Source organism: Azospirillum sp. OGB3 (assembly GCF_014192915.1).
GTDB lineage: Bacteria > Pseudomonadota > Alphaproteobacteria > Azospirillales > Azospirillaceae > Azospirillum.
Window position 1 is genome coordinate 279905 of record NZ_JACHYN010000006.1, and the last position, 48205, is coordinate 328109.

Annotated in this window: 40 protein-coding genes (1 of these 40 only partly in view); 14 read left to right on the forward strand and 26 right to left on the reverse strand. The window is 68.6% G+C overall.

What is annotated here, in order from left to right:
* The 3 genes from FHW79_RS15445 to FHW79_RS15455 all read left to right on the forward strand — a co-directional run.
* A protein-coding gene (locus FHW79_RS15445) for a TRAP transporter substrate-binding protein (protein WP_183179737.1) crosses the window boundary here: on the forward strand, nt 1-181 show its 3' portion. 830 nt of this gene lie to the left of the window's left edge; 181 of the gene's 1011 nt are visible here — the last part of the coding sequence; its start codon lies beyond the left edge, outside the window; it ends in the stop codon at nt 179-181.
* A 119-nt stretch (nt 182-300) separates the two neighbouring features.
* On the forward strand, nt 301-987 hold the full coding sequence (locus FHW79_RS15450) for a TRAP transporter small permease (RefSeq protein WP_145676770.1): 687 nt from the start codon (nt 301-303) through the stop codon (nt 985-987).
* Nucleotides 984-2282, forward strand: coding sequence for a TRAP transporter large permease subunit (locus tag FHW79_RS15455; protein WP_183179738.1), 1299 nt, complete (start codon nt 984-986; stop codon nt 2280-2282). Before FHW79_RS15450 ends, FHW79_RS15455 begins: the two co-directional genes overlap by 4 nt.
* Nucleotides 2283-2373: 91 nt before the next feature.
* Here the strand turns inward: FHW79_RS15455 and FHW79_RS15460 are convergent, their stop codons facing one another.
* From FHW79_RS15460 to FHW79_RS15470, 3 genes are all read right to left on the reverse strand, one after another.
* Nucleotides 2374-2730 carry a zinc ribbon domain-containing protein YjdM gene (locus tag FHW79_RS15460; RefSeq protein WP_038527454.1) on the reverse strand — a complete coding sequence of 119 codons (357 nt, stop codon included), beginning with the start codon at nt 2728-2730 and terminating at the stop codon, nt 2374-2376.
* Nucleotides 2731-2863: 133 nt separating this feature from the next.
* Nucleotides 2864-4435, reverse strand: coding sequence for a HAMP domain-containing methyl-accepting chemotaxis protein (locus FHW79_RS15465; RefSeq protein ID WP_183179739.1), 1572 nt, complete (start codon nt 4433-4435; stop codon nt 2864-2866).
* Between the two features lie 70 nt (nt 4436-4505).
* Nucleotides 4506-5261, reverse strand: a complete 756-nt coding sequence (locus FHW79_RS15470) for a transporter substrate-binding domain-containing protein (RefSeq protein ID WP_183179740.1) — start codon at nt 5259-5261, stop codon at nt 4506-4508.
* Between the two features lie 222 nt (nt 5262-5483).
* Between FHW79_RS15470 and FHW79_RS15475 the strand changes: the two genes are divergently transcribed.
* Both FHW79_RS15475 and FHW79_RS15480 read left to right on the forward strand, forming a co-directional pair.
* Nucleotides 5484-7535: a molybdopterin oxidoreductase family protein gene (locus FHW79_RS15475; RefSeq protein ID WP_183179741.1), complete on the forward strand. Its 2052-nt coding sequence runs from the start codon at nt 5484-5486 to the stop codon at nt 7533-7535.
* Nucleotides 7536-7583: 48 nt separating this feature from the next.
* Nucleotides 7584-8747 (forward strand): nitronate monooxygenase, encoded by a 1164-nt coding sequence (locus FHW79_RS15480; RefSeq protein ID WP_348984169.1) that lies wholly within the window; start codon nt 7584-7586, stop codon nt 8745-8747.
* A gap of 24 nt (nt 8748-8771) precedes the next feature.
* Here the strand turns inward: FHW79_RS15480 and FHW79_RS15485 are convergent, their stop codons facing one another.
* From FHW79_RS15485 to FHW79_RS15515, 7 genes are all read right to left on the reverse strand, one after another.
* The gene (locus tag FHW79_RS15485) at nt 8772-9758 is read right to left on the reverse strand and encodes a GGDEF domain-containing protein (protein ID WP_247884396.1); all 987 of its coding nucleotides are present in this window, start codon (nt 9756-9758) and stop codon (nt 8772-8774) included.
* A 170-nt stretch (nt 9759-9928) separates the two neighbouring features.
* On the reverse strand, nt 9929-10441 hold the full coding sequence (locus FHW79_RS15490; RefSeq protein WP_183179744.1) for a pentapeptide repeat-containing protein: 513 nt from the start codon (nt 10439-10441) through the stop codon (nt 9929-9931).
* 80 nt (nt 10442-10521) lie between these two features.
* Entirely contained in the window at nt 10522-11016 is a 495-nt protein-coding gene (locus tag FHW79_RS15495; protein WP_183179745.1) for a thioesterase family protein, read from the reverse strand.
* A 139-nt stretch (nt 11017-11155) separates the two neighbouring features.
* On the reverse strand, nt 11156-14647 hold the full coding sequence (gene metH / locus FHW79_RS15500; RefSeq protein ID WP_183179746.1) for a methionine synthase: 3492 nt from the start codon (nt 14645-14647) through the stop codon (nt 11156-11158).
* 61 nt (nt 14648-14708) lie between these two features.
* On the reverse strand, nt 14709-15182 hold the full coding sequence (locus FHW79_RS15505) for a DUF29 domain-containing protein (protein WP_183179747.1): 474 nt from the start codon (nt 15180-15182) through the stop codon (nt 14709-14711).
* 53 nt (nt 15183-15235) lie between these two features.
* Complete coding sequence (metF, locus tag FHW79_RS15510) at nt 15236-16117, reverse strand: methylenetetrahydrofolate reductase [NAD(P)H] (RefSeq protein WP_183179748.1); 882 nt, start codon at nt 16115-16117, stop codon at nt 15236-15238.
* On the reverse strand, nt 16114-17097 hold the full coding sequence (locus FHW79_RS15515; RefSeq protein ID WP_183179749.1) for a metalloregulator ArsR/SmtB family transcription factor: 984 nt from the start codon (nt 17095-17097) through the stop codon (nt 16114-16116). The genes metF and FHW79_RS15515 overlap by 4 nt, the downstream gene beginning before the upstream one ends.
* Nucleotides 17098-17505: 408 nt before the next feature.
* Between FHW79_RS15515 and FHW79_RS15520 the strand changes: the two genes are divergently transcribed.
* The 3 genes from FHW79_RS15520 (at nt 17506) to FHW79_RS15530 (ending at nt 20653) form a co-directional block, all read left to right on the forward strand.
* Nucleotides 17506-18282: a VacJ family lipoprotein gene (locus FHW79_RS15520; RefSeq protein ID WP_183179750.1), complete on the forward strand. Its 777-nt coding sequence runs from the start codon at nt 17506-17508 to the stop codon at nt 18280-18282.
* A 93-nt stretch (nt 18283-18375) separates the two neighbouring features.
* A complete protein-coding gene (locus tag FHW79_RS15525) occupies nt 18376-18993 on the forward strand; it encodes an ABC transporter substrate-binding protein (protein WP_014240616.1) in 618 nt (205 codons plus the stop codon).
* 178 nt (nt 18994-19171) lie between these two features.
* A complete protein-coding gene (locus FHW79_RS15530; protein ID WP_183179751.1) occupies nt 19172-20653 on the forward strand; it encodes a pentapeptide repeat-containing protein in 1482 nt (493 codons plus the stop codon).
* A 51-nt stretch (nt 20654-20704) separates the two neighbouring features.
* Here FHW79_RS15530 and ettA read toward each other — a convergent pair whose 3' ends face one another.
* A complete protein-coding gene (ettA, locus tag FHW79_RS15535; RefSeq protein ID WP_119509319.1) occupies nt 20705-22381 on the reverse strand; it encodes an energy-dependent translational throttle protein EttA in 1677 nt (558 codons plus the stop codon).
* 123 nt (nt 22382-22504) lie between these two features.
* On the opposite strand from ettA, the gene FHW79_RS15540 reads away from it, so the two are divergent.
* Nucleotides 22505-22972, forward strand: a complete 468-nt coding sequence (locus tag FHW79_RS15540; RefSeq protein ID WP_183179752.1) for a YaiI/YqxD family protein — start codon at nt 22505-22507, stop codon at nt 22970-22972.
* A 19-nt stretch (nt 22973-22991) separates the two neighbouring features.
* On the opposite strand, the gene FHW79_RS15545 is transcribed toward FHW79_RS15540, so the two are convergent.
* Together FHW79_RS15545 and FHW79_RS15550 are read right to left on the reverse strand one after the other, a co-directional pair.
* Nucleotides 22992-24317, reverse strand: a complete 1326-nt coding sequence (locus FHW79_RS15545; RefSeq protein ID WP_183179753.1) for an exonuclease domain-containing protein — start codon at nt 24315-24317, stop codon at nt 22992-22994.
* A 98-nt stretch (nt 24318-24415) separates the two neighbouring features.
* Nucleotides 24416-25099: a hypothetical protein gene (locus tag FHW79_RS15550; protein WP_183179754.1), complete on the reverse strand. Its 684-nt coding sequence runs from the start codon at nt 25097-25099 to the stop codon at nt 24416-24418.
* A gap of 419 nt (nt 25100-25518) precedes the next feature.
* On the opposite strand from FHW79_RS15550, the gene FHW79_RS15555 reads away from it, so the two are divergent.
* Entirely contained in the window at nt 25519-25959 is a 441-nt protein-coding gene (locus tag FHW79_RS15555) for a hypothetical protein (protein WP_247884397.1), read from the forward strand.
* Between the two features lie 214 nt (nt 25960-26173).
* Nucleotides 26174-26566: a hypothetical protein gene (locus FHW79_RS15560; protein WP_183179756.1), complete on the forward strand. Its 393-nt coding sequence runs from the start codon at nt 26174-26176 to the stop codon at nt 26564-26566.
* A gap of 22 nt (nt 26567-26588) precedes the next feature.
* On the opposite strand, the gene bfr is transcribed toward FHW79_RS15560, so the two are convergent.
* The 8 genes from bfr to FHW79_RS15600 all read right to left on the reverse strand — a co-directional run bounded on the left by bfr (nt 26589) and on the right by FHW79_RS15600 (nt 40054).
* Nucleotides 26589-27074 carry a bacterioferritin gene (bfr, locus tag FHW79_RS15565; RefSeq protein ID WP_014240606.1) on the reverse strand — a complete coding sequence of 162 codons (486 nt, stop codon included), beginning with the start codon at nt 27072-27074 and terminating at the stop codon, nt 26589-26591.
* Nucleotides 27075-27197: 123 nt separating this feature from the next.
* Nucleotides 27198-29387 carry a 4-alpha-glucanotransferase gene (malQ, locus tag FHW79_RS15570; RefSeq protein WP_183179757.1) on the reverse strand — a complete coding sequence of 730 codons (2190 nt, stop codon included), beginning with the start codon at nt 29385-29387 and terminating at the stop codon, nt 27198-27200.
* Between the two features lie 222 nt (nt 29388-29609).
* A complete protein-coding gene (locus FHW79_RS15575) occupies nt 29610-30647 on the reverse strand; it encodes a response regulator (RefSeq protein ID WP_183179758.1) in 1038 nt (345 codons plus the stop codon).
* A gap of 87 nt (nt 30648-30734) precedes the next feature.
* The gene (gene glgX, locus FHW79_RS15580; protein WP_183179759.1) at nt 30735-32885 is read right to left on the reverse strand and encodes a glycogen debranching protein GlgX; all 2151 of its coding nucleotides are present in this window, start codon (nt 32883-32885) and stop codon (nt 30735-30737) included.
* A gap of 177 nt (nt 32886-33062) precedes the next feature.
* Complete coding sequence (gene glgB, locus FHW79_RS15585) at nt 33063-35327, reverse strand: 1,4-alpha-glucan branching protein GlgB (RefSeq protein WP_183179760.1); 2265 nt, start codon at nt 35325-35327, stop codon at nt 33063-33065.
* 106 nt (nt 35328-35433) lie between these two features.
* Nucleotides 35434-38757 (reverse strand): maltose alpha-D-glucosyltransferase, encoded by a 3324-nt coding sequence (treS, locus tag FHW79_RS15590; protein ID WP_183179761.1) that lies wholly within the window; start codon nt 38755-38757, stop codon nt 35434-35436.
* A gap of 179 nt (nt 38758-38936) precedes the next feature.
* A complete protein-coding gene (locus tag FHW79_RS15595; protein ID WP_183179762.1) occupies nt 38937-39371 on the reverse strand; it encodes a hemerythrin family protein in 435 nt (144 codons plus the stop codon).
* Between the two features lie 155 nt (nt 39372-39526).
* A complete protein-coding gene (locus FHW79_RS15600) occupies nt 39527-40054 on the reverse strand; it encodes a GNAT family N-acetyltransferase (RefSeq protein WP_247884398.1) in 528 nt (175 codons plus the stop codon).
* A 93-nt stretch (nt 40055-40147) separates the two neighbouring features.
* Here FHW79_RS15600 and cysQ point away from each other — a divergent pair, with 93 nt between their 5' ends.
* Nucleotides 40148-40921 carry a 3'(2'),5'-bisphosphate nucleotidase CysQ gene (gene cysQ / locus FHW79_RS15605; RefSeq protein ID WP_183179763.1) on the forward strand — a complete coding sequence of 258 codons (774 nt, stop codon included), beginning with the start codon at nt 40148-40150 and terminating at the stop codon, nt 40919-40921.
* Nucleotides 40915-41712, forward strand: coding sequence for a ferritin-like domain-containing protein (locus FHW79_RS15610; protein ID WP_183179764.1), 798 nt, complete (start codon nt 40915-40917; stop codon nt 41710-41712). Before cysQ ends, FHW79_RS15610 begins: the two co-directional genes overlap by 7 nt.
* Nucleotides 41713-41762: 50 nt before the next feature.
* Here the strand turns inward: FHW79_RS15610 and FHW79_RS15615 are convergent, their stop codons facing one another.
* The 5 genes from FHW79_RS15615 to FHW79_RS15635 all read right to left on the reverse strand — a co-directional run bounded on the left by FHW79_RS15615 (nt 41763) and on the right by FHW79_RS15635 (nt 47031).
* On the reverse strand, nt 41763-42152 hold the full coding sequence (locus FHW79_RS15615) for a DUF6285 domain-containing protein (RefSeq protein ID WP_183179765.1): 390 nt from the start codon (nt 42150-42152) through the stop codon (nt 41763-41765).
* A complete protein-coding gene (locus FHW79_RS15620) occupies nt 42152-43255 on the reverse strand; it encodes a phosphotransferase family protein (protein WP_183179766.1) in 1104 nt (367 codons plus the stop codon). The genes FHW79_RS15615 and FHW79_RS15620 overlap by 1 nt, the downstream gene beginning before the upstream one ends.
* 4 nt (nt 43256-43259) lie before the next feature.
* Entirely contained in the window at nt 43260-44456 is a 1197-nt protein-coding gene (locus FHW79_RS15625) for an acyl-CoA dehydrogenase family protein (protein ID WP_183179767.1), read from the reverse strand.
* A 33-nt stretch (nt 44457-44489) separates the two neighbouring features.
* Nucleotides 44490-45251 (reverse strand): glucose 1-dehydrogenase, encoded by a 762-nt coding sequence (locus FHW79_RS15630; RefSeq protein ID WP_183179768.1) that lies wholly within the window; start codon nt 45249-45251, stop codon nt 44490-44492.
* Between the two features lie 145 nt (nt 45252-45396).
* On the reverse strand, nt 45397-47031 hold the full coding sequence (locus tag FHW79_RS15635) for an acyl-CoA synthetase (RefSeq protein WP_183179769.1): 1635 nt from the start codon (nt 47029-47031) through the stop codon (nt 45397-45399).
* Between the two features lie 252 nt (nt 47032-47283).
* On the opposite strand from FHW79_RS15635, the gene FHW79_RS15640 reads away from it, so the two are divergent.
* Nucleotides 47284-47994 (forward strand): Crp/Fnr family transcriptional regulator, encoded by a 711-nt coding sequence (locus tag FHW79_RS15640; protein WP_172428347.1) that lies wholly within the window; start codon nt 47284-47286, stop codon nt 47992-47994.
* Nucleotides 47995-48205 lie beyond the last annotated feature (211 nt).

Sequence of the window (48205 nt, forward strand, 5' to 3'; positions counted from 1 at the left end):
CGACAAGGCGCTGGAGGCGATGAAGGCCGCCGGCAAGACCAAATTCTACGAGCTGACCAAGGACGAGCGCGCGTCGTGGCGCCAGGCCATGCTGCCGGTCCATCAGGACATGGCGTCGCGCGTCGGCAAGGAACTGCTGGCCAGCATCAAGACCGAGACCGACGCCGCCAAGTGCGAGTGATCAAGAGCGTCTGATCGGGCGGCCCGGCCGCCCGGTCCAATCAAGCAAGACCAACGCACAGCCCCCGGCAAGCGCCCGCTCACTCGACGCGGGCGCTTCCTCCTGCGCGCGGAGCCACCATGCCCATGAAAATCCTAGACCATCTGGAAGAGGTTATTATCGCCTTCCTGATGGCCGCGGCGACGACGATCATCTTCGTCTCCGTCGCTCACCGTTACGCCGCCGGTTTCCCCATCATCCAGGACTACATCCTCCACTGGAATCTGGCCTGGGCGCAGGAGCTGTGCATCTACATGTTCGTCTGGATGGCGAAGTTCGGCGCCGCCTACGGTGTCCGTACCGGCATCCATGTGGGTGTGGACGTTCTCATCAACAAGCTGTCCACGCCCCTGCGAGCGAAATTCATCGTGTTCGGCCTGCTGGCCGGCGCCACCTTCACCGGCGTGGTCGGCACGATGGGGTCCACCTTCGTCTGGCACATGTCGGACACCGAGCAGGTGTCGGCCGACCTGGAATGGCCGATGTGGATCATCTATCTGGCGATCCCGCTCGGCTCCTACCTGATGTGCTTCCGCTTCCTTCAGGTGATGGTGAACTTCCTGCGCACCGGCGAGCTGCCGCACCACGACCACGGCCATGTCGAGGGTCTGGAGGAGGACATCACCGACCCGCAGCGCGCCGCGCAGGACGTCAACTGGTACGAGATGGACGACAACCTGCACCCGCACGACATCGCCCATCACGAGGGCCGCAAGCCCGGCAACGGCCCTGATTCCGCTAAGGGACCGAAGGAGAACGACCGATGAACGCCGCCATCATCTTCGGCCTCCTGCTGGTCCTGATGCTGACCGGCATGCCGATCTCGATCTCGCTCGGCCTGACGGTTCTGACCTTCCTCTTCACCATGACCCATGTGCCGATCGAGGCCGTGGCGCTGAAGCTGTTCACCGGCATCGAGAAGTTCGAGATCATGGCGATCCCGTTCTTCATCCTGGCCGGCAACTTCCTGACGCACGGCGGCGTGGCCCGACGCATGATCAACTTCGCCACGGCGATGGTCGGCCACTGGCACGGCGGCCTCGGCCTTGCCGGCGTGATGGGCTGCGCCCTGTTCGCGGCGGTGTCCGGCTCCAGCCCGGCGACCGTGGTGGCCATCGGCTCCATCGTGCTTCCGGCGATGGTCGCGCAGGGCTTCCCGAAGCAGTTCGGCGCCGGCGTCATCACCACCTCGGGCGCGCTGGGCATCCTGATCCCGCCGTCCATCGTGATGGTGATGTACTGCGTCGCCACCAGCGGCAGCCCGAACGCCGCCTCGGTCGGCCAGCTCTTCATGGCGGGCGTCATCCCCGGCCTGATGCTGGCCTTCGTTCTGGGCGGCGTCACCTGGTACCGCGCGCGCAAGTTCGGCTACCCGCGCCTACCCAAGGCCAGCCTGGGCGAGCGCTTCAAGGCCTTCCGCGAAGCGATCTGGGGCCTGTCGCTGATCGTCATCGTCATCGGCGGCATCTATTCCGGCATCTTCACGCCGACCGAAGCCGCGGCGATGAGCGCCGTCTACGCCTTCATCATCGCGGTCTTCGTCTACAAGGACATGCCGCTGCGCGGCGTGCCGAAGGTGCTGCTGTCCTCGGCCAGCATGTCGGCGATGCTGCTCTACATCATCACGAACGCGGTGCTGTTCTCGTTCGTGCTGACGTCGGAGAACATCCCGCAGGCCATTGCCGACTGGATCGTCAGCCAGGGTCTGGGCGTGATCGCCTTCCTGCTGGTGACGAACATCCTTCTGCTGATGGCCGGCAACTTCATGGAGCCGTCGTCCATCGTGCTGATCATGGCGCCGATCCTGTTCCCGGTCGCCATGAAGCTGGGCATCGACCCGGTCCATTTCGGCATCATGATGGTCGTGAACATGGAGGTCGGCATGTGCCATCCCCCGGTGGGCCTGAACCTCTACGTCGCGTCGGGCATCACCAAGATGGGCATCACCGAGCTGACCGTGGCCGTCTGGCCGTGGCTGCTGGCGATGCTGGGCTTCCTGGTGCTGATCACCTACGTGCCGATCATTTCCACTTGGCTGCCGCGCGCGCTGGGGATGATGTAATCCCCTGCCCGCGGGCAATGGCCCACAAGGAAAACCCCTCGCCGGATCGCTCCGGCGAGGGGTTTTCTCTTTTCGGAGAAGCCCGGCTCCGTCACGCCTTTTTGACGAATTCCGACTTCAGGTTCATCGCGCCGATCCCGTCGATCTTGCAGGCGATGTTGTGGCCGTCGGCCCCGTCGACCAAACGGATGTTCTTCACCTTGGTGCCGCCCTTGACGACCAGGGACGAGCCCTTCACCTTCAAATCCTTGATGACCGTCACCGCGTCGCCGTCGCTCAGCGCGTTCCCGTTGGCGTCCCGCACCCCTTGATCCGCCGCCGCGTCCGCACCCGCGCCGCCTTCGGCCTGCGGGTTCCATTCATGGGCGCATTCGGGGCAGATCCACAGCATGCCGTCCTGATAGACATGCTCGGAGTTGCATTTCGGGCACTTCAATCCGTCGTCCATATCATCCTCGCCGTTCGGGAGCGGCATCCTAGTGCGGGGCACCAGTGTGGCGAAGCGAAATCCGGAAACGCAACGTGCCCGCGGCGGGCATTTCCTCCCGCCGCGGGCACGTTGCGTGTCATCGTAAGGCCGTTTACGCCGCCTTGATCGAGGCCAGGAACTTCTGCACCTCGTCGCGCAGATCGACGAAGCGCGCCTGGAGGGTCTGGGCGACCTCCACCGACTCGCGGGCCGCCGTCGCCACCTCCGACGAGGCGCCGGAAGCGACCGCGATGCTGCGGGTCACGGTGTCGGCCTCGCCGGCCACGGTGCGGACCTTCTCGGCGATTTCGCCGGTCGCGGCCAACTGCTGCTGGACCGAGGCGGCGATCTCCGCCGAGCGCTGGCTGAGCTGGCCGATGGTTTCGGTGATGGCGCCGATGGCCGAAACGGTCTCCTGGGTGACCGACTGGATGGCGCCGATCTGGGTGGCGATCTCCTCCGTCGCCTTGGCGGTCTGGCTGGCGAGATTCTTCACCTCGCTGGCCACCACGGCGAATCCCTTGCCGGCCTCCCCGGCCCGCGCCGCCTCGATGGTCGCGTTCAAGGCCAGCAAGTTGGTCTGCCCGGCGATCGAGGTGATGAGGCTGGTGATCTCGCCGATCTTAGCGGCGCCGGCCGCCAGCGCCTCCACCGTCTTGCGGCTGGCGTCGGCGCGGTCGATGGCCTGGGCGGACATGGCCACCGACTGCTTCACGCTCTCGGCAATGCTGCGGATCGACTGGGTGAGCTGCTCCGCCGCCGCGCTGGCGGTCTGGACGGTGCGGCTGGTCTCGTCGGCGGCTCCGGCCACCGAGGCGTTGCACTGGTCGGCGCGCAGCGCGCTCTCCAGCATGCTGCCGGCGCTGCCCTTCATCTGCGCGGCGGCGGTCGAGGCCTCGCCGACCGTCGCCTGGACCGAGCGGTCGAAGGCGGCGGCAAGGCGGGTCAGCCGCTCGCCCCGCTGCGCCTCCTCCGCCTGCCGGGCGAGCTTATCGGCTTCGAGCTGCTGGCGGTGCTGGGCGTTCTGGCGGAGCATGTCGATGGTGCGGGCCATTGCCCCCATCTCATCGCGGCGGTCCAACGCCGGCACGGCGACCGCGTAGTCGCCCTGGGCCAGCCGCCCGACCATCGCGGTAATCTGCATCAGCGGGCGCGTGATGGCCGAGACGACAAGGTAGAGCGCCGCCATGATGGCGAGGAAGGCGACCGCCCCGACGGCGATCTGGGTCGCCGCGTCGGCGGTCACCCGCGCCTCCACCCGGTCGGTGCGCAGGCGCAGGACGAACTCGCCGATGGTCTTGCGCTGCCCGGCCTGCCCGCCGACGATCGGCTTCACCACCTCGATGAAGCCCTTCGCGGCCTTGGTGTCACCGACCTCCGCGACCAGCTTGGCCTTGTCGTCGCGCACCAGGGCGCCGAGGAAGTCGGGGTCGGAGGACGGCGCCTTGGCGACCTCGCGCACCTGTTCGGTGTCGAAATCGTAGAGCGGGATCGCCGCGGCGCGGGCCTGGAGCGCGGCCACCATGTCGGCCCGCGCCGCCAGCGTTTCCTTGGCCTGGTTGGCCGAGCCATGCACGCCCCAGGCGATGGCCAGCACCTGATAGACCAGAAGCACGCCGCCGATCAGCAGCATCGCCCGCAGGCGCAGCCCCACACCGCCGCCCTGATGTCCGCCGTCCGTCATGATCCGCCCTTTTCTCTTTCTGAACAAACGGTTGCCAAACGATCGGCGCCCGAAGGCGACCGCCTTCGCGCTATTGAGTTGCCTTGAAGCCGGCTTCGAGCTTCGCCAGAACCGCCTCGGCGTCCGGAGTCTTCTTCGACACGACGATGTAGACGTCCAGGCTCTGGACCGGCGTCGCCTTCAACTCGGCGAGCGTCTTTCCGCCCAGGGCCTGCTGCATCGGCAGCGAATATTGCAGCAGCGTCGGCGCCCGCCCGGCCTGGAGAAGCTGAAGCGCCTGATCGGCGGTGCGCGCGTCGACCATCTGCACCTTGTTGGCCGGATCCTCCATCCAGGCGCGCCAGCCGCCGTAGGAATAGCCGTTCAGCGCGATGACCGCCTTGCCCGACAGATCCTCCTTCGCCTTGACCGCCGGGGCTTCACCGATGCCGTAGGCGTTCAGCTCGATCCGGGCAATGGGGGCGGCGCTGATCAGTGTGGTGCCGTCGAACTCCTTGACCGTGCGGATGCCCAGGAAGATGTGGAACTCACCGTCCGCGATTCCGGAAAAGAGGCGGCGGGCCGGGGCCGATTCGGCGGTGTAGGCGATCCCGGCGGCCTTGGCGGCCTTGTCGAACGCCTCGATCAGGCTGCCCTTAGCCGCCCCGCCGTCGGTCTGGGTGTAGGGCGGAAATTCCACATAGCCGAGCTTGCCCCCGTCCGCCCGCGCCGCGGCGATTCCCGGAGCGGCCATACCGGCAACGGCTCCGACCATGGCTCCGATCAGGCTGGCGAACACCCCCGCCCGCAGCGTCCGCCGGGCGCCTCCGGCAACATTCGCGATCATACGGCTTCCCCTTGCTGTGTCGTTCCGCGCTCGCAGCGGCCTTGCTCCGCCTTATGCGAGTATTTTTCTGAAAACATACATCTTTCAGGGACGCGTCTCCACAAGGATAGGGCTGCAATATTGAAATCTGATGGCGGTCCTTAAACAATCCTGACCGGTTGCGGAAAGCCGTAAGCCGGACATAAGCTGACCGCCGCTTTCCCCGCGCCGAGGCGTCCTCCCGTGAACTCCGTCTTCCTGCCGACCGCCTGCCCGCACGACTGCCCCAGCACCTGCGCCCTCGAAGTGGAGCGGGTCGCGCCGGACCGCATCGGCAAGGTCCGCGGGGCCGCCGCCAACAGCTACACCGCGGGCGTCATCTGCGCGAAGGTCAGCCGCTACGCGGAGCGCGTCCATTCCCCCGACCGGCTGAAGCGGCCCCTTCGGCGCACCGGCCCCAAGGGCTCCGGCCAGTGGGCGGAAATCGGCTGGGACGAGGCGCTGGACCGCATTGCCGACGCCTTCCTGGACGCCGAGCGGGTCCACGGCGCAGAGGCCGTCTGGCCCTATTTCTACGCCGGCACCATGGGGCTGGTGCAGCGCGGCGGCATCCAGCGGCTGCGCCACGCGAAGGGCTATTCCCGGCAGATCAGCACAGTCTGCGACACGCCGGCCAATATGGGCTGGCTGGCCGGACACGGCGACATCCGCGGCGCCGACCCGCGCGAGATGGCCGACAGCGACCTGATCGTGAACTGGGGCGGCAATCCGGTGGCGACCCAGGTCAACGTAATGACCCACGTCAGCCGCGCCCGCAAGGGCCGTGGGGCGAAGCTGGTCACCATCGACCCCTACCGCACCGGCACGGCGGAGGTATCGGACCTGCATCTGATGCTGCGCCCCGGCACCGACGGCGCGCTGGCCTGCGCGGTGATGCACGTCCTGTTCCGCGAGGGGCTGGCCGACCGCGCCTATCTCGACCGCTACGCCGCCGGGGCCGACCGGCTCGAAGCGCATCTCGCCACCCGCACTCCTGAATGGGCGGCAGCGATCACCGGCCTGACGGTGGAGGAGATCGTCGGCTTCGCCCGCCTCTACGGCACGACCAAGCGCAGCTATCTGCGGCTGGGCTACGGGCTGACGCGCGCCCACAACGGGGCGGCGCAGATGCACGCGGTGTCCTGCCTGCCGGTGGTCACCGGCGCCTGGGCGCACAAGGGCGGCGGGGCGCTCTACTGTTCCTCCGGCATCTACAGCATCGACCGCACCCTGTCGGAGGGGCTGGACCGGCTGGACACGTCGGTGCGCGGCTTCGACCAGTCGCGCATCGGCGCGGTGCTGACCGGCGAGGACATCGCCGGCGGCCCCCCGGTCACCGCCATGCTGATCCAGAACACCAACCCGGCGGCGATCTGTCCGGACAGCGCCCGCGTGCGCCGCGGCTTCCTGCGCGACGACCTGTTCGTGGCGGTGCACGAGCAGTTCATGACCGACACGGCGCAGCTGGCCGACATCGTCATCCCCGCCACCACCTTCCTGGAGCATGACGACCTCTACCGCGGCGGCGGGCAAATGCACATCCTGATCGGCCGCAAGGTGATCGAGCCGCAGTTCGAGGCGCGCGAGAACCACTGGGTGATTTCCGAACTGGCGCGCCGCGTCGGCGCCGAGCATCCCGGCTTCGGCATGAGCGCTCTGGAGATCATCGACTCCATGCTGAAGACCTCCGGCCTGACCGACGCCGCCACCTTGACCGAGCAGCGCTGGATCGACGCCCAGCCGGATTTCGAGACCTCGCATTTCCTGAACGGCTTCGCCTTCCCGGACGGGCGCTTCCGCTTCGCGCCCGACTGGGCGGCGCTCGGTCCCTACGGCGCCGGCCAGTTGCCCTACCTGCCGGACCACATGGCGCCGGGCCGCCCGGCCGACGCCGAGCACCCCTTCCGCCTCGTCACCGCCCCGGCGCGGCAGTTCCTCAATTCCAGCTTCACCGAGACGGTGACCGCCCAGCGCCGCGAAGGCCGCCCCACCGCGCTGATCCATCCGGAGGACGCCGCGGACCTCAGCCTGGCCGATGGCGACGCCGTGCGGCTCGGCAACGGGCTGGGCAGCGTCGTCGTCCACGCCAAGCCCTTCGCCGGGGTGCCGCGCGGCGTGGTGATCGTGGAGGGCATCTGGCCAAACAGCGCCTTCCTGGAGGGGATCGGCATCAACACCCTGACCTCGCCGGAGCCGATCCCGCCAGCCGGCGGTGCCGCCTTCCACGACACGGCGGTGTGGCTGCGCGCCGCCTGAGCCGAGCCCGGCATCCATCACCGGACATGATCCATCCCATCTGAACAAATCGTTTTTCAAGATGGCCGGACTGCCCTAGCCTCCCTCTGCGGATCATCGAAAGCGGAGGGCGGCGCGATGCCGGTTCACACCACACTGACCCAGCGCCTGGGCCTGTCCCACCCCATCGTCCAGGCCCCGATGGCCGGGGGCGCCGACACGGCGGACCTCGTCGCGGCGGTGGGCGAGGCGGGCGGCATCGGCTTCATCGGGGCGGCCTACCTGAGCCCGGAGCAGATTGCCGAACGGGCACGGACGATCCGCGCCCGGACCGCCCGCCCCTTCGGAATCAATCTGTTCGCCCCCCTGCCCGCGCCCGACGCGCCGGACGCCGAAACGATGGACGCGGCGGTCGCCCGCATCGCGCGCTACCACGCCGACCTCGGCCTGCCCGCTCCCGGGACACCGGCTCTCGGCGCCGACGGCTTCGCCGCCCAACTGGCGGCGGCGCTGGACTGTGGGGCGTCGGCCTTCAGCTTCACCTTCGGCATCCCGCCCGCCGACGCGCTGGCCGCCATCAAGGCGCGGGGCATGCTCCTGATGGGCACGGCGACCAGCGTCGAGGAGGCCGTTGCGCTGGAGAGGGCGGGCATGGACGCCGTGATCGCCCAGGGGGCCGAGGCCGGCGGGCACCGCGGCAGCTTCGCAACGGGCCCGGGAGAGGTGGATTTCGCCGCCGGACTGGTCGGCACCATGGCGCTCGTTCCACAGGTGGCGGACGCGGTTGACCTGCCGGTGCTGGCGTCCGGCGGCATCATGGACGGGCGCGGCATCGCGGCGGCGCTGGCGCTCGGCGCCGCCGGGGTGCAAATGGGCACCGCCTTCCTGACCTGCGCGGAGGCCGGCATCCCCGAGGCGCACAAGCAAGCGATCCTCGACGCCCGCGAGACCGAGACGCGGGTGACCCGCGCCTTCTCGGGCCGCCCGGCACGCGGGATCGTGAACCGGGTCATGGACGACATCGCGGACGGCGATGCCCTTCCCTTCCCCTTGCAGAACACGCTGACCCGCCCGATGCGCACCGCCGCGGCGCAGCACGGCCGGGCGGAGTTCCTGTCGCTGTGGGCCGGACAGGGCGTCCGTCTGGCGCGGCGGCAGACGGCGGCGGAATTGATGGCACGGCTGGCGGGCGAAACCGACGCCGCGGTCCGGCGCCTGACCGGAAAGAACTGACCGGCAAGGACTGACGGTCGGCGGTCAGCCCGCCACTGTGGCCTCGGCGCAGACGCGGTTGCGCCCGCCGCGCTTGGCGGTGTAGAGCGCCTCGTCGGAGCGGCGCAGCAGGGCCAGCAGATCCTCGCCGGGCCGGTATTCCGCGGCGCCGACCGACAGGGACACCGATCCGTAATTGGCGTTGCGCGTCCGGTTGATGATCTGCCGCGACCCCACGGAGGCGCGAAGCTGCTCGGCCACCTTCAGCGCGTTGGCGAGGGCGGTGTGGGGCAGGATAACGCTGAACTCCTCCCCGCCGTAGCGGGCGACGGTGTCGCGGCCCTTCACCCCCTCGGTCAGCACCTTGGCGACCAGTTTCAGCACATGGTCGCCGACGAGATGGCCGTGGACGTCGTTGAACCGTTTGAAATGATCGATGTCCACCATCAGCAGGGTCATCGGCATGCCGGTCTGCATCGCCTCCTCCGCGGCGGCGGCCAGCGCCAGATCGAAGCCGCGCCGGTTGGCGATGCCGGTCAGCCCGTCGGTCATCGCTTCCCGTCGCGCCGAATCCAGAACCACGCGCAGTTCGGCCAGTTGTTGGCTGGATTCGAGAAGCTGACTCTGCAGGCGGGTCTGGCGGTCGACGATGGCGGTCGTCTCCGCCGCGATGGCGGCCACCATGGCGCGCAGTTCGGCCAAGCTCATCGGCTGGTCCAGTTCCCCGCGGAAGCCGGCCAGGGTCTGCCCGTAGCGATCCGTCTCCGACCCGACGCTGCCCAACTGGTCGAGGATGCGTCCCAAGGCGACGCGCGCCCGCTCCGACGTCTCGCGGATGGCCTGGGCCTCGGCGTCGAGGGTGAAGAAGCGCTTGTACAGTTCGTCGCAATGGCCTTGCGACAGCGTGGCACCGTCGCGCTGGGCCAGTTCGATGGCCCGTGTCAGCTCCGGATTCTGCCCGCCAAAATAGGCGTACCAGAGGGTGAAGTTCTCGGGATTCGGCAAAAGGCCATGCGTGGCAATCCGATCCATGGCGCGGCTTGCGAGAATTCGCGCCGTCTCAAAATCCTGATCGCCCGCCATCTTGCCCGCCTTTCCACCGCGCTTTGAAAAAAATCTACCGCAGCGAGAAAGAGACGGGCAAGCGACTTTCGGGTTCGGTCATTATATTACAATCGATAAGAAATTTACTTACGATTCCCTCAGTTGCATTGGCCCACGGATTTCTCTGCGCAAACCGTCGTGCCATCGATCCAGATGGCGCCGGACAGATCGGCGTGCCGCAGGTCCGCCCCGCCCAGCCGCGCTCCGGTGAAGTCGGCCCTCTGAAGGATCGCGTTCACCAGTTTCGCGTTGCGCAGGTCCGTTTCTTTCAGGGAAGCCCCCGACAGGTCGGCCCGTGTGAAGTCGGCCTCGATCAGGCGTGCGCCGTCCAGCTTCACCCCCGGCATGGTGGCGCTGAAGAATTTCGCGCGGTAACCGTCGGTCTCCGACAGGTCGGCGTCCTTCAGCGTGGCCCGCTGGAATGTGGCGTCGCGCAGCATCGCCCCAGCCAGCTTCACCGACGACAGATCGCGCCCGTCGAAATAGCAGCGGCGCCAGTTCACCTTCGGCTGCGCCGGGTCGGTGCATTCGGCCAGAGCGGCGGAGGGAACCAGGGCTGTACCCAGGAAGGTGGCAAGTACCGCGAAGGCGGCGAAAATTGTCGTCTTCATGCGCCAACAGATAGTGTCGCACGGGCCGAATAACAAAGGGTCCGGCGCAACAAAAGGCGGTGGCGGGCCGCGACTTGCCGTCACGCCCCCTTCGGCGCGCGCAGCCCGACCGAACGCCCCGCCTGCGGCGGCATCGGCAGGGCGGCATGCTCGGCCGCGGTGCGGGCCAGCCGTCCCGCGGCGTCCGGAGCCAGCGGCACCGACCGGCGCTCCGCCAGATCGACATGGACCAGGACGAATTCGGCCGTGGCGGCGAGGAAGCCGTCCTCCTCATGGCGCATTTCGTGAAACAGATGCAGCCGCTTGGCGTCCGCGCCCAGGACCAGCGAGGTGAAGGTCAGCCCGTCGCCCTCCGTCACCTCGCGGGCGTAGGTCAGGTGCGCCTCCACCGCGAACATCGACCGCCCTTCCCCCTCCGCGTAAGCCTTGCCGATCCCGAAATGGTCGAGCACGGCGTCGGTCGCGTGGTCGAAGGCAAGCAGGTAATAGGCCACGTTCATGTGGCCGTTGTAGTCGATCCACTCCGGGCGGACGGTTTCCCGGTGCAGGCGAAGCGGGGTGGGCGAATGGTTCATGCCCTCAAGGATAAGCGATGCCGCCACGCTTTGGGAACCGGCTTGGAAGGTCGACCGGGCCGGTTCGAGCCAAACGGAAGACGCCCCCTTCCCCATCAGCGCGGGAAAGGAGGCGATGCTCCGGTTCAGGCGGCCCGCATCACACGCTGAAGTACTTCGCCCGCGGGTGGTGCAGGACGATGGCGGACGTGCTCTGCTCCGGGTGGAGTTGGTGCTCGTCGGACATCTCCACGCCGATCCGCCCGGCGTCGAGGAGCGTCAGAAGCTGCTCCTGGTCGGCGAGATTCGGACAGGCCGGGTAGCCGAAGCTGTAGCGGCTGCCGCGGTAGGCCTGCTGCAGCAGCTTCTCCTTGTCGCGGCTGTCCTCGGCGCCGTAGCCCAGCTCGGCGCGGATGCGGGCGTGGACGTACTCCGCCATGGCCTCGGTCATCTCCACCGACAGGCCGTGCAGGTAGAGATAGTCCTGGTAGCGGTTCTCGGCGAACCAGTCCCGCGCCACCTCGGCGCAATGCTGGCCCATGGTGACGATCTGCAGGCCCAGCACGTCGCGCTCGCCGTCGTTCACGTCGCGCAGGAAGTCGGCGATGCACTCGCCGTCCTCCTTGGCCTGACGCGGCAGGGTGAAGCGGGCGACCTCGCTGGTCCCGTTCTCGGCGAACAGGATGACGTCGTTGCCGTCGGCCGCCGCCTTCCAGTAGCCGTAGACCGCCTGGGGCCGCAGGATCTCCTCCTTCGCGGCGATCTGAAGGATGCGATCGAGCACCGGGCGAAGCTCCTTCTTCGCCCACTCCTTGAACTCCTCGAAGGACTTGCCGTCCTTCCGGTAGCCCCACTGGAGCTGGTAGAGCATCCGCTCGTTCAGGTAGGTCACCAGCGTCTTCAGCGGCACATGCTCGATCACCTTCGGCCCCCAGAAGGGCGGCGTCGGCACCGGCACGCCCTCGGCCAGACGGGCGCGACGGGCGCGGGCGGCGTCCTTGTCCACCGGGCCGACCGTGGCGCTGGTCGCCTGCCCCAGCACGCGGCGGCGGTTGACCGCCCGGCCCGCCCGCTTGGCCTGCTGGATGGCGAGTTGCTGGTCGAAGCTGCCGCCCACCACCTGATCCATCAGGGTCAACCCGTCGAAGGCGTCGCCGGCGTAGGCCACGCGGCCCGAGCCGTAGGAGGCCACGCAGTCCGTCTCGACATAGGCGCGGGTCAGCGCGGCGCCGCCGAGCAGGACGGGCACCTCCAGCCCCTCGCGGGTCATCTCCTCCAAGTTCTCGCGCATGACGACGGTGGACTTCACCAGCAGGCCGGACATGCCGACGGCGTCGGCCTTGTGCTCCTTCGCCGCCTGGATGATCGCGCCGACCGGCTGCTTGATGCCCAGGTTCACCACCTTGTAGCCGTTGTTGGTCAGGATGATGTCCACGAGATTCTTGCCGATGTCGTGGACGTCGCCCTTCACGGTGGCGAGCACCATGGTGCCCTTCTGCTGGCCGTCCAGCTTCTCCATGTGCGGCTCCAGCCACGCCACGGCGGCCTTCATGGTCTCGGCGGACTGGAGCACGAAGGGAAGCTGCATCTTGCCGGCGCCGAACAGCTCGCCCACCACCTTCATGCCGTCGAGCAGGTAGGTGTTGATGATCTCCAGCGGCGAATGGGTCTTCATCGCCTCGGCGAGATCGTCCTCCAGCCCGGTACGGTCGCCGTCGACGATGCGCTCCTTCAGCCGTTCCTCGACCGTCTCGGCGCGGGCCTTCTTCTTGGCGTCCGCGGCCTTGCGGCCTTCGAACAGCGCGATGAAGGCCTGGAGCGGGTCATACCCTTCCGCGCGGCGGTCGAAGATCAGATCCTCGGCGGTCTTGACCTCCTTCTCGGGGATCTGGTGCAGCGGCATGATCTTCGACACATGGACGATGGCGCCGGTCATGCCGCGCTTCACCGCGTGGTCGAGGAAGACCGAGTTCAGCACATGGCGCGCCGCCGCGTTCAGGCCGAAGGAGACGTTGGACAGGCCCAGGATGATCTGGCAGCCCGGCATCTCGCGGCTGATCGCCTCGATGCCTTCCAGCGTCCAGATGGCCAGCTTGCGGTCGTCCTCGTTGCCGGTGGCGATGGTGAAGGTCAGCGGGTCGAACAGCAGGTCGTGGGCCGGCAGACCGAACTCGTTGACCGCGAGGTCGTAGAGGCGCTTGGCGACGGCGAGCTTGCGCTCCGGCGTCTTTGCCATGCCCTCCTCGTCGATGGTCAGCGCGATCACCGCCGCGCCGAACTTCTTGGCGAGGGCGAGACGCTTGCGGGCCGGCTCCTCGCCGTCCTCGAAGTTGATGGAGTTGATGATCGCCTTGCCGCCGTAGAGCGCCAGCGCCTTCTCCAGCACGATGTATTCGGTGGAGTCGATGACCAGCGGGGCGGTGACCGAACCGGCGAAGCGCTGCACGACGGCCTTCATCTCCGCCACCTCGTCGCGCCCGACGAAGGCGGTGCAGACGTCCAGCGTGTGCGAGCCTTCCTTCACCTGCTCACGCGCCATCTCGACGCAGCCGTCCCAGTCGTTCTTTTCCTGAAGCTCGCGCCACTTTTTGGAGCCGTTGGCGTTGCAGCGCTCGCCGATGGCGAAGAAGGCGTTCTCCTGACGCAGCGTGACCTGCGAGTAGAGCGAGGCGACCGCGGGCACCCAATGGACCGTGCGGCCCTTCGGGTTCGGGCGGTGCGAGCCGGCCGGGGCCAGCTTGCGCAGCATCTGGTTCGCCGCCGCGATGTGCGGGACGTTGGTGCCGCAGCAGCCGCCGACGAGGTTCACCCCGTCCTCGGTCACGAAGCGCTCCAGCCAATGGGCGAAGTCATCGGCCCGCAGCGGGTAGTGGGTCTTGCCGTCGACCAGCTCCGGCAGGCCGGCGTTCGGCTGCACGGAGACGAGGCCCGGCCAGTTCTGGGTCAGCCACTTGACGTGCTCGCTCATTTCCAGCGGGCCGGTGGCGCAGTTCAGCCCCATCAGCGGCACGTCCAGCGCCTGGATCACCGTGGCCGCCGCGGCGATGTCGGTGCCGACCAGCAGCGTGCCCGTGGTCTCCACCGTCACCTGGACGAAGACCGGCGTGTCCGACCCGGCCTCGGCGCGGGCGCGCTTGATGCCGTTGACGGCGGCCTTGATCTGCAGCGGGTCCTGGCAGGTCTCGACCAGGATGGCGTCGGCGCCGCCGGCGATCAGGCCGGCCGCCTGGACGAAGAAGCTGTCCTCAAGGTCCTGATAGGGGATGTGGCCCAGGCTGGGCAGCTTGGTGCCCGGCCCGACCGAACCGATGACGAAGCGCGGCTGCCCGTCCGTGAAGGTTTCCGCCGCCTCGCGCGCCAGCTCGACGGCGCGCTGGTTGATCTCGAAGGCCTTCTCGGAGATGCCGAACTCGCCCAGCGTCACCGGGGAGGCGCCGAAGGTGTCCGTCTCCACCATGTCCGCGCCGGCCTCGAAATAGCCGCGGTGGATCTCCCGCACGATGTCCGGACGCGAGAGCGGCAGGATGTCGGTGCAGTTCTCGTGCCCCCAGTAATCCTTCTCGACGTCGAGGTCGAGCGCCTGGATGCGGCTGCCGAACCCGCCGTCGCAGAGCAGGACGCGGTCGCGGAGAGTGTCGAGAATGTGCGGCATGGGAAGGGTCTGGTCCGTTTCGGAAGGAAGGTCGGGCGGAAAGGGTCAGGAAGTCAGCGGTTTACGCGAGGCCGTAGCGGTTCGTCGGCCACCAGTCGTGGTCAAGCACCTGCTCCAGCGTGTAGGGGCAGTCCTGCGGGACGGCGTCATCGGAAACTCCATCCCGGGCGAGACCAAGGACGGCCAAGCGACGGGCATCGCGGTGGGCACGCGCGAGGTCGATTTTCCTGCGCAGGCTGGGGCTGGCGTCGATCTCGTCCCAGGCGGCGATGCGGTGATTGACCACCGACTCCCGCCACCCCAGCCGGGGATCGGACGCAGGCGAATGTTCGAGCTTCAAGAGATGCTCGATCACCCGCTTCAGGGCGCTGCCGAGCGCCTTGGCATCGGAACGCCCCATGTCCTCGATCTCCTCCGCCACATGCTCCCAGTCGATGGGCGTGTTCAGGCGTTCGCGGGCGGCTTCGCGGAGAAGGCGGGCCTGTTCCTGGGTCCAGGCGTAGAAGTCGTCGTCGTAGCCGATCCGGCTGTCCATGGCCCTTCCTCCGCGACCGCGATCATCCGCAACACCCTAGCACAGGGGGGCGGTCAGGACACCGCCGGCTGCTTCGCCTTGACGCCCAGCATCCGGCAGATGGCCACCGTCAGGTCCGAGCGGTTCAGGGTGTAGAAATGGAAGTCCCTGATGCCCTGGGCCTGGAGCGCCTGACACTGCTCCGCCGCCATGGTCGCGGCGACGAGCTGCCGGGTCTCCGGATCGGCGTCCAGCCCCTCGAAGGTCTCGGCGAAGCGCTTGGGCATCGCCGCCCCGCACTTGCCGGCGAACTCCACCGCGCGGGCGAAGTTGGTGATCGGCAGGATGCCGGGCACGATCGGCACGGTGATGCCGGCGGCGGCGCAACGGTCGAGGAAGCGGAAATAGGCATCGTTGTCGAAGAAGAACTGGGTGATCGCCCGCGTCGCCCCGGCGTCCACCTTGCGCTTCAGGTTGTCCAGGTCGAATTGCGCGCTCGGCGCCTCCGGGTGGGATTCCGGATAGGCGGCGACGGAGATCTCGAAATCGGCGACCTTCCTCATTCCCGCCACCAGATCGGCGGCGTAGGCGTAGCCGCCGGGATGCGGCACGTAGCGCCCGCCAACCCCGCCCTCGGTCTCCGGCGGATCGCCGCGCAGGGCCACGAGATGGCGGATGCCGGCGTCCCAGTAGGTGCGGGCGATGGCGTCGATCTCCTCGCGCGTCGCGCCCACGCAGGTGAAGTGGGCGGCCGCCGGGATGCCCGTCTCCTTCTGGATGCGCGTGACCGTGTTGTGCGTGCGTTCGCGCGTCGAGCCGCCGGCCCCGTAGGTCACCGAGACGAAGGACGGGCCGAGCGGGGCCAGGCGCTGGATCGCCTGCCACAGGCTCTGTTCCATCTTCTCCGTCTTGGGCGGGAAGAATTCGAAGCTGACCGACGGGGTGCCGGACGTCATGACTGGGCTCCGCTGATGGAGAGGATGGAGGGATCGGCCGGGGATGCGCCCTTCGCGGCGCGCAGCGCCGGCCAGATGGATACGGTAAGTGGTTCGCCCGGCAGATGCACGACGGCACCGCAGTCCAGGCCGCTTTGGCGGCACCAGGCGGCGACCTCCGCGTCGGAGAAGCCCAGACGGCGGTGCGCATGCTCCGCGCGCAGGGACTCCAGGGCGTGGGGAGCGAAATCGACCACCAGCAGAAGGCCGCCGGGCCGCAGGACGCGCGCCGCCTCGGCCAGCAGATCGGCCGGGGACTCCGCGAAATGCAGCACCTGATGGACGACCGCCGCGTCGAAGGACCCGGACGGGAAGGGAAGCTGATACATGTCCGCCTGCCGGACGTGGCAATGGCGGAGCGCCGTGTCCTCCAGCTTGGTGCGGGCGATGGACAGCATCTCGCGCGACTGGTCCACCCCGACGGCGCGCCGGGCGCGTGGCCCCAACACCTCCAGCATGCGGCCCGTGCCGGTGCCGATGTCCAGGAGATCGCCGATGCCGTCGGCGGGGATCAGGCGCAGCAGCGCCTCCTCCACCTCGCGCTCCGGGACATGGAGGGAGCGGATTTCATGCCAGCGGGCGGCGTTCTCGCGGAAGTAGCTGGCCGCCGCCTCGGAGCGGGAGCGCTTGATCGCGTCCAGCCGCTCCAGGTCCAGCGTCAGCGTCGGATCGTCGGACGGAATGGCGTCCACCAGAACCCGCGCCAGCTCCGCCGAGGCGCCGCGCTCTGTCAGCCGGTAGAAGGCGAAGGTGCCCTCCCGGAAACGGTCCAGAAGGCCGGCGTCGCATAGCAGCTTCAGATGGCGGGACACGCGTGGCTGGCTCTGGCCCAGGATTTGGGTCAGCTCGGTCACCGTCAGCTCGCCATGGGCGCACAGCGCCAGCAGCCGAAGCCGCGTGGTTTCCGCCGCCGCCTTCAATGTCGCAAGCAGTTCGTCCATGACCGCCGACACCGTTCCGAATCGCCCCGAAGGGCCGGCCGGCCACTGCGGCCCGCCATGCGGGATACAGATATAAAGATATCTTTATGCAGCGTAAACACGTTTTCGCCGCCCCCCTTCCGATCGGGCGGTACCGGCTGACGGAATGCCCGGTCGGCACGCGAAGGGCGCGGCAATCCTACCACATGGGGCGGTATCCGTATGGTGACCTCGCGTGGCACGCTGGTCAAAAGGCGGCGCCTGTGTTAGGCACGGAACAAAGGGATCGCACGGATTTTCCGGGCGATGTCCTGTCCGGCAGCGCCTGTTGCCGCCCGGCGAGGGGTCGACACCTTCCGACGTGGCGCGACGGGGCCGCGGAATCGGATGCCCCGCCCAAAGTCGTGTCCCCAGAAAGAGCCGTCGCCGATGAAGCTGGCCAACCTTTCCCGCTCCCTTCTTCGCTCGGCCGCCGCGGCCGTCGTCGCCCTCGGCATGGCGGGCTGCGCGACCGCGCCCGGCAGCAGCGAAGCCGACGTCACGGTCAGCGATCCGCTGGAGATTCCCAACCGATTCGTCTTCGCCGTCAACGAAACCGCGGACATCCTGCTGATCCGCCCGGCGACGGAAGTGTATGTGGGTGTCGTCCCCGACCCGCTGCGTCAGGCGGTGCACAACTTCGTGCAGAACCTGCTCGGCCCGCTCTACATCGCCAACAACCTGCTGCAGGGTGATTTCGAGGGCGCTCAGGTTGCCACCGGCCGGTTCATGACCAACACCATCCTCGGCCTCGGCGGCCTCGCGGACGTGGCGACGGAGGCCGGAATCGGCGACCGTCCGGAGGATTTCGGCCAGACGCTGGGTGTCTGGGGCGTCGGCCCCGGCCCCTATGTGGTGCTGCCGTTCCTCGGCCCGTCGAACGTCCGCGACACGCTGGGCTACGGCGTCGACACGCTTGCCGACCCGTTTCGCATCGGCACCAACGCCGCGGGGGCGGACAACGCGATGTACGGTCGGACCGCCGCCGCGGGCCTGGACCGCCGCTCGCAGCTCCTGCGCGAGATTGACGACCTTCGCAAAAACTCCCTGGACTTCTACGCGACGGCCCGCAGCCTCTACGCGCAGCAGCGCCGCGCCGCGATCGCCAACGACATCGCGCCGGCGACGCCGGAATTCCCCGATTTCGACGAACCCGCCAAGAAATAAGGAGGGGGCCTGCCGCGGTGCGACCGTACGCGCTCGATCCTTTAACCGATTGAGTGTTGACAAAGCCCCCGCGGCAGCCACTTTTGCCTTGCCATGCTGACACGTCGCCTGTTTCTCGTGTGCGCGGCCCTGCTCGCGGTGAGCAGCTGGGCCGCCCGTCCCGCCGCCGCACAATCGGCTGATCCGGGCGCGACCGCGTTCATCCAATCGCTGGGGAACGAGGCCGTCGCCACCTTCTCGAACAAGAGCCTGTCGCGCGAGCAGGCGGTGCAGCGCTTCCGCGGCCTGCTTTACCAGGGCTTCGACGTGGCCTACATCGGGCGCTGGGTGCTGGGCCGCTACTGGAATTCCGCCACGCCGCAGCAGCACGATGAATACCAGAAGCTGTTCGAACGGCTGATCGTCAACACCTACGCCGACCGCTTCGTCGAGTATTCGGGCGAGACCTTCCGGATCACCGGGTCGCGCGTCGAGGGCGAGGCGGACACCATGGTCACGACCCAGATCGTCCGCCCCAACGGCCCGCCGGTGAATGTGGACTGGCGCGTGCGCAAGCGCGACACGGCCTACAAGATCATCGACGTGGTGGTCGAGGGCGTCAGCATGGGCGTGACCCAGCGGCAGGAATTCGCCTCCGTCATCGGCCAGAACGGTGGTCGGGTCGAAGGTCTGCTCCAGGCACTGCGCCAGAAGGTTGGCAGCGCCGGCTGATCCATCGCTCCGCGCGCTTGACACCGGACCATCTAAGGGGCCGCCCTCGGGCGGCCCTTTTTTCATGGCCCTTTTTTCATGATGGTCCAAACGGCGATTCCGTGACGAACACCTTCGGAAGAGGTATGGTCGCGCGCGAAGCCTCTCCTGTGTGTCGCAGCAACAGGCGCCCCATCCGATGGCCGACCGGACCCCGAACGAGATCGACGAGATCAAGGCGATCATCCTCGCCCACCAGACGTGGCTGACACGCCGCGGCGGGCGGCGGGCCGACCTCAGCTTCCGTGATCTTTCGACTCTCAACTTCGACCGGGTGAATCTGAACGGGGCGAAGCTGGCCGGTGCCAATCTCGTCGGTGCCCGCCTCGTCCGGGCCGACCTCTCGCAGGCGGACCTGTTCGGCGCCGACATGGAGGGGGCGAACCTGACCGCTTCGACCCTGATCGGGGCGGATCTGCGCGGCGCCAATTTGCACCGGGCCATCCTGACCGACGCGAACCTGCGCGGCGCCGACTTCCGCGCCGGGTCGCTGATGAACGGGACGGGCGACAAGCCGCGCAGCGACGGCGTCACCCGCCTGACCGAGGCGAAGATGGAGCGCTCCATCCTGGCCGGAGCGAACTTCACCGGCTGCGACCTCAGCGGCGCCGATCTGAACGACGCCGATCTGACGGGCGCCGACATGACCGCGGCCGTTCTGGTCGGCGCGGATTTCTGGGGCGCTACGCTGGACGGCGTGACCTTCGACGGCACGACGATCGACGAGGCGACGCTCGACCGCAACTACCTGCCCGCCTCCCTTCCCGAGAACGCCATCGTCAAGCCGGCCTACAAGCCGATGCCGTCGGGCGCCTTCCTGGAGGCTGTCGCCGAGCATGAGCGGTGGGTGAACAGCCACGGGGCGGAAGGCCGCCACCTCGACCTCGACCTCGTGTCGGTGATCGGGGCCGACCTCACGGGGCGCGTGCTCGCCGCGGCGCGGCTGCGCCGCTGCCGCCTGATGGGTGTGCGGCTGCGCAAGGCCAGCCTGGAGATGGCCGACCTCTCCTACACCGAGATGATCGGGGCCGACCTGACGGAGGCCTGCCTGAACGGCACCAACCTGCGCCGCGCCGGGCTGTCCCGCGCCGTCCTGGCGCGCGCCGACGCCCGTCCCGCCCGGCTGTCCGGCGACCGCCCCTGGCCGGCCAATTTCGACGGCGCCAACCTGACCGGCGCCGACCTGCGCGACGCCCGGATGGAGAACGCGGTTCTCCGCTCGGCCAAGCTGGGCGGGGCGAAACTCGATGGCACGGGAATCACGGTGACGGTGGACACCGCGCCTCCGCCGCAACCGGCGCCGATGGAGCGGCGGGCGCAGAAGCGCTACGCGCAGCCCTGCCTGATCGTCCAGACCGACCGCGGAGCCCACTTTTCCCGCAACTGGTCAATCGGTGGCGTCAGCTTCTGCGCGCCGGACGATCTGTTTGCCGAGGGCGAGACGATCGAAGGCCGCCTGTCCATCACCGGGCGGGAGGATGTCATGGCCACCGCGCGGATGGTCGTGGTGCACAAGGGCGCGGGGAAAGGCCAGGTATCCGTGCGCTTCCACCAGTATGGCGACGATCTCAAGCAGCTCCTGAAGACCGCGTTCCTGGAGCATCAGAAGCTGGAAGGGTGACCGGAAGGCGCCCCCTCCCCCAAGGCGGGAGAGGGGGTTCACCGGAGCCGCTTAGGAGCGGACCAGCGGCTTGTACTTGATGCGGTGCGGGTTCACCGCATCCTCGCCCAGACGGCGCTTCTTGTCGGCCTCGTAGGCTTCGAAGTTGCCCTCGAACCACTCCACATGGCTGTCGCCCTCGAAGGCCAGGATGTGGGTGGCGAGGCGGTCGAGGAACCAGCGGTCGTGGCTGATGACCACGGCGCAGCCGGCGAAGCTCTCCAGCGCCTCTTCCAGCGCGCGCAGCGTGTCGACGTCCAGATCGTTGGTCGGTTCGTCGAGCAGCAGCACGTTGGCGCCGGACTTCAGCATCTTGGCGAGGTGGACGCGGTTGCGCTCACCGCCGGAGAGCTGGCCGACCTTCTTCTGCTGGTCCGGACCGCGGAAGTTGAAGGACGAGACGTAGGCGCGGCTGGGCATCGACTTCTTGCCGAGGTCGATCACGTCCAGCCCGTCGGAGATCTCCTCCCACACCGTCTTGTTCGGGTTCAGCGAATCGCGGCTCTGGTCGACATAGCCCAGCTTCACCGTCTCACCGACGCGGAAGGTGCCGGCGTCCGGCCCGTCCTGCTCGGTGATCATGCGGAACAGGGTGGTCTTGCCGGCGCCGTTCGGGCCGATCACGCCGACGATGCCGCCCGGCGGCAGGCGGAAGGACAGGCCGTCGATCAGCAGGCGGTCGCCGAAGCCCTTGTTGATGCTCTCGGCCTCGATGACGACGTTGCCCAGGCGCGGCGGCGTCGGGATGACGATGCGGGCCTCGCCCGTCGCTTCCTTGCCGCTCTCGGCCAGCAAGGTCTCGTAGGCGGAAATGCGGGCCTTGCTCTTGGCCTGACGGGCGCGCGGGGACTGCCGGATCCATTCCAGCTCGGTGGCGAGCTGCTTCTGGCGGGCCTCCTCGGCGCGGCCTTCCTGCTCCAGGCGCTTCTGCTTCTGCTCCAGCCAGGAGGAGTAGTTGCCTTCCCACGGAATGCCCGACCCACGGTCGAGTTCGAGAATCCAGCCCGTGACGTTGTCGAGGAAGTAGCGGTCGTGGGTGACCAGGACGACGGTGCCCTTGTAGTCCTCCAGATGCTTCTGCAGCCACGCCACGGATTCGGCGTCCAGATGGTTGGTCGGCTCGTCGAGCAGCAGCAGGTCGGGCTTCTCGAGCAGCAGCTTGCACAGCGCGACGCGGCGGCGCTCACCGCCGGACAGCTTGGTCACGTCGGAATCACCCGGCGGGCAGCGCAGCGCGTCCATGGCGATCTCGACCGTGCGGTCGATGTCCCAGGCGTCGGCGGCGTCGATCTTCTCCTGAAGCTCGGCCTGCTCGGCCATCAGCGCGTCGAAGTCGGCGTCCGGATCGCCCATCGCCTCGGACACGGCGTTGAAGCGGTCCAGCAGGCCCTTGGTCTCGGCCAGGGCCTCCAGGACGTTCTCCTGCACCGTCTTCGTCGGGTCGAGCTGCGGCTCCTGCGACAGGTAGCCGACCTTGGCCCCCTGCGCGGCCCAGGCCTCGCCCGAATAATCCTTGTCCAGGCCGGCCATGATCTTCATCAGGGTCGACTTACCAGCGCCGTTGACGCCGAGGACGCCGATCTTCACGCCGGGCAGGAAGGACAGCCAGATGTTGTCCAGTACCTTCTTGCCGCCGGGGTAGACCTTGGACAGGCCCTTCATCACATAGACATATTGATAGGACGCCATGCGCCGCTCCGACCCTTCTGCACAAAAAGGAAAAATCCAGGACGCCACCCGCGGCGCCACTTCGCTCGCCCAGGGTTTTAGCGCATAAGGACGCGGCATGAAACGGCGAAGGAGGGAGGCCGGGTGGTCGAGATTTATGTGGATGCCGACGCCTGCCCAGTAAAGTCGGAAATTTACCGGGTGGCCGGGCGCAACGGAATCAAGGTGTGGATTGTCAGCAACGGCCCGCTCCGCCTGCCCAACGAGTGCCTGTCGGAGCTGGTCGTCGTCGGGTCGGAGTTCGACGCCGCCGACAACTGGATCGCCGAGCACGCGACCGAGACCGACGTCGTGGTCACCGCCGACATCCAACTCGCCGACCGCTGCGTCAAGAAGCGCGCCGTGGTGATCGGCCCGACCGGCCGTCCCTTCACCGAGGACAGCATCGGCTCGGCCATCGCCACCCGCGCGCTGATGCAGGACCTGCGCGACATGGGCGTGGTCAGCGGCGGCAACAAGCCGATGAGCCAGCAGGACAAGTCGAAATTCCTGCAGACGCTCGATCAGGCGGTGCAGGCGCTGAAGGCCGGGCGGCGCCCGAAATGGCGGTAAGGAGGCACTCCGGTAAGGTTCACTCGGGGAGCGCGCCGGCCTGACCGGCGGCGAAGGCCCGCGCCTGCCCGTGCGTGGCGATCCCCCGCCGGTCAAGCTGCTTCAGCAGAACCGCGGCCAGTTCCGCCTCGACCAGGGCGGGGGCGAAGGGCCCCATGCGGCGGTCGGTTGCGATGCCGAAGGCGGCGGCCAGCCGATCCAGCGACGCCCCCTCCAGCGCTGGATCGAGGGCCGCGGCCAGCCGGGCGAGGTCGAGCGTCGGCGGTGCCTCCGGCTCCGGCAGGCCGGCGTCGCGGCAGGCGCGGGCCAGCGTGCCGAGCGACGCCTCCACCCCCACGCCGACCACCGCGCAGCCGCGCAGGGCGTCGGCGATCACCGGCCAGGCCGCGGCGAAGGGGCGCGCGCCCTCCACCATCGCCGCTGTCACGCCGTGGACCGCCGTGCCCTCCGCCGGAATGGGCGCGCCGGGATCGATGAACAGCTCCAGCGACAGGCTGCGGAAGACGCGCGGCCCCACCATCCGCACCGTGCCGACCGCGACGACCGGCCCCTCCTCTACCCGCCCGGCGACGGGTGCCATGGCGGTGGCGACCCACAGGCTGACCATCGGCAGGGCGGGCAGCGGGTCCTCGTCGCCGAGATGGATGGGACGGGCGTTGGGGCGCAGAAGCCGCCGCTCGCCGGACAGCCGCGGCGGCACCTCCCCCGCCTTCGCCGGGAAAACCAGGGCGATCCCCGACTGGAGCCCCAGATCCTTGACCCGCACCGGCACCTCTCCCCCCTGGGCGCGGCGCAGCAGGGCGGAGACCATCTGGCCGTCCTCGCGCGCCCGCTCGATGGCGCGGAACAGTTCGGGGCGCGACAGGTGGTCGTAGATGTCGGCTCCGGCCTCCAACCCGAGATGAGCCGAGGCCGCGGGATTCAGCGTGTCGATCCGCCCGAAATCGTCGAGCACCACCACCGGTTCCTCCAGCGCGGCGATCACGCCGGCCAGCCGCTCGCCCGGACGGCTTTCGCCGTGGCGGCCGTGGCGCAGCGCCTCCGCCGCCGCCCGCGCGAGGTCGCCGGCCTCGTCCTCCTTCGCATCGGCGGCGAGGGAGGCGGCGCTGCGCCCGCGCCACGCCGACAGGGTGTCGCGCAGCCGATCCAGATCGCGGAAATGGCGGTTCAGCCGGGCAAAGGCCATCCACAACGCCAGCACGCCGAGCCCGACCGCCCCCATGTCCAGCAACGAACGCTCGGGGTCGGCGACGGCCAGCCGCCCGATCTCCACCCCCAGGAAGGCGAGCGCCATGCCCGCCACCGCAAAGCCCAACACCGCCGAACGCCACGCCCCGCCCCGCATCGGGCCGCCTCCACACACCGTACGAATGGCGCGACTGTAACGCTCCCGGATGCCGGCGGAAAGGGAGCGGGCGGGTCAGCCCTCCCGCTCCTGCCCTGCTAATCCGCTGCGAAGCAGTAGAGCAGCCCCGCACCGCCCGTGCTCCTCAAGGCGTCCTGGCTGCAGCCGCCCCGTGTCAGATGGGAGCTGTTCCAGGATTTGGCCGGCGGGTCATCGCCAAGACCGATGCGGTCGTGATGGCCGACCATGGCGGCGCCCTCCGTCCCGCTGCGGGTCCAGTTGCCGCAGGTCCGGTCCTCCGCATCGCCGAAGGCCGTGCCGTCGGGCTGGCTGCCGGTCAGGATGTCGTGGGTGTTGGGGGTGTCGCCGCGGCCTTTGACCGTCTCGCCGGTTTCGGTCAGCCCGGTCTGCTTGGTCAGGCCGTTGGTGGCGTGCAGATCCTCCACATTACGGGCGATCACCTGCCCCTTCGTGTTCTGCCAGGGGCCGGCGCCGATGCGGTCGCGTGCGTTCACCGCGGGCCGGCCGTCCGCCGCCTGGGTGGACAGATAGGCCTTCCAGTCGCGGTTCCCCGCCCCGACGGCCTGCGCCAGTTGCCGGCAATGGCGGTCCGCACCCTCCAGGCCGCCGAAGTCGGCGCCCTTTCCCAATCCGACGCTGGTGATGAAAAAACTCATGCCCGTGGAATTGCCAGGCGTCTGCGCTGGTGCCGGCATCGCCGGCAGCAGAACCGCCGCTGACATCGCAGCGCCGATACCAGCCCCGAAGATGGTGCGGATCATGGATGCCCTCCCCTGCCTTGTTGTTTGGACGATGGTGGTTCGTGGACGCCCGGATGGAAGGCTTTATTCCCCCTCCCCTTCAGTGCGTCGCCCATCCGCATGGCCGATCCTTCTTTTTTCCCCTTCCGATGTGGCGCAGAATCCTTAAGGTCTGCCCCGGTCTCGCCATGCCGGTCTCGCCATGCCGGTCTTTCGCAAAACTTTAGTACGAATTTCGAACCACTTTGCCTCCATAAAGACAAAAAGCTTTATGCAACTCAAAATAATAATGAGAGAAAGCGCGAACGAACACACGCTCTCGTTATCACGTCTTTAAACATTCAAAGACTTATTCGAGCGCTGTTAATCGCTCATTAAGGCAATTTCGGCAGATTTGGTCTTGCGCTTTCCTTCACATTTTTTTGGGTCCGGCGATGGTGATGGTTTACCACCCTTACGCGCTCCAGCATCGGCAGGAACGGCGATCCGGGCGCAGGCTCGCGCTGGCCTTGATCGTCGCGCTCGGCCTCCCCCTGACTGTGGGCGCCGGCTACACCCTGGAAACGGTGCGTGGCTATGCGGTGCAGGCGCGGCTGGCGCAGGCGGTTGACGCTGCTGCCCTGGCGGGTGGGCGCGTCATGTTCGACGATCAGCGGGACGGCCACATCCGCACCTTCTTCGACAATGCCTTTTCCAAGAGCTTCCTGGGCGCCCACACCGCGGCGCTGAGGATTGAGGACGATACGAACAGCGGCGTGCTGACGGTGCACGGCCGGGCCACAGTCAAGGCGCTGTTCACCCGCGTCCTGGGCGGCAGCGACCTGATCGTGGAGGCGCAGTCGGTCGTCCGCCGCAACGTCCGTGGACGCAAGGGGGCTTAAACCCTTCGAAGCGCATCACTCGGCGCCGTCGGATGGACAGCCACCACGGCGCCATGACCCCTGACCGATTTTTTTAAGGCATCGGGAAGGTTTGCGCTGATACCATGCGGGTCAAGGCTCAACCCCAACCCGCCCTGCCCCCGTGTCCAGCATCCTGTCCCTATCATCGGCGTCGAACGCTCAATCCCTGTCCGGGATGAGCAAGATTCGGCAGATGCTGGCCAGCGAAGCCATCGCGGTGCAGCCCATCCGGCGCGTGCCGGGGGAGCAGGAACGCCGGCGGTCCGACGATGTCTCGGCCACCGACGATGCGCTGAAAAGCGGACAGCGGACGGAACTGGGCGGAGCGGACGGCAACCGCGCCGGCCGTGCCGGTTCCTCCGCGACATTCGCGCTGGGCGACGCGGAGGCCGGTGACCGGCCGGTGACCGGCGCGTCGCCGCGCCTGAACGCCATGCCCAACGCCGGATTCATCGCGCAGAGCATCCATCAGGACGCCATGGGCAGCGGCCTGCACATCGAGCCCTGGTCCGCCGCCATCACCGCCTACCGCAAGGCCGACGCCGCGGCCTATGCGGCCGGGACGTCGGCTGGGGTGTCCGTCTAGGCGGCGGACAGCTCCCCATCGCTTAGGACGAGGAGTCCTCGCCGTAGATCTGTTCCTGCTGGTAGGCGGTCAGGCCCACGCGCTGGATCAGGTCGAGCTGGGTCTCCAGCCAGTCGATGTGCTCCTCGGTGTCCTCCAGGATCTCCCGGAAGATCTCGCGGCTCTGGTAGTCGCGCACCGCGTCGCAGTCGGCGATGGCCTCCAGCAGGTTGCCGCGGTTGTGGCTCTCGATGCCCAGGTCGGCGGTGAACATCTCCGGCAGATCCTCGCCGATCTTCAGCTTGTGCAGGTCCTGAAGGTTGGGAAGGCCTTCCAGGAACAGGATGCGCTCGATCAGCTTGTCGGCGTGCTTCATCTCGCCGATGGATTCCTCGTAGACCTTGCCCGCCAGCCGGTGCAGGCCCCAGTTCTTCAACATGCGGGCGTGCAGGAAATACTGGTTGATGGCCGTCAGCTCGTTCGTCAGAATCGTGTTGAGGTGCCGGATAACCTTCGGATCACCTTTCATCTACCCCTCCGTCTTGATTGGCCGCGCGGAATGGCGCGCGGCGCGCTGTTCTTTTGCCCGACGACTGTCGCCAAGTGTAAGCCAATAGCGCAGGATCGCAATCGGCTTCCGGTTCGGCTGGCTTCAGGACCGCTCGCTGCGCACGGCCTCGGCCAGCCGGCGCAGGCCTTCATCCTCGGCCATCGCCTCCACCGGCACGCCCAGGCGGCGGCGCCAGTTCGGGTGCTGGTCCACGGTGCCCGGCAGGTTCGGCTGCTCCACCTCGCCCAGAGCGTCCTCGATCTGCACCATGGCGATGCGGCCGGGCGAACGGGCGAGGTAGCGGTGCACCGCCTCCATCAACTCGCGCGAGAAGGGCTGCGAGCCCTCGTTGTTCGGGTAGCGGACCGGGCGAAGCCCTTCCCGCTCCAGCGCCTGGAGCATCCACCAGCGGTCCACGCCGCGGTCCCAGACATCCTTGTTGCGCGCCGCCTCGTCGGGATAAAGGTCGAGCCGGGCCCGCCAGTCGAGGTCGCGGTTGGTCCAGAAGCCCTTGAAGGTGGCGAGGTCGTGGGTGGTGACCGTGACCATGGCCCCGGCGGGATACTCGTCCGGCGCCTTGAAGCCGCCGTCGTCGGCGCGCTCGAAATACAGCACGCGGTAGCTGAGGATGCCGGCCCGCTCCAGCGCCGGGCGGAAGCCTTCCGGCACGGTCCCGAGATCCTCGCCGATGACGATGCAGCGGTTGCGCCGGCTTTCCAGCGCGATGATCCGCAGCAGATCCTCGAACGGGTATTCGACATAGGCGCCGTCGCTGCCGTCCGCCGGAATCCAGAACAGGTGCTGCAGGGCCATCACATGGTCGATGCGCAGCGCCCCGGCATGGCGCATGTTGGCGCGCAGCATGGCGATGAAGCTGCCATAGGCCGATTCGCGCAAGCCCACCGGCGACAGCGGGGCGAGGCCCCAGTTCTGCCCCTTCATGTTGAACTGGTCCGGCGGCGCGCCGACGTTGGCGCCCTGCACCAGGATGTCCGACTCGCCCCAGGCCGCCGCCCCGCCGGGGTGCGCCGCCACGGCGAGGTCGCGGTAGAAGCCGATGGGCAGCCCGGCCCGGCGCCCGCGCTCCGCCGCCGTGCCAAGCTGGCGGTCGGCCTCCCATTGCAGATATTCGAAGAAATTCACCCGTTCGGCCTGCTCGGCGGCGAAGGCCTGCACCTCCGGGCTGTCCGGGTGCTGGAAGGCCGGCGGCCAGCTCCGCCACATCCACTGGGAGGGGTCGCGGCGGTAGAAATGTTCGTGCAGCGCCTCGAACACGGCGTGGCGGCGCAGCGGCTCGCCCATCTCGCGCCGGAACATCTCGAACGCCTCGCGCCGCGCGTCGCTCTCGCCCAGTGCCCGGAAGGTCGCGTGCAGCGCCTCCAGAACCGGCATCTTGAGGGCGGAGACGGCGGGATAGTCCACCAGTTCCGTCGCCCGCACGGCGGCCAGCCGCTGCCGGAACTCCTCCGACGCGATGAGGGCCTGCGCCTGCGGCGTGGCGGCAAGCTCCGGCACCCGCTCCACGTCGATGTAGAGGCTGTTGAGGAAGGTGCGGCTGCTCGGCGAATAGGGGCCGATGTGGTTGGGGTCGGCGGGGAACAGCGCGTGCAGCGGATTCAGCCCGACCAGCCCGGCCCCGAGCCCCGCCGCCGTCTCGGCGAAGCGCCCGAGGTCGTCGAAGTCGCCGATGCCCCAATCGTCGCCACTCTTCAGCGCATAGAGCTGGAGGCCGATGCCCCAGGTCCGCCCGCCGGGGATGACGTCCTCCACCGTCAGGCAGCGCTGCGGCGCGACGATCAGCACCGTGCCGCCCTCCAGCGTCCCGCCCACGCCCTGGGGCCGGATCACCACCGACAGCCGGTGATAGCCGAGCGGCAGGGTCGGCGGCAGGCGGGTCGACACCGTCCGCCGCTCGTAGGCCACGCCGTCGAGCACCCGCTGGTCGGCCAGCGGCAGGTTGCCGACACGCAGCGACGCGCGGTGGGCGAGCCCGCCCTCCTCGGTCAGCGTCCAGGTCAACTCGGCGTCCTCCAGCCCAGCCGGGACGGCCAGGGCGAGGCTGAGCGGCGCACCCTCGTCGATCACCAGGACGGGGGGCAACATGCGCCGCCACGCCCGGTCCTCCACCGCGTGCAGGCTCGCCGCCAGCTCCTCGCCTCTGCCGGCGGGATAGCCCATCGCGGCGGACAGAGCGCGCTTCGTCGCGTCAGAGGTCTCGCGCCGGTTGCCCCAGATGTCATGGTAGAAGGGCTCGATGCCAAGCCGTTCGGCAAGCCGGTCGAGATCGCTCATTCAGGGGTCCCCGCGTTTGTCGGTCGTGGCGTCTTGGTGGCGTCGTTCTGGCCGCAACGGCCTGCGCGCGAGCATTGCGCGTCGGGCCGATTCCGTCCAGCCCCGAACATTCGAATTTCCATACTGACCGCAACGCTTTCGCGCACGGCGACGGGGCAAGGGTGACAACGCGCCGCAACCTTGGATGATCCGGCCTCCTTCAGCGGCTCACCATTTGCGGGATCACGACCCGATCGCCTCTTTCGCGGCATCGCCATTCGCCGCAGGCACCGCGACGGCGGCCCGCGCGGCCTCCGCCTTGGCCTGCGCCATCTGTTCCAGCCGGGAGCGATAACCGGTCACGGCGGCGGCGACCTCCGCCATCATCGCGTCGAGCGGGCGGGCCTTGTCCACCGCCTGCATCAGGTCGCGGGCGAGAGCGCGCGCGCTCTCCAGTTCCTCCGCCGCGACGGCGCCCGATTCGGCGTGGAGCCGCAGCCGCTCGGCCATCATCTTCAGGGACTTGGCGACCGATTCCGCCGGCCCCGGCTCGCTCAGGTCGTCGAGGCGGCGCAGCAGGTCGTCGAGGAAGGTGGGAACGCGTGCCACATGCTCCACCGCCATCCGCTCCGGCGGACGGGCGGTCAGGCCAGGGGCCGCGAACTCGATCAGGAAGGCGACCTGCACGCTGATGCGCAGCAGCTTCTGCTCGTTGACGAAGTGGTTGGCTTCAGCCATGAGCTGCCGGGCGTTGATGTGCGCCCAGCGGTTGGTCGCCTTCAGCCGCAGCGTGTTCGGTGCGTCGAGCAGCGGCACCTGGGCGCCCTCGCGCGGCGACTTGCGGCGATCCGGACCCGTGTAGTCTGCGGTCACCACGAATTTCTTGCGCGATTCGATCAGGGCGGCCAGACGGTCCTGCACCTTCTTGGGCGAGACCGGCTTCACCAGCAGGTCGTCCGCCCCGGCGTTGGTGACGCGCATGACCAGAAGCGGTGTCGGCTGCCACGTCGTGGCGACGATGCAGGCGTAGGGGTTGCGGGTGTCCGGCTCGTTGCGCAAGCGGCGAATGAGGCGCAGAGCCTCCGTCTCCTCCCCGTCTGTGTCCAACAGGATCAGGTCCGGTGTGGCAGCGGTCACCGTGTCCGCCGCATCCTGAACCGAGCCATGGATACCCGTCCGCTTCATCCCCAGCCGCGCCAACACTTCGCGCATGACACGCTGGCTGTTGGACTGCGTGTCGATGATGGCCGCATCAACCAGGGAGAAGTCATAGTCGGGCATGCGTCGGTTCCGCGAAAACCGGAGGTGGATAAGCCACCCCCGGTCCCGACGTTAGCACAGGCGGAAAAAACCACCTATTGACCCGCATCAACGACCGGGCGATTCCACCTGCACGAACACCAGCGCCGTCCGTCCGTCCACCGGCATCGTCCGCCCGGCGAGTTGCATCCGCCCGTCGCCGGCCCCGTCCGTCACGCGGGTGTCGAGCACGCAGCGCCAGCCGCGTGCGTCTGGCACCTCCGGCAGGGTGACGCTCACCGTGTCGGTGTGGGCGTTCAGCACGATCAGCAGCACCCCGTCGTCCTGCGGCGCACCGTCCACCCCGGTGTAGCTTCCGGCATGGCCGTTCAGCAGCAGCATGATGCAGCGCGCGTGCCCGTTGCGCCAATCCTCCGCTGACTTCTCCACGCCCTGCGGGGTGTACCAGACGATGTCCTTCAGCCCGTCCGCGGAGGTGCGGCGGCCGTGCAGGAACACCGGGCGGCGCAGCACCGGATGCGCCTTGCGCAGAGCGATCAGCCGCTTGACGAAGGCCAGCATCGGCCCGCCCTCGCCCTTCAGCCGCGCCCAGTCCAGCCAGGAGGTCTCGTTGTCCTGGCAATAGGCGTTGTTGTTGCCCTTCTGGCTGTGGCCGATCTCGTCGCCGGCCAGCATCATCGGCGTGCCCTGCGACAGGAACAGGGTGGCCAGCAGGTTGCGCTTCTGCTTGGCGCGGGCTTCGCGGATCGCCGGGTCGTCGGTCTCGCCCTCCACCCCGTGGTTCCAGGAATGGTTGGCGGAATGACCGTCGCGGTTGTCCTCGCCGTTGGCCCAATTGTGCTTGTCGTTGTAGGAGACGAGGTCGTGGAGGGTGAAGCCGTCATGCGCCGTGACGAAGTTCACCGACGACCAGGGCCGCCGCCCGCGCTTCTCGAACAGGTCCGACGAGCCGGCGATGCGCCCTGCCAGTTCCGGCAGCATGCCGTCGTCGCCGCGCCAGTAGCGGCGCACGGTGTCGCGGTAGCGGTCGTTCCACTCCGCCCAGCCCGGCGGGAAGTTGCCGACCTGATAGCCGCCGGGACCGACGTCCCACGGCTCGGCGATCAGCTTCACGTCGGCCAGCGCCGGGTCCTGCCGCACGGCGTCGAGGAAGCCCGAACCGGGGTCGAAGCCGTAGGGCTCCCGCGCCAGCACGGTGGCGAGGTCGAAGCGGAACCCGTCGACGTGCATCTCCGTCACCCAGTAGCGCAGGCTGTCCATGACCATCTGGAGCACGCGCGGGTGGCTGAGGTTCAGGGTGTTTCCGGTGCCGGTGTCGTTGATATAGAAGCGCGGGTTGTCGGGCAGCAGCCGGTAGTAGCTGAGGTTGTCGATGCCCTTGAAGGACAGGGTGGGGCCGAGATGGTTGCCCTCGCCCGTGTGGTTGTAGACCACGTCGAGGATGACCTCGATCCCCGCCTCGTGCAGGCGGGCGACCATGGTCTTGAATTCCGACAGCACGCCGGTGGTCATGTAGCGCGGCTCGGGCGCGAAGAAGCCGACGCTGTTGTAGCCCCAATAGTTGCGCAGGCCCTGCCCAACCAGATGCCGGTCGTCGGCGAAGGACTGCACCGGCAGGAACTCCACCGAGGTGATGCCCAGCGCCTTCAGATAGTCGATCACCGCGTGGGTGGACATGCCGGCGAAGGTGCCGCGCAGCGGGGCCGGCACCTCCGGGTGGCGCATGGTGAAGCCGCCGACATGAGTCTCGTAGATCACCGTGTCCGACCAGGGCACCGCCGGGTGCCGGTCGTGCCCCCAGGTGAAGGCGCGGTCGACCACCCGGCATTTCGGCATGCCGCGGGCGTTGTCGCGCCGGTCGAAGGACAAATCCTCGCGCGTCGAGCCGACGCGGTAGCCGTAATGGGCGTCCGACCAGCGGAACGGCCCGAACAGCGCCTTGGCGTAGGGGTCGAGCAGCAGCTTGTTCGGGTTGAAGCGGTGCCCCGCGGCCGGCTCGTAGGGGCCATGGACCCGGTAGCCGTAGAGCAGGCCGGGCCGGGCCTCCGGAAGGTAGCCGTGCCAGACCTCGTCGGTGTGTTCCGGCAGGACGACCCGCTCGACCTCGCGCTGGCCGGTCTGGTCGAACAGGCAGAGCTCGACCTTCTCGGCGTGCGCGGAAAACAGGGCGAAGTTGACCCCGAACCCGTCCCAGTTCGCCCCCAGCGGATAGGGCTTGCCGGGCCAGACGGCGGTGCGCGTGGCGGTGGAGATGGACATCGGGGCAGACTCTCCACGGGCACGGACATCGGGCGGAACCGCAAGCGGCTTGCGCCGGGCGCGGCAGGTGACCTAGCCGAAGCGGATAGCCACCTGCTGCAATAAAGGAGCGACGCGCCGGTCGCGTCAAGTGCGGAACACCGCTCGTCCCTCCTCCCTTTTGTCGAAGCGCGTCCCCTACCCCGCCTTGCGCTCCAGCACCAGCGTGCCCAGCGGCGGCAGGGTCAGGGTGATGGAATGCGGACGGCCATGCCACTCCGTCTCCTCGCTCTCCACGCCGCCGGCGTTGCCGACGCCGCTGCCGCCATACTCGGGGGCGTCGGTGTTCAGCACCTCTTCGTAGCGGCCCGGCAGGGTCACGCCGACGCGGTAGCCGTCGCGCGGCAGCGGGGTGAAGTTGCAGACCACGACCACATGGTGCTCCGGGTCCTCCCCGCTCTTGCGCAGGAAGGCGAGGATCGAGTTGTCGCTGTCGTTGGCCTCGATCCATTCGAAGCCGGCCGGGTCGCAATCGGTCTGGTGCAGCGGCTTCAGCCCGCGGTACATCCGGTTCAGGTCGCGCACCAGCGCGTGCAGCCCCTGGTGCAGCGGCTCCTCCAGCAGGTGCCAGTCCAGGCTGCGCGCCTCGCTCCACTCGCGCCACTGGCCGAACTCGCCGCCCATGAACAGCAGCTTCTTGCCGGGATGGGCAAACATGAAACCGTAATAGGCGCGCAGGTTGGCGAACTTCTGCCAGTCGTCGCCGGGCATCTTGTTGATGAGCGACCCCTTGCCGTGCACCACCTCGTCGTGGCTCAGCGGCAGGACGAAGTTTTCCGAGAACTGGTAGATCAGGCCGAAGGTGAGCTGGTGGTGGTGGTAGCGGCGGTGGATGGGGTCCTTCGCCATGTACTCAAGCGTGTCGTGCATCCACCCCATGTTCCACTTGTAGCCGAAGCCCAGGCCGCCGAGATAGACGGGCCGCGACACCGCCGGCCAAGCCGTGGATTCCTCGGCCACCGTCATGATGCCCTGGTTTTGGCCGTAGGTCAGCTCGTTCATCCGCTTGAGGAAAGCGATGGATTCCAGGTTCTCGCGCCCCCCGAAGCGGTTCGGGACCCACTCGCCGGCCTTGCGGCTGTAGTCGAGGTAGAGCATGGAGGCCACGGCATCGACCCGCAGCCCGTCCAGCCGGTAATGCTCCAGCCAGAAAAGCGCGTTGCCGAGCAGGAAGTTCTGCACCTCCGTCCGGCCGAAATTGTAGATCAGCGTGTTCCAGTCCTGATGATAGCCCTGGCGCGGATCGGCGTGCTCGTAGAGGTGGGTGCCGTCGAACCAGCCCAGCCCGTGCGGGTCGGTCGGGAAATGGCCGGGCACCCAGTCGAGCAGCAGCCCGATCCCCGCCGCGTGGCAGGCGTCCACGAAATACTTGAAGTCCTCCGGCGTGCCGTGACGGCTGGTCGGGGCGTACATGCCGATCGGCTGGTAGCCCCAGGAGCCGTCGAAGGGATGCTCGGTGATCGGCAGCAGTTCGATGTGGGTGAACCCGAGATCCTTGACGTAGGGCACCAGCCGCTCGGCCAGCTCCCGGTAGGTGAGGAAGCGGTCGCCCTCCTCCGGCACCCGCGCCCAGGAGCCGAGATGGACCTCGTAGATGGAGATCGGCGCGGTCAGGTCGGCGCTGGCGGAGCGGGTCCGCTGCCACTCGGCGTCCTGCCAGTCGTAGGACGGCAGGCCGTGCACGACGGAGGCGGTCTGCGGGCGGAACTCGGCCTGGAAGGCGTAGGGGTCGGATTTCAGCGGCAGCAGATCGCCGCCAGCTCCCTTGATCTCGAACTTGTAGCGCTGGCCGACGGTGGCATGGGGCACGAAAATCTCCCACACGCCGGCTTCCGTCCGCTTGCGCATGGGAAGGCGTCGTCCGTCCCAGTCGCAGAAATCGCCGACGACGCTGACCCGCCGGGCGTTGGGCGCCCAGACGGCGAAGGCCACGCCGGCCACGCCGTCGATCTCCCGCGGGTGGGCACCCAGCCGCTCGAAGCTCTTGAGGTGCGTGCCCTCCGCCAGCAGATGGATGTCCAACTCGCCCAGGACGGACCAGAAGCGGTAGGCGTCCTCGAACTCCACCGTCGCCAGCGGGAACTGGACGCGCAGGCGGTAGCGGAAGGGCTCCTTGCGGTCAGTCAGGACGGCGACGAAGAAGCCCTCGCCGTGGACCTTGTCCGCCTCGCCCACCGGGTCGCCGGACGCGCTGTCGACCACCCAGAGCTTCTCCGCGCCGGGGATGAAGGCGCGGACCTCGACGGGCTGGCCCTTGCCGGTCTGGTGCATGCCCAGGATCGCGAAGGGATCACCGTGGTCGGCGTGGACGATGGCCTCGATGCCGCCGCTCAACGGCGACGCGGCCTTCGGCGACGCTTCCTGCGCCTTGGCACGGTTTCCCGTTCGGATGTCGTTCGGCATCGGCTGACCTTCCCCTACCCTTGCTCGTTCTTGGGGTGTGAACATAGCGCCGGGGCGTTTGTCACACCACGCCCGCGGCGTCCTATGTCCCGTTTCGGGTTTCGCCTCAGGACTCGCCGTCCAAAAGCCCCAGCACGCCCTTCACCGGAATGCCGATCCAGTTGGGCCGGTTGGCGGCCTCGTAGGCGATCTCGTACAACGCCTTCTCCATCAGGAAGAGCGCGAGGAGACGGCGGTCGCCGGCGGTTCCGTCCGGCACGTCCGGGCAGGCCCCCATGGCGGCGCGGTAGGCATCCAGGAAGCTCTGCATGCTGCGCCGCTCCCAATCGAGCGCCGCCTCCATCACGGCACCGGCCTCCTCCAACGCGCCCGTCTCGTCGATCCGGAACAGCGCCGCCCAGGTGGCGTAGTTGAAGGAGCGCAGCATCCCCGCCACGTCGCGCAGCGGGCTGTGCTTGGCCCGGCGCTCCTCCAGCGACTTCGCCGGCTCGCCCTCGAAGTCGATGATGTACCAGTCGTTCTGGGCGCGCAGCACCTGCCCCAGATGGTAGTCGCCATGAATGCGCGTCTTGTCGCCCTGCGGCGGGGTGTCGGCCAGCTCGGCCAGCCGGTTCATCACGTCGGCGCGGCGGGCCAGCAGCGATTCCGCCTGCTCGCGCACGGCAGGGGCCAGCCGGTCCAGTGCGCCGGGCAGCGCGGCGAAGGCGGCCTCGGCCTGCCGGCGGGCGGCCTCGCCCCAGCCCTTCAGGTCGTCGGCGGTGACCGGTTCCGGATCGAAGGCCGGATCGCCGGTCCGCTTCGCCAGCGCGCAATGGAGTTCCGCCGTGCGCTGGCCGAGCGTCGCCATCATGGCGGCGTGCATGCCGAAGGGTTCGCCCTCGGTCGGCTCCTCCGGATCATGGGACAGGCCGAGACGGATGTCGTCAAGATCGCGCACCAGCGAGTCGACGGTGCTGCTCCAGCCGTCGCCCTGGTTACGGACGTAGCCCTGGAGCACGAACAGCGCGGTCGGCGTGCCGTCCTCCGCCACATGCTCGACGGAGCCGAGCAGCGACGGCGTGTTCTGGAAGCCCGCCACCTCGGTCAGGAAGCGCCCGACCTCGATCTCCGGATGCGCGCCGGGGGTCAGACGGCGGAACGCCTTCAGCACAGCCTGGCTGCCGACCAGGATGGAGCTGTTGCTCTGCTCCACGCCCAGGCGGCGGATCTCCGTGTCATCGTCCACCACGAGGTCGGCCATGCAGGCCGTCGGCGAGAAGCGCAGGTGTCCGTGCGACGCCGGAATCTCCCGCCCCTCGCGCAGGGCGGTCAGCAGGCTGCGGGTGAAGGCATCGGCCTGCATGGCGTCGTAGATGGCGCCGGTACGCGGTCCACGCCGGGCCTTGGCCAGCGTGAAGGGCAGCAGCGGCCAGCCGGTGTTGCCGGCGTTCTCCTCCCAGCTCATGGCGAGCGGCAGGAAGTAGGATTGCGTGCCGCCACCGGACAGTTCGACGTCGGCGTGAAGCAGCATGAAGCCGTCGCCCGGCCCGTTCAGCCGCGCGGACACCGGGACATGCGCGCGTTCGATCCGGCGGTCCTTGGCGGCGAACCAGCGCTGCTGCGGCAGATAGGCCTGGAGGACGTCGCGGGCCAGTTCCGCCTCGGCGCGCCCGCTGATCAGGCTTTTCCAGCCGTCGCGCACCACCACGGTGAGCAGGTCGGGCACCGGCTCCGGCATCGTCTCGTGCCAGGACGGCAGCGCCGCCTCGGCGGCCAGGGCGAACCAGTAGAAGCCGTAAGCGGGGATGGTCAGCAGATAGGGCAGATCGCCAACCGGCGGGAAGACCGTCCGGCCCAGCATCTCCACCGGCACGCGGCCGCGGAACTGCTTCAGGTCCAGTTCCACCGCCTGGGCGGAGCGGGACAGGTTGGCCACGCAGAGGATGACCTCGTCGCCCTCCTCCGTCGAATGGCAGCGCAGATAGGCCAGGACCTTGCGGTTGCCCGGGTAGAGAAGTTGGAAGCTGCCGCGCCCGAAGGCCTTGTGCTGCTGGCGCACCGCGATCAGCCGCTTCATCCAGTTCAGCAGCGACGACGGGCTGCGCTGGGCCGCCTCGACGTTGATGGCCTGGAAGCCGTAGATCGGGTCCTGGATCGCCGGCAGGTACAGCCGCGCCGGGTCGGCGCGGGAGAAGCCGCCGTTGCGGTCGGGCGACCACTGCATCGGCGTGCGCACGCCGTCGCGGTCGCCGAGATAGATGTTGTCGCCCATGCCGATCTCGTCGCCGTAATAGAGCACCGGCGTGCCCGGCATGGACAGCAGAAGGCTCTTCAGCAGCTCGATCTTGCGGCGGTCGTTCTGAAGCAGCGGGGCGAGGCGCCGCCGGATGCCCAGGTTGATGCGCATCCGCCGGTCGGCGGCGTAGAAGTCCCAGAGATAGTCCCGCTCGCGGTCGGTCACCATCTCCAGCGTCAGCTCGTCATGGTTGCGCAGGAAGATGGCCCACTGGCACTCGTCCGGGATGTCCGGGGTCTGGCGCATGATGTCGGCGATGGGGTGCCGGTCCTCCATGGCGACGGCCATGTAGATGCGCGGCATCAACGGGAAGTGGAAGGCCATGTGGCATTCGTCCCCGCCCTTCTCCAGGTCGCCGAAATAGGGCAGCACGTCCTCCGGCCACTGGTTCGCCTCAGCCAGCAGCATGCGGTCGCCGTAGCCCTTGTCGATCTCCGTACGGATGGCCTTCAGGACGTCGTGGGTTTCCGGCAGGTTCTCGTTGTTGGTGCCCTCGCGCTCCTTCAGGTAGGGAACGGCGTCGAGCCGCAGCCCGTCCACCCCCATGTCCAGCCAGAAGCGCATGACGTTCAGCACCTCCTGAAGAACCTTCGGGTTGTCGAAGTTCAGGTCGGGCTGGTGCGAATAGAAACGGTGCCAGAAATAGGCCTGCGCCTCGGAATCCCAGGTCCAGTTGGACTTTTCCGTGTCGCAGAAGATGATGCGGGTGCCTTGGTACTTCTGGTCGGTGTCGGACCAGACGTAGAAATTGCGGTGGTTTGATCCCGGCTTGGCCTGACGGGCGCGCTGGAACCACGGGTGCTGGTCGGAGGTGTGGTTGATGACCAGTTCGGTGATCACGCGCAGGCCGCGGTCGTGGCATTCGCGCAGGAACCGCTTGAAGTCCTGGAGATTGCCGTAGGACGGGTTGACCGCCTTATAGTCGGCGATGTCGTAGCCGTCGTCGCGCAGCGGCGAGGGGTAGAAGGGCAGCAGCCACAGCGTGGTGACGCCAAGCTCCTGGATGTAGTCGAGCTTCTGCGTCAGGCCGGCGATGTCGCCGATGCCGTCGTTGTCGGCGTCGAAGAACGCCTTGACGTGAAGCTGATAGATGACCGCGTCCTTGTACCAGAGCGTGTCGTTCCGATCGATCCGGCCATTGTCCGAGTTCTTCATACCGCCCCGTCGCTCCGCTGGTCTGGTGGAGCGGGGCCGCCGCATGGGCGGGGAACCCCGCGCCCATCCGGCAGCCGCGCCACATCATAAACCAGTTAGAGTTGGGTCCGTTCCACGGCAAAGGCAACGTTGGACGCGAAACCTGCGATGGCGGACCACCATTGGAGGCGGCGCCGAACTCAGGCGGAGGCCCGCTTCCGCTTGGCGCCCGGGGTCAGGCTGCGGTAGACGCCCTGGTCCTCTTCGATGAAATGGGCGATCAGGCGGTGCTCGACCCAGTTGGTCAGTTCGTTGGGCGTGCAGAAGACGACGCCGTACGGCCCCTCGAACCGCAGGGCCAGCAGTTCTTCGGTGATCTGCCGGTGCAGCCGCTTGTGCTTCTCGACGGCGGCGCTCTTGGCGTCGATCCAGAACTGCTCCTCGTCGGAGAAATGCTCCTCCGTGTACTTCACCAGGGCGGCGAAGGCGTTCTGGATGATCTTGTAGCCCTGTCCCGCCGCGACCGCCATGTGCAGCAGACCGGCCAGTTCCAGAAGGGTCCGGTGCTGCTCGTCGATCGACTCGTTTCCGACCGTGTATTCGGACTTCCACGGGAAGCGGGCGGATGGCTGCATGGGGGCCTGCCGGCGAACGGCCGTGCTGAAGGTGTCGGGGAGGCCGCAAGATAGCATCCGCGGTCGCCCGCCGGGGTCGGACAACTTGCCGCAAATCGAATCGCCACCGGGCGAGATGAAGGCAACTTGCGGCAAATTATCTCAAATACACCGGATCAGCCTTTCACCGGCTTCGTCATGTAGGTCATCCCGCCGCCGTAGGAAGCCAGCTTGGCTGCCAGCCCGGCCCCGCCGTCATGCGGCCGGAATCCTTGCGCGTCCCAGAAGGCCCGCGCGCCGGGGGTGGAGGTCAGCGCCAGCCAGCGGAAGCCCCGCCGCGCCGCCAGCGCGTTCATGCGCTCCAGGGCGGCGGCTCCCAACCCCAGCCCCCGCGCCGCCGGCAGCAGGGCGACGTCGTGCAGGTAGAGGCAGTCCGGGGAATCCGGCAGCGCGCCGAGCGGCGAATCGAGCGGTGGCGGGACGCCCAGCCGCCCCGGATGCATGACGATGTAACCGATGCAACTCCCGTCCGCTTCGGCCCCACCATCGATTTCCGCCATGGCGCAGCCCTCCGGATAGAGGGCCAGCCGCTCGGCAAACACGGCGCGGTCCTCCGGGTAATCCGGGTGAACGACCTCGGCGATGGCCATGACACGGTCCAGGTCCGCCAACTCCATGGCGCGCCAGCCCGCGTTCATCCGCATTCTCCCATCCTCCCCGCCCTTTCCAGCCTTCCAGCCCACCATCCGGGCGCGCTATGGTGACCGTTCGCACACCAGCCGACCGGAGGACCACCCATGACCGACACCGCCGCGGCGAGCCTGCTGCCCAAGGTGCGGACCATCGCCCACGAAGCGGGTCAGGTGATCCTGCGCTTCTACAACGACGGCATCGACGCCGCCACAAAGGTCGACGGCAGTCCGGTCACCCAGGCCGATCTGGCCGCCGAGCATGTCATCACCCCGGCCCTGCACCACATCGCCCCCGGCATTCCGGTTGTCGCGGAGGAGGCCGTGGCCGCCGGGCACCGGCCGGACATTTCCGGCGGGCGGTTCTGGCTGGTCGATCCGCTCGACGGCACGAAGGAATTCATCAACCGCAACGGCGAGTTCACCGTCAACATCGCCCTGATCGACGGCGGGCGCCCGGTCCTGGGAGTCGTCTACGCGCCGGCCACCGGCGACCTCTACGCCGCCTGCGGACCGGGCACCGCGGTTCATTGGGTGGAGGGCCGTCACGACTATCCCATCCAGGTCCGCAAGCCGCCGCCCGACGGCCTGACCGTGGTCGCCAGCCGCTCCCACGGCAGCGGCAGCGAATTGGAGAGGTTCCTCGCCGGCTACACGGTGAAGGACCGGGTGACCTGCGGCAGCTCCCTGAAATTCTGCACGGTGGCCGCGGGCAAGGCCGACCTCTATCCCCGTTTCGGCCCGACCAGCGAATGGGACACCGCCGCCGGCCACGCCATCCTCGCCGCCGCCGGCGGCCGGGTGGAGCAGCCCGACGGCTCGCCCTTCCTCTACGGCAAGGCCGACATCCTGAACCCCCATTTCGTTGCGTATGGATGGTGACGACGCTGAGTAACGCGGCCGTCGCGGTGCTGACCACCGCGGCGCCGCTGGAGAAGGTGCGCCTGACGCGGGATTACGCCGCGGCGTGGCGCGACGGACGCATCACCGGGTTCGGCGACGTGGCCCCGCCGGAGCGCCCCGCCCGTCCGGAGCGCCCGCCCCTAATGCTGCCCCGCGACATGCCCAAGCGCGGACGCGGCGGCAGTGCGCAGAACCGCGTCGCCCTGCTGCACGCGCTGGCCCACATCGAGCTGAACGCCATTGACCTCGCCTGGGACATCGTGTGCCGCTTCGTCGGGGAGGGGATGCCGAAGGGCTTCACCGACGATTGGGTGCAGGTTGCCGACGACGAGGCCCGGCATTTCCAGATGCTGGAGGAGCGGCTGAACCAGCTCGGGTCCGGCTATGGCGAGCTGCCGGCCCATGACGGGCTGTGGCAGGCCGCGACCACCACCGCCCACGACCTCGCCGCCCGGCTGGCCGTGGTGCCGATGGTTCTGGAGGCGCGCGGGCTCGACGTCACCCCGGAGACCGTCCGCCGCCTGCGCGAGTTCGGCGACGCCGAGAGCGCCGCCCTGCTCCAAGTCATCCACGACGAGGAGATCACTCACGTCGCCGCCGGACGCCGCTGGTTCGGCCATCTCTGCGCCAAGCGTGGCGTCGACCCGGTGGAGACGTGGCAGGATCTGGTCAAGCGGTACTTCCGCGGCGGCCTGAAGAAGCCCTTCAACGTGACCAGCCGCCAAGCCGCCGACTTCGGCCCGGAATTCTACGAGCCGATCGCGGAGTGACGCCCGTATTGTTCGCGCCCCTCTCCCGTGTCTGGAGAGGGGCGGCTGATTCACCCCCGCAGCAGCTTGGGGTTGGCGATGCCCAGCCGGGCCTGGACGATCTCCTCCAGGCATTCCATCAGCACGTCCTGGCCCTCGTGGTCGAAGTCGCCGGCGGCGATCTCGATGCACAGCCGGTGCTGCAGGGCCTCCACCCGCTGGCGCAGGTCGGCGCCGGACAGGCTGTCGTCGGCGTCCTCGCCGTAGAGCAGGGCGAGCGCCGCCAGCATGGCGTGGCCGGCCTCGTCCACCCCGGCCAGTTCGCGCTGCACGATGCCGAGCGCGTTGGCGATCATCAGCGCCGTGTAGCGTTGGGCCGGCGGGATGTGGGGAAGCAGGTCCGTCCGGAAGGTGTCCGCGACGATGCTCAGCAATTCCTGGGCGTCTGGGCTGGTGCGCATCAGGCGACCCTCTCTTCGTCGGCATCGCCGGACGGTTCGGCACCCACCGCCGCCGGGGCGGACGCCCTCAGACCCAGCCCGTGGATGTGGCGCAACAAATCCAACTCGATCTCCGGCAGCATCCGCCCGGTCAAGGCCAATTCCAACGACGGTTCCTCGCCGGAGGTATGGCGTCGCCCCTGGAGGACCGCGATGGCCGCCCAGCGCATGTAGGCGGCGGTTTCCCAATAGGCGACCGCCTGCGGGTCCACCCGGCGGCCCGAGGTCTCCTCGTAACCGGCGTAGAAGTCCTCCCGCCCGGCCAGACCGCCCGCCTCGCGGTCGTGGCGCCCGAACCGCCAGGAGCGGGCGCAGAACCAGCCGAGATCCTCCATGGGGTCGCTGAATCCCGCGAACTCCCAATCCAGGATGGCGGTCAGCCCGCCGTCCTTCACCAGATAGTTCCCGGTGCGGTAGTCGCGGTGACACAGCACCAGCTCGCCCGGCGGCGGCGCGTGGATCTCCAGCCAGCGCAGCCCCCAGGCCAGAACGGCATCGCGCAGCGCCAGATCGCCTAGCCAGTCGCGGTAGGCGTGGACGCAGTCGAGCGCCGGCGACGCGGCCGGCATCGGCAGCCCCTCCAGCCCCGGCGTGTCCGGCCCGGCCTTGTGCAGACGGCCGAGCTGCCGGCCAAGCTCGCGGGCGAGGGCGCGCTGCGGCTGGTCGGCCTTCACCACCTTGTGCCCGGCGCCGATGCCCTCGGCGCGGCGCATGATGTAGAAGTCGGCGCCGAGAACCGCCGGGTCGCCGCAGGCGGCGATGGGCTCCGGCGCCGCCACCCCGGCCCCGAAGGCGGCGCGCAGCACGGCGTACTCCTGCGCCTTGGAAATGCTGGCCTTCATGCCGGACGCCGCCGCGCCGCCACCGGGCTGGGCGCGCAGCACGCAGGCGTGCCGCCCGGCCTGCGGTCCCCCGTCGATGTCCAGAGTCACCGCGAGGTTGAGCGAGATGGCTCCCCCGCCGAGCGTGCCTTCGTCGGCCACCGCCACGCGCGTTGCGCCGGTCGCCCCGGCCAGCCACGATTCCAGCCGCGGCCGGCTTTCCCCGTCGATCAGTGCGCCCATCCCGTCACCCCCAGGCCCAGAAGCCGTCGCCCTCGTCCATGTAGAATCGCGCCAGGACCATCTTGTGGACTTCCGACGCCCCGTCCACCAGCCGGGCCTGCCGGGCGTATCGGTACATCCACTCCAGCACCGTGTCCTTCGAATAGCCCCTGGCCCCGCAGAGCTGGATGGCCGTGTCCACCGCCTTGTGCAGCGTGTCGGCGACATGGACCTTGGCCATCGACACCTCCTTGCGGGCGAAGTTGCCGCGGTCGAGCTGCCACGCCGCCTTCATGACCAGAAGCCGCCCGATCTCGATCTGCATGGCGACGTCGCCCATCATCCATTGCACCCCCTCGTGCCCGGCGAGCGTCGTGCCGAAGCTCTCGCGCTCGCGCACATAGGCGGCGGCGATCTCCATGGCCCGCTTGGACAGGCCGGTCCAACGCATGCAGTGGGTCAGCCGCGCCGGGCCGAGGCGGATCTGCGTCGCCTTCAGCCCGTCGCCGACGGTCATCAGGACGTTCTCGTCGGAGACCTCCAGCCCGTCGAAGCGCAGCTCGCAATGGCCGCCATGCTCCTCCGGCCCCATGATCGGAATGCGGCGGACGATCTCCCAGCCGGGCTGGTCCTTGTCGAACAGGAAGGCGGTCAGCCCCTTGCGCTTGTCGTCGGAGGTGCGGGCGATCAGGATGAAGTGCTGCGCCTCGCCCGCCCCGGTGATGAACCATTTGTGGCCGGAGATCACCCAGCGGTCGCCCTTGCGCTCCGCCCGGGTCTTCATCATCGAGGGGTCGGAGCCGCCGCCGGGATGCGGCTCGGTCATTACGAAGGCGGAGCGGACCTTGCCGTCCACGATGGGCTGGAGCCAGCGCTCCTTCTGCGCCTCGGTCGCCACCTTGTTGAGAAGCTGCATGTTGCCGTCGTCGGGGGCGGCGCAGTTGAAGCAGACCGGCCCGAAGATGGAGCGGTTCATCTCCTCGTAGGCCGCGGCCATGCCGACGATCCCCAGCCCCTGCCCGCCGCGCGCCGTCGGCATCTGCGGCGCCCACAGACCGGCAGCCTTCACCTCCCCACGCAGGCGCTCCAGCAGGGCGGGCGCGATGTTCTCATGCGCGTCGTAGGAGGCCGGCTCCGCTTCCAGCGGCAGGATGCGCTCCTCCACGAAGGCGCGCACGCGGCGGCGGAACTCCTCGATCGGCGGGGGCAGGCTGAAATCCATCGGTTCGGGTCCTCTCCGTCGTTTTTTTCTTGATTACAGGGTGCTGACCAGATGCCCTCCGTCCACCGGCACGACCGCCCCGGTCATGTAGGCCGACGCGTCGGAGCACAGCAGCAGCAGCGGCCCGTCGAGGTCCGCCAGCCGCCCCAGCCGCCGCTGCGGCACCCGCCGGATCAGCGCCTGCCCGGCGTCGGTCGCCAGGAAATCGCGGTTCAGGTCGGTTTCCATGTAGCCGGGGGCCAGCGCGTTGACGCGGATGCCGTAACGCGCCCATTCCAGGGCCAGCGCCTGGGTGAGCTGCACCAGCCCGGCCTTCGACGCGGCGTAGGCCGCGACATGGCCGGCCACCCGCAGCCCGAGGATGGAGGCGATGTTGACGATCGACCCGCCCCTTCCCTGCTCCTTCATCACGCGCGCCACCGCCTGCGCGGTGAGGAAGGCGCCTTTCAGGTTGGTGTCGACGACGCGGTCCCAGTCGTCTTCGGCGTGGTCGAGCGCGGCCTTGGACACCGTGGTGCCGGCGTTGTTGACGAGGATGTCGAGCCTGCCGAGCGCGCTCGCCGCTTCGCGGACGCCGTCGCGGACGGAGTCGGCGTCGGTGACGTCCAGCGGCACGGCGACGGCCTGTCCGCCCGCTGCTGCGATCTCGGCGACGGCGGCGTCCAGGCTCTCGCGCCGCCGTGCCGTCAGCGCGACGCGGGCGCCCGCCGCCGCGAGCACGCCCGCGAAGTGACGGCCCAGGCCGGCGGAGGCCCCGGTGACCAGGGCGGTGCGGTTGGTGAGGGTGAGGGTCATGGGGGTCCTGGGTCTATGAAGGTGGGGTTCATGCGTCGGGCCCCCTCCCTAACCCTCCCCCGTTGCGCAGGGGAGGGAACACGCTCTTCCCCCTGCGGAAGCGGGGGGAGGTTGGGAGGGGGGCTCCAATGCGACCACGCCCCTCTCACAACCCCCTCGCCTGCTCGCGCAGCACGAACTTCTGGATCTTCCCGGTCGAGGTCTTCGGCAAGGCCCCGAACACCACCGTCCGGGGCGCCTTGAAGTGGGCGAGATGGTCGCGGCACCAGCCGATCACCTCGGCCTCGGTCACCCGCCCTTCCGATCCCGGCTTCAGCGTGACGAAGGCGCAGGGAGTCTCGCCCCATTTCGGATCGGGACGGGCGACGACGGCGGCCTCCATGACGTGGGGGTGCTTGTAGAGGACCTCCTCGACCTCCAGCGAGGCGATGTTCTCGCCGCCGGAGATGATGATGTCCTTGGCGCGGTCCTTGATCTCGACGTAGCGGTCGGGGTGCAGCACGGCGAGGTCGCCGGTGTGCAGCCAGCCGTCGCGCAGCGCCTCGTCGGTCGCCGCCGGGTTCTTCAGGTAACCCTTCATCACCGTGTTGCCGCGCAACGCCAGTTCGCCCAGCGTCTCGCCGTCGGCGGGCACCGCGCGGCCGGTGTCGGGGTCGAGCACGGTCTGCTCGGACATGGTGACGTTGGGCACGCCCTGGCGGGCCATCTTCACCGCCCGTTCCTCCAGCGGCAGGTCCGCCCAGCTCTCCTGCCACGCGCAGCCGGTGGAGGGGCCGTAGCATTCCGTCATGCCGTAGAGGTGGGTCAGGCGGAAGCCCATCCGCTCCATCCCCGCGATCACCGCGCTGGGCGGCGCCGCCCCGCCGGTCGCCACCTGCACCGGGCCGTGATCGAAGCCGCGCTTCACCGCGTCCGGCGCGTGGATCAGCATGGTCAGCACGACCGGAGCCCCGCAGAGGTGGGTGACCTTCTCCTCGGCGATCAGGCGGAAGATCGCCGCCGGATCGACGGCGCGCAGGCAGACATGGGTCGCCCCGACCGCCGTCACCGCCCAGGGGTAGGTCCAGCCGTTGCAGTGGAACATGGGGAGCGTCCACAGATAGACGCTGTCCGGCCGCAGCCCGAAGGTGATGACGTTGCCGAGCGCGTTCAGATGGGCGCCGCGGTGATGGTACAGCACACCCTTGGGGTTGCCCGTGGTGCCGGAGGTGTAGTTGAGCGCGATGGACTCCCACTCGTCCTCCGGCGTGCGCCAGGGCGCCTCGGGGTCGCCGGTCTTGAGGAAATCCTCATACTCCAGATCGCCCACCGGGTCGGCGTCCTGCGCCGCCGGGTCGTCGATCCACACCACGCGTGGCGGGGCCGTCATGCGCTCCAGCGCGGCGCGGGCCACGGCGGACAGGCCGCGGTCCACCAGGAACAGGCGGCTCTCGGCATGCTCCAGGATGAAGGCGACGGCGGGCGGGTCGAGCCGCGTGTTGATGGCGTTCAGCACCGCCCCGGCGCCGGGAATGCCGAAATGCGCCTCCAGCATCGCCGGGGTGTTGAAGGCCAGGACCGACACCACCTCACCCGGCCGGACGCCGGCCCGGCTCACCGCGGAGGCCAACGCGCGGGCGCGGTGTTCGACCTCCGCCCAGTTCCGCCGCAGGGGGCCGTAGACCACGGCGGCCTTGTCCGGATAGACCATCGCGGAGCGGCGCAGGAAGTCCAGAGGCGTCAGCGGCACATGGTTGGCCGTGCGCCTGGATAGGTCTGCGGACGGAGTGGTGGCGTCCACGCTCGTCTCCTTCCCTGTTCTGCGATCCCTGTTTTTAAGCCGGGCTCTTCGGCCGGCGCCTCCTATCGGGCGCCTTGCTGACGATGGTAGGCACGAACCATTGGGCAGAACAAGATTCACCTTTGGTCGGTCCCTCCCCCTATGCCCGCAAGAACGTGGCAGGGGCGGGCGAGCGCGTTACCGCCTCTGGCGTCGCGGTTGCGGACCGTCCGCCCGCTACACTGTCGGGTATCGAGCCGTATGGGGGCGACCATGACGACGGTGCGGATCGCGTTCGACAAGGAACTGGTGCTGTCCGGGCATTTCCTGCTGAAGCATCTGGAGAAGCCGGAGTTGCAACGCCTCGCCGCCAGCGCCCGGCTGGCCTATTTCCGGCCCGGCGCGGTCATCTTCCAGAAGGGCGACCCCGGCGACAGCATGATGGCGGTCATCCGCGGGCGGGTGAAGATCTGCTCCCACTCCACCGACGGCAAGGAGCTGGTGCTGAACATCATCAACAAGGGCGGCCTGTTCGGCGAGATCGCCCTGCTCGACGGCGAGCCGCGGACCGCCGACGCCGTGGCGCTGGAGGAAACCGACCTGCTGGTGCTCGACCGCTCCAAGTTCGTGCCGCTGCTCAACGAGCGCCCGGCGGTGGCGCTCCAGCTCATCACGGTGCTGTGCAAGCGCCTGCGCCAGACCAGCGAGCATCTGGAGGACACGCTGTTCCTGGAGGCGTCGTCGCGCTTCGCCCGAGCGCTGATGCGGTTGGCCGACGTGTTCGGCAAGCCGACGCCGGGCGGGCTGAAGCTGGACATCAAACTGTCGCAGCAGCAGCTCGGGTGTCTGGTGGGCGTTTCGCGGGAGAGCATCAACAAGCTGCTGGGCGAATGGCAGCGCAACGGCGTGATCGCCGTGGAATCCGGACGGATCACCCTGCTCGACCGTGACGCGCTGGAGGAGATCGCCGAGGCAAATGGGTGAGGTGTCGCCTGGCGCCCCCACCGCTTGGCCCCCACCCCGGCCCTCCCCCGCTGTCGCAGGGGAGGGAGATAGTGGCGAGGCGGCGGCAGTCCCCTCCCCTGCGCAGCGGGGGAGGGCTAGCATTACAGTTGCGATGGGACAGCCCTCCGTCTGTTGAACAGGCTTTGGGAGGTCGCCATGTCCGGTGTCGCGGTCGAGGACCTGCTGGGGC

Bases quoted from the DNA above. Each gene is read 5' to 3' on its own strand.
- FHW79_RS15450 (WP_145676770.1), top strand. From the start codon at position 301: ATGCCCATGAAAATCCTAGACCATCTGGAAGAGGTTATTATCGCCTTC.
- FHW79_RS15455 (WP_183179738.1), top strand. From the start codon at position 984: ATGAACGCCGCCATCATCTTCGGCCTCCTGCTGGTCCTGATGCTGACC.
- FHW79_RS15460 (WP_038527454.1), bottom strand. From the start codon at position 2,730: ATGGACGACGGATTGAAGTGCCCGAAATGCAACTCCGAGCATGTCTAT.
- FHW79_RS15465 (WP_183179739.1), bottom strand. From the start codon at position 4,435: ATGACGGACGGCGGACATCAGGGCGGCGGTGTGGGGCTGCGCCTGCGG.
- FHW79_RS15470 (WP_183179740.1), bottom strand. From the start codon at position 5,261: ATGATCGCGAATGTTGCCGGAGGCGCCCGGCGGACGCTGCGGGCGGGG.
- FHW79_RS15485 (WP_247884396.1), bottom strand. From the start codon at position 9,758: ATGGATCGGATTGCCACGCATGGCCTTTTGCCGAATCCCGAGAACTTC.
- FHW79_RS15490 (WP_183179744.1), bottom strand. From the start codon at position 10,441: ATGAAGACGACAATTTTCGCCGCCTTCGCGGTACTTGCCACCTTCCTG.
- FHW79_RS15495 (WP_183179745.1), bottom strand. From the start codon at position 11,016: ATGAACCATTCGCCCACCCCGCTTCGCCTGCACCGGGAAACCGTCCGC.
- metH (WP_183179746.1), bottom strand. From the start codon at position 14,647: ATGCCGCACATTCTCGACACTCTCCGCGACCGCGTCCTGCTCTGCGAC.
- FHW79_RS15505 (WP_183179747.1), bottom strand. From the start codon at position 15,182: ATGGACAGCCGGATCGGCTACGACGACGACTTCTACGCCTGGACCCAG.
- metF (WP_183179748.1), bottom strand. From the start codon at position 16,117: ATGACGTCCGGCACCCCGTCGGTCAGCTTCGAATTCTTCCCGCCCAAG.
- FHW79_RS15515 (WP_183179749.1), bottom strand. From the start codon at position 17,097: ATGGACGAACTGCTTGCGACATTGAAGGCGGCGGCGGAAACCACGCGG.
- FHW79_RS15520 (WP_183179750.1), top strand. From the start codon at position 17,506: ATGAAGCTGGCCAACCTTTCCCGCTCCCTTCTTCGCTCGGCCGCCGCG.
- FHW79_RS15525 (WP_014240616.1), top strand. From the start codon at position 18,376: ATGCTGACACGTCGCCTGTTTCTCGTGTGCGCGGCCCTGCTCGCGGTG.
- FHW79_RS15530 (WP_183179751.1), top strand. From the start codon at position 19,172: ATGGCCGACCGGACCCCGAACGAGATCGACGAGATCAAGGCGATCATC.
- ettA (WP_119509319.1), bottom strand. From the start codon at position 22,381: ATGGCGTCCTATCAATATGTCTATGTGATGAAGGGCCTGTCCAAGGTC.
- FHW79_RS15545 (WP_183179753.1), bottom strand. From the start codon at position 24,317: ATGCGGGGCGGGGCGTGGCGTTCGGCGGTGTTGGGCTTTGCGGTGGCG.
- FHW79_RS15550 (WP_183179754.1), bottom strand. From the start codon at position 25,099: ATGATCCGCACCATCTTCGGGGCTGGTATCGGCGCTGCGATGTCAGCG.
- FHW79_RS15555 (WP_247884397.1), top strand. From the start codon at position 25,519: ATGGTTTACCACCCTTACGCGCTCCAGCATCGGCAGGAACGGCGATCC.
- FHW79_RS15560 (WP_183179756.1), top strand. From the start codon at position 26,174: ATGCTGGCCAGCGAAGCCATCGCGGTGCAGCCCATCCGGCGCGTGCCG.
- bfr (WP_014240606.1), bottom strand. From the start codon at position 27,074: ATGAAAGGTGATCCGAAGGTTATCCGGCACCTCAACACGATTCTGACG.
- malQ (WP_183179757.1), bottom strand. From the start codon at position 29,387: ATGAGCGATCTCGACCGGCTTGCCGAACGGCTTGGCATCGAGCCCTTC.
- FHW79_RS15575 (WP_183179758.1), bottom strand. From the start codon at position 30,647: ATGCCCGACTATGACTTCTCCCTGGTTGATGCGGCCATCATCGACACG.
- glgX (WP_183179759.1), bottom strand. From the start codon at position 32,885: ATGTCCATCTCCACCGCCACGCGCACCGCCGTCTGGCCCGGCAAGCCC.
- glgB (WP_183179760.1), bottom strand. From the start codon at position 35,327: ATGCCGAACGACATCCGAACGGGAAACCGTGCCAAGGCGCAGGAAGCG.
- treS (WP_183179761.1), bottom strand. From the start codon at position 38,757: ATGAAGAACTCGGACAATGGCCGGATCGATCGGAACGACACGCTCTGG.
- FHW79_RS15595 (WP_183179762.1), bottom strand. From the start codon at position 39,371: ATGCAGCCATCCGCCCGCTTCCCGTGGAAGTCCGAATACACGGTCGGA.
- FHW79_RS15600 (WP_247884398.1), bottom strand. From the start codon at position 40,054: ATGCGGATGAACGCGGGCTGGCGCGCCATGGAGTTGGCGGACCTGGAC.
- cysQ (WP_183179763.1), top strand. From the start codon at position 40,148: ATGACCGACACCGCCGCGGCGAGCCTGCTGCCCAAGGTGCGGACCATC.
- FHW79_RS15610 (WP_183179764.1), top strand. From the start codon at position 40,915: ATGGTGACGACGCTGAGTAACGCGGCCGTCGCGGTGCTGACCACCGCG.
- FHW79_RS15615 (WP_183179765.1), bottom strand. From the start codon at position 42,152: ATGCGCACCAGCCCAGACGCCCAGGAATTGCTGAGCATCGTCGCGGAC.
- FHW79_RS15620 (WP_183179766.1), bottom strand. From the start codon at position 43,255: ATGGGCGCACTGATCGACGGGGAAAGCCGGCCGCGGCTGGAATCGTGG.
- FHW79_RS15625 (WP_183179767.1), bottom strand. From the start codon at position 44,456: ATGGATTTCAGCCTGCCCCCGCCGATCGAGGAGTTCCGCCGCCGCGTG.
- FHW79_RS15630 (WP_183179768.1), bottom strand. From the start codon at position 45,251: ATGACCCTCACCCTCACCAACCGCACCGCCCTGGTCACCGGGGCCTCC.
- FHW79_RS15640 (WP_172428347.1), top strand. From the start codon at position 47,284: ATGACGACGGTGCGGATCGCGTTCGACAAGGAACTGGTGCTGTCCGGG.